This window comes from Fodinicurvata fenggangensis DSM 21160 (assembly GCF_000686045.1).
Lineage (GTDB): Bacteria > Pseudomonadota > Alphaproteobacteria > Kiloniellales > DSM-21159 > Fodinicurvata > Fodinicurvata fenggangensis.
This window is the reverse complement of the sequence record NZ_JMLV01000007.1, coordinates 1-57,671: the sequence shown is the minus strand read 5'-3', so window position 1 is coordinate 57,671 and position 57,671 is coordinate 1. Positions and strand designations below refer to the sequence as shown.

At 63.6% G+C, this 57,671-nt stretch carries 50 protein-coding genes, 1 tRNA gene, 1 pseudogene and 2 riboswitches (1 of these 54 running past the window's edge); of the genes and pseudogenes, 39 read left to right on the top strand and 13 right to left on the bottom strand.

Annotated features, from left to right (window positions below; translation table 11 throughout):
• The 6 genes from BP38_RS0110930 to BP38_RS0110905 all read left to right on the top strand — a co-directional run.
• Positions 1–820: the final stretch of a hydantoinase B/oxoprolinase family protein gene (locus tag BP38_RS0110930; RefSeq protein WP_051609258.1), read on the top strand. 875 nt of this gene lie to the left of the window's left edge; the window shows 820 of its 1,695 coding nt (coding positions 876–1,695); the start codon falls outside the window, past its left edge; it ends in the stop codon at positions 818–820.
• A 62-nt stretch (positions 821–882) separates the two neighbouring features.
• A complete protein-coding gene (locus tag BP38_RS20285; protein WP_035724807.1) occupies positions 883–2,946 on the top strand; it encodes a hydantoinase/oxoprolinase family protein in 2,064 nt (687 codons plus the stop codon).
• Positions 2,946–4,640 (top strand): hydantoinase B/oxoprolinase family protein, encoded by a 1,695-nt coding sequence (locus BP38_RS20280; RefSeq protein ID WP_051609257.1) that lies wholly within the window; start codon positions 2,946–2,948, stop codon positions 4,638–4,640. Before BP38_RS20285 ends, BP38_RS20280 begins: the two co-directional genes overlap by 1 nt.
• A 24-nt stretch (positions 4,641–4,664) precedes the next feature.
• Positions 4,665–5,240 carry a TRAP transporter small permease gene (locus tag BP38_RS0110915; protein ID WP_051609256.1) on the top strand — a complete coding sequence of 192 codons (576 nt, stop codon included), beginning with the start codon at positions 4,665–4,667 and terminating at the stop codon, positions 5,238–5,240.
• Between the two features lie 9 nt (positions 5,241–5,249).
• Positions 5,250–6,557, top strand: coding sequence for a TRAP transporter large permease (locus BP38_RS0110910; RefSeq protein ID WP_026987750.1), 1,308 nt, complete (start codon positions 5,250–5,252; stop codon positions 6,555–6,557).
• Positions 6,558–6,576: 19 nt separating this feature from the next.
• Positions 6,577–7,428 (top strand): carbon-nitrogen hydrolase family protein, encoded by an 852-nt coding sequence (locus tag BP38_RS0110905; protein ID WP_051609255.1) that lies wholly within the window; start codon positions 6,577–6,579, stop codon positions 7,426–7,428.
• A 95-nt stretch (positions 7,429–7,523) separates the two neighbouring features.
• Here the strand turns inward: BP38_RS0110905 and BP38_RS0110900 are convergent, their stop codons facing one another.
• Complete coding sequence (locus tag BP38_RS0110900; RefSeq protein WP_026987748.1) at positions 7,524–8,657, bottom strand: C4-dicarboxylate TRAP transporter substrate-binding protein; 1,134 nt, start codon at positions 8,655–8,657, stop codon at positions 7,524–7,526.
• 730 nt (positions 8,658–9,387) lie between these two features.
• Complete coding sequence (locus BP38_RS0110895; protein ID WP_026987747.1) at positions 9,388–10,170, bottom strand: LOG family protein; 783 nt, start codon at positions 10,168–10,170, stop codon at positions 9,388–9,390.
• An 83-nt stretch (positions 10,171–10,253) separates the two neighbouring features.
• Here BP38_RS0110895 and BP38_RS20270 point away from each other — a divergent pair, with 83 nt between their 5' ends.
• From BP38_RS20270 to BP38_RS0110870, 5 genes are all read left to right on the top strand, one after another.
• Complete coding sequence (locus BP38_RS20270) at positions 10,254–11,942, top strand: multicopper oxidase family protein (protein WP_051609254.1); 1,689 nt, start codon at positions 10,254–10,256, stop codon at positions 11,940–11,942.
• Between the two features lie 67 nt (positions 11,943–12,009).
• On the top strand, positions 12,010–12,408 hold the full coding sequence (locus tag BP38_RS20265; RefSeq protein WP_051609253.1) for an ArsR/SmtB family transcription factor: 399 nt from the start codon (positions 12,010–12,012) through the stop codon (positions 12,406–12,408).
• Positions 12,401–12,916, top strand: coding sequence for an arsenate reductase ArsC (locus tag BP38_RS0110880; RefSeq protein WP_026987746.1), 516 nt, complete (start codon positions 12,401–12,403; stop codon positions 12,914–12,916). The genes BP38_RS20265 and BP38_RS0110880 overlap by 8 nt, the downstream gene beginning before the upstream one ends.
• A 137-nt stretch (positions 12,917–13,053) precedes the next feature.
• Positions 13,054–14,163, top strand: a complete 1,110-nt coding sequence (locus BP38_RS0110875) for a TRAP transporter substrate-binding protein (protein ID WP_026987745.1) — start codon at positions 13,054–13,056, stop codon at positions 14,161–14,163.
• Positions 14,164–14,331: 168 nt separating this feature from the next.
• Positions 14,332–15,453, top strand: a complete 1,122-nt coding sequence (locus BP38_RS0110870; protein WP_026987744.1) for a TRAP transporter substrate-binding protein — start codon at positions 14,332–14,334, stop codon at positions 15,451–15,453.
• Positions 15,454–15,593: 140 nt separating this feature from the next.
• Here the strand turns inward: BP38_RS0110870 and BP38_RS0110865 are convergent, their stop codons facing one another.
• The 3 genes from BP38_RS0110865 to BP38_RS20255 form a co-directional block, all read right to left on the bottom strand.
• Positions 15,594–16,760, bottom strand: coding sequence for a mandelate racemase/muconate lactonizing enzyme family protein (locus BP38_RS0110865; RefSeq protein ID WP_026987743.1), 1,167 nt, complete (start codon positions 16,758–16,760; stop codon positions 15,594–15,596).
• Positions 16,761–16,855: 95 nt separating this feature from the next.
• Positions 16,856–18,322 (bottom strand): TRAP transporter large permease, encoded by a 1,467-nt coding sequence (locus tag BP38_RS20260; RefSeq protein ID WP_035724800.1) that lies wholly within the window; start codon positions 18,320–18,322, stop codon positions 16,856–16,858.
• Positions 18,323–18,340: 18 nt separating this feature from the next.
• Positions 18,341–18,895 carry a TRAP transporter small permease subunit gene (locus tag BP38_RS20255; RefSeq protein ID WP_051609252.1) on the bottom strand — a complete coding sequence of 185 codons (555 nt, stop codon included), beginning with the start codon at positions 18,893–18,895 and terminating at the stop codon, positions 18,341–18,343.
• A gap of 365 nt (positions 18,896–19,260) precedes the next feature.
• Here BP38_RS20255 and BP38_RS0110850 point away from each other — a divergent pair, with 365 nt between their 5' ends.
• From BP38_RS0110850 to BP38_RS0110825, 6 genes are all read left to right on the top strand, one after another.
• Positions 19,261–20,991 carry a thiamine pyrophosphate-dependent enzyme gene (locus BP38_RS0110850; protein WP_026987742.1) on the top strand — a complete coding sequence of 577 codons (1,731 nt, stop codon included), beginning with the start codon at positions 19,261–19,263 and terminating at the stop codon, positions 20,989–20,991.
• A 71-nt stretch (positions 20,992–21,062) separates the two neighbouring features.
• The gene (locus BP38_RS20250) at positions 21,063–22,745 is read left to right on the top strand and encodes an FMN-binding glutamate synthase family protein (protein ID WP_051609251.1); all 1,683 of its coding nucleotides are present in this window, start codon (positions 21,063–21,065) and stop codon (positions 22,743–22,745) included.
• 99 nt (positions 22,746–22,844) lie between these two features.
• Positions 22,845–22,941: riboswitch (glycine riboswitch) on the top strand.
• Between the two features lies 1 nt (position 22,942).
• Positions 22,943–23,065: riboswitch (glycine riboswitch) on the top strand.
• A gap of 44 nt (positions 23,066–23,109) precedes the next feature.
• Complete coding sequence (gcvT, locus tag BP38_RS0110840; RefSeq protein ID WP_026987741.1) at positions 23,110–24,222, top strand: glycine cleavage system aminomethyltransferase GcvT; 1,113 nt, start codon at positions 23,110–23,112, stop codon at positions 24,220–24,222.
• A 37-nt stretch (positions 24,223–24,259) separates the two neighbouring features.
• Positions 24,260–24,637: a glycine cleavage system protein GcvH gene (gene gcvH, locus BP38_RS0110835; protein ID WP_026987740.1), complete on the top strand. Its 378-nt coding sequence runs from the start codon at positions 24,260–24,262 to the stop codon at positions 24,635–24,637.
• Positions 24,638–24,784: 147 nt separating this feature from the next.
• Positions 24,785–27,670: an aminomethyl-transferring glycine dehydrogenase gene (gene gcvP / locus BP38_RS0110830; protein ID WP_026987739.1), complete on the top strand. Its 2,886-nt coding sequence runs from the start codon at positions 24,785–24,787 to the stop codon at positions 27,668–27,670.
• A 65-nt stretch (positions 27,671–27,735) separates the two neighbouring features.
• Positions 27,736–28,320, top strand: coding sequence for a PAS domain-containing protein (locus BP38_RS0110825; protein WP_026987738.1), 585 nt, complete (start codon positions 27,736–27,738; stop codon positions 28,318–28,320).
• Between the two features lie 60 nt (positions 28,321–28,380).
• Here the strand turns inward: BP38_RS0110825 and BP38_RS0110820 are convergent, their stop codons facing one another.
• Positions 28,381–29,562: a M20 metallopeptidase family protein gene (locus tag BP38_RS0110820; protein ID WP_026987737.1), complete on the bottom strand. Its 1,182-nt coding sequence runs from the start codon at positions 29,560–29,562 to the stop codon at positions 28,381–28,383.
• A gap of 206 nt (positions 29,563–29,768) precedes the next feature.
• On the opposite strand from BP38_RS0110820, the gene BP38_RS0110815 reads away from it, so the two are divergent.
• Together BP38_RS0110815 and BP38_RS23335 are read left to right on the top strand one after the other, a co-directional pair.
• The gene (locus tag BP38_RS0110815) at positions 29,769–30,344 is read left to right on the top strand and encodes a PAS domain-containing protein (RefSeq protein WP_026987736.1); all 576 of its coding nucleotides are present in this window, start codon (positions 29,769–29,771) and stop codon (positions 30,342–30,344) included.
• A 132-nt stretch (positions 30,345–30,476) separates the two neighbouring features.
• Positions 30,477–31,613 (top strand): annotated as a pseudogene (locus BP38_RS23335) (solute carrier family 23 protein); the annotation flags it as partial.
• 120 nt (positions 31,614–31,733) lie between these two features.
• Here BP38_RS23335 and BP38_RS22605 read toward each other — a convergent pair.
• Positions 31,734–31,982 carry a hypothetical protein gene (locus BP38_RS22605; RefSeq protein ID WP_155992371.1) on the bottom strand — a complete coding sequence of 83 codons (249 nt, stop codon included), beginning with the start codon at positions 31,980–31,982 and terminating at the stop codon, positions 31,734–31,736.
• A 158-nt stretch (positions 31,983–32,140) separates the two neighbouring features.
• On the opposite strand from BP38_RS22605, the gene BP38_RS22600 reads away from it, so the two are divergent.
• Positions 32,141–32,245: transfer RNA gene (locus tag BP38_RS22600), tRNA-Ser, on the top strand.
• On the opposite strand, the gene BP38_RS0110805 is transcribed toward BP38_RS22600, so the two are convergent.
• Positions 32,217–32,786: a LuxR family transcriptional regulator gene (locus BP38_RS0110805; RefSeq protein ID WP_211250295.1), complete on the bottom strand. Its 570-nt coding sequence runs from the start codon at positions 32,784–32,786 to the stop codon at positions 32,217–32,219. The two genes, BP38_RS22600 and BP38_RS0110805, sit on opposite strands and share 29 nt — an antisense overlap.
• Positions 32,787–32,902: 116 nt before the next feature.
• Here BP38_RS0110805 and BP38_RS0110800 point away from each other — a divergent pair, with 116 nt between their 5' ends.
• The 8 genes from BP38_RS0110800 (at position 32,903) to BP38_RS0110765 (ending at position 42,587) form a co-directional block, all read left to right on the top strand.
• Positions 32,903–34,201, top strand: coding sequence for an acetylornithine deacetylase/succinyl-diaminopimelate desuccinylase family protein (locus BP38_RS0110800; RefSeq protein ID WP_035724792.1), 1,299 nt, complete (start codon positions 32,903–32,905; stop codon positions 34,199–34,201).
• 45 nt (positions 34,202–34,246) lie between these two features.
• Positions 34,247–35,734 (top strand): ABC transporter substrate-binding protein, encoded by a 1,488-nt coding sequence (locus BP38_RS0110795; RefSeq protein ID WP_026987732.1) that lies wholly within the window; start codon positions 34,247–34,249, stop codon positions 35,732–35,734.
• Between the two features lie 87 nt (positions 35,735–35,821).
• Positions 35,822–36,772, top strand: coding sequence for an ABC transporter permease (locus BP38_RS0110790; protein WP_026987731.1), 951 nt, complete (start codon positions 35,822–35,824; stop codon positions 36,770–36,772).
• The gene (locus tag BP38_RS0110785; protein ID WP_169737833.1) at positions 36,769–37,647 is read left to right on the top strand and encodes an ABC transporter permease; all 879 of its coding nucleotides are present in this window, start codon (positions 36,769–36,771) and stop codon (positions 37,645–37,647) included. The genes BP38_RS0110790 and BP38_RS0110785 overlap by 4 nt, the downstream gene beginning before the upstream one ends.
• Positions 37,644–39,275 (top strand): ABC transporter ATP-binding protein, encoded by a 1,632-nt coding sequence (locus BP38_RS0110780; RefSeq protein WP_026987729.1) that lies wholly within the window; start codon positions 37,644–37,646, stop codon positions 39,273–39,275. The genes BP38_RS0110785 and BP38_RS0110780 overlap by 4 nt, the downstream gene beginning before the upstream one ends.
• Positions 39,276–39,312: 37 nt before the next feature.
• Entirely contained in the window at positions 39,313–40,779 is a 1,467-nt protein-coding gene (locus tag BP38_RS0110775) for an aldehyde dehydrogenase family protein (protein WP_035724784.1), read from the top strand.
• 37 nt (positions 40,780–40,816) lie between these two features.
• Positions 40,817–41,563, top strand: coding sequence for an SDR family oxidoreductase (locus BP38_RS0110770; RefSeq protein WP_026987727.1), 747 nt, complete (start codon positions 40,817–40,819; stop codon positions 41,561–41,563).
• 16 nt (positions 41,564–41,579) lie between these two features.
• Positions 41,580–42,587, top strand: coding sequence for a P1 family peptidase (locus BP38_RS0110765; RefSeq protein ID WP_026987726.1), 1,008 nt, complete (start codon positions 41,580–41,582; stop codon positions 42,585–42,587).
• Positions 42,588–42,590: 3 nt separating this feature from the next.
• Here the strand turns inward: BP38_RS0110765 and BP38_RS0110760 are convergent, their stop codons facing one another.
• Positions 42,591–43,289 carry a cysteine hydrolase family protein gene (locus BP38_RS0110760; RefSeq protein ID WP_081816606.1) on the bottom strand — a complete coding sequence of 233 codons (699 nt, stop codon included), beginning with the start codon at positions 43,287–43,289 and terminating at the stop codon, positions 42,591–42,593.
• Positions 43,290–43,513: 224 nt separating this feature from the next.
• Here BP38_RS0110760 and BP38_RS0110755 point away from each other — a divergent pair, with 224 nt between their 5' ends.
• From BP38_RS0110755 to BP38_RS0110720, 8 genes are all read left to right on the top strand, one after another.
• Entirely contained in the window at positions 43,514–44,308 is a 795-nt protein-coding gene (locus BP38_RS0110755) for an ABC transporter ATP-binding protein (protein ID WP_026987724.1), read from the top strand.
• Positions 44,301–45,077, top strand: coding sequence for an ABC transporter ATP-binding protein (locus tag BP38_RS0110750; RefSeq protein WP_211250294.1), 777 nt, complete (start codon positions 44,301–44,303; stop codon positions 45,075–45,077). The genes BP38_RS0110755 and BP38_RS0110750 overlap by 8 nt, the downstream gene beginning before the upstream one ends.
• Complete coding sequence (locus BP38_RS0110745; RefSeq protein WP_026987722.1) at positions 45,074–45,967, top strand: branched-chain amino acid ABC transporter permease; 894 nt, start codon at positions 45,074–45,076, stop codon at positions 45,965–45,967. The genes BP38_RS0110750 and BP38_RS0110745 overlap by 4 nt, the downstream gene beginning before the upstream one ends.
• The gene (locus BP38_RS20245) at positions 45,964–47,040 is read left to right on the top strand and encodes a branched-chain amino acid ABC transporter permease (protein WP_051609248.1); all 1,077 of its coding nucleotides are present in this window, start codon (positions 45,964–45,966) and stop codon (positions 47,038–47,040) included. The genes BP38_RS0110745 and BP38_RS20245 overlap by 4 nt, the downstream gene beginning before the upstream one ends.
• Positions 47,027–48,214 carry an ABC transporter substrate-binding protein gene (locus tag BP38_RS0110735; protein ID WP_026987721.1) on the top strand — a complete coding sequence of 396 codons (1,188 nt, stop codon included), beginning with the start codon at positions 47,027–47,029 and terminating at the stop codon, positions 48,212–48,214. Before BP38_RS20245 ends, BP38_RS0110735 begins: the two co-directional genes overlap by 14 nt.
• Before the next feature lie 98 nt (positions 48,215–48,312).
• A complete protein-coding gene (locus BP38_RS0110730) occupies positions 48,313–49,629 on the top strand; it encodes a glutamine synthetase family protein (protein ID WP_051609246.1) in 1,317 nt (438 codons plus the stop codon).
• Entirely contained in the window at positions 49,629–50,435 is an 807-nt protein-coding gene (locus BP38_RS20240) for an N-formylglutamate amidohydrolase (RefSeq protein ID WP_051609245.1), read from the top strand. Before BP38_RS0110730 ends, BP38_RS20240 begins: the two co-directional genes overlap by 1 nt.
• Positions 50,432–51,067, top strand: a complete 636-nt coding sequence (locus BP38_RS0110720) for a cysteine hydrolase family protein (protein WP_026987719.1) — start codon at positions 50,432–50,434, stop codon at positions 51,065–51,067. Before BP38_RS20240 ends, BP38_RS0110720 begins: the two co-directional genes overlap by 4 nt.
• 42 nt (positions 51,068–51,109) lie before the next feature.
• Here the strand turns inward: BP38_RS0110720 and BP38_RS20235 are convergent, their stop codons facing one another.
• Positions 51,110–51,505, bottom strand: a complete 396-nt coding sequence (locus tag BP38_RS20235; RefSeq protein ID WP_051609244.1) for an MmcQ/YjbR family DNA-binding protein — start codon at positions 51,503–51,505, stop codon at positions 51,110–51,112.
• A 50-nt stretch (positions 51,506–51,555) separates the two neighbouring features.
• Positions 51,556–52,434 carry a MurR/RpiR family transcriptional regulator gene (locus tag BP38_RS20230; RefSeq protein ID WP_051609243.1) on the bottom strand — a complete coding sequence of 293 codons (879 nt, stop codon included), beginning with the start codon at positions 52,432–52,434 and terminating at the stop codon, positions 51,556–51,558.
• Between the two features lie 212 nt (positions 52,435–52,646).
• Here BP38_RS20230 and BP38_RS0110705 point away from each other — a divergent pair, with 212 nt between their 5' ends.
• The 3 genes from BP38_RS0110705 (at position 52,647) to BP38_RS20225 (ending at position 55,217) form a co-directional block, all read left to right on the top strand.
• Positions 52,647–53,057: an MbcA/ParS/Xre antitoxin family protein gene (locus tag BP38_RS0110705; protein WP_035724781.1), complete on the top strand. Its 411-nt coding sequence runs from the start codon at positions 52,647–52,649 to the stop codon at positions 53,055–53,057.
• Complete coding sequence (locus BP38_RS0110700) at positions 53,054–53,746, top strand: RES family NAD+ phosphorylase (RefSeq protein WP_245602388.1); 693 nt, start codon at positions 53,054–53,056, stop codon at positions 53,744–53,746. Before BP38_RS0110705 ends, BP38_RS0110700 begins: the two co-directional genes overlap by 4 nt.
• Positions 53,747–53,846: 100 nt before the next feature.
• The gene (locus BP38_RS20225) at positions 53,847–55,217 is read left to right on the top strand and encodes a dipeptidase (protein WP_051609242.1); all 1,371 of its coding nucleotides are present in this window, start codon (positions 53,847–53,849) and stop codon (positions 55,215–55,217) included.
• Here BP38_RS20225 and BP38_RS0110690 read toward each other — a convergent pair.
• Positions 55,180–56,397, bottom strand: coding sequence for a DUF418 domain-containing protein (locus BP38_RS0110690; RefSeq protein ID WP_026987717.1), 1,218 nt, complete (start codon positions 56,395–56,397; stop codon positions 55,180–55,182). The genes BP38_RS20225 and BP38_RS0110690 overlap by 38 nt on opposite strands.
• A gap of 107 nt (positions 56,398–56,504) precedes the next feature.
• A partial coding sequence (gene glmS, locus BP38_RS0110685; protein ID WP_026987716.1) for a glutamine--fructose-6-phosphate transaminase (isomerizing) occupies positions 56,505–57,671 on the bottom strand: 1,167 nt, incomplete at its 5' end.

Genomic DNA, 57,671 nt, shown 5'->3' with positions numbered 1-57,671 from the left:
CTGCCCCTACACTTCCACCATCTCCGCAACCCTCTCGGCCATCAAGTCCGTTCTGACCAGCCCGGATATCCCATTCAATGAGGGCGTCAAGCGGCCGATCACGATTTCCGCTCCCAAGGGTTCGCTGTTGAATCCGAACTATCCGGCTCCGGTGCGTGCGCGTATGGAGGCGGGCTATCGCTGTTTCAACGCCGTCATGAAGGCGCTGGCGCAGATCGTGCCCGACAGGGTCATCTCAGGGGGCAACGATACAACCACGGTGACTGCCATCTCCCATCTTGGGGACGAGGGCTATCGCGTTTATCTGGAAGTCTTCGGTGGAGGCTATGGTGCATCGGCCCACAAGGATGGCTGCGATGCTGTGGACGCTCCCCTGTCAAACTGTGCGAACACGCCCATCGAAGCGACGGACATGGATTTCTCGCATTTCCGGATCATCGGTTACGGTCTGCTTCCGGATTCCTGCGGTCATGGCAAGTATCGCGGGGGCCTGGGCTTCTATCGCAGTTATGAGATCCTGAAGGATGGCGTGAATTTCGCAATCTATGCTGATCGTTTCCGCCTGTCGCCCTATGGCCTCTTCGGGGGCTCGGATGGCCAGGTCGCCCGCTGCGAAATCAAGCGGGGCGACGAGGTTATCCAGGTGAAGAGCAAGGACGGCATGGATCTGAAAAAGGGAGATATCCTGACTCTCTACACAGCTGGCGGAGCCGGCTATGGCAAGGCGGACGAACGCGATCCCGAGGCAATTCGCCATGATGTCAAGCACGGCTATCTATCGCGTGAGATGGCGGAGAAGTCCTACGGAGTGGCAGTCTGACCCCTCGACAGTTTGTTGCCAGGGGCAGGACAGTGAATCCTGTCTCATAAAAGAAAAGCGTGATGAAAACACAGCAAGATGGAAGACACAGCGTAGGAATTGATATAGGGGGCACCTTCACCGATGTTGTCTGCGTCGGAGATGGCCGAACGCACATCTTCAAGCTGCCCTCTACCCGGCGGAATCCCAGCCTGGCCGTTGAAGCGGCCATACGGCAGCTGGCCGAAGAGCATGGCGTGGCTTCTGAGGGAATTGCACGTTTCGTGCATGGCACCACTGTGGCGACGAATGCAGTCCTTGAGCGTAAGGGCGCGAGGATCGGCCTTATCGCCACAGAGGGGTTCAGTGATGTTCTCGAGATCGGCCGGCAAATGCGCCGCCAAATGTATGACCTCAAGATACAGCCACAGACTCCTGGCTGGCTTGCTCCGGGCGTACGTCGAGCGGAAGTCAGCGAACGCGTGGCCGCGGACGGCAGCATCGTTGTCCCCATGGATGAGAAAAGCCTGCAAGCTGCAGTCCAGAAGTTGTTGGAACAGGAGGTTGAGGCCATAGCGGTCAGCCTGCTGTTCTCTTTCGCCAACCCCTCGCATGAACGTGCGGTGGCAGATTACATACACGAGGTGGCTCCTCAGTTACCGGTGTCTCTGTCCTCGGAGGTTGACCCGGCATTCCGGGAGTACGAGCGTACAGCCGTCACGGCCTTCGACGGTTACGTGAAACCGGTTGTCGATCGTTATCTCGAGAACATGGAGACTTCCCTACTTCAGGCGAAGATCCCGGCGCCTCTGCAGATCATGCAATCGCGCGGCGGATTGGCAGCTTCCCAAGTGGCGCGCCAGCGACCGGTGCGATTATTCCTTTCAGGACCGGCGGCTGGCGTAATCGGGGGGTCGGCCACAGCGCGTGCCGCCGGGTTCGAAGATGCCATCACCATCGATGTGGGAGGTACATCAAGCGATATTGCCCTGATCAAGAGCGGTGAAGCGCTGGTGCGCTCGGAAACCACCATCTCCGGCTATGCCGTACGTGTCCCCATGGTGGATATTGAGACATTGGGAGCTGGAGGGGGATCCCTTGTCTGGCTGGATGCGGCAAAGGGATTGCGTGTCGGGCCTGAATCTGCCGGCTCGGAGCCAGGACCAGCCTGCTACGACCGGGGCGGCGAACGGCCAACCGTCACTGATGCGTCTGTGGTTCTGGGATATCTTGATCCGGCCTACTTTGCAGGGGGCACACTCACTCTAAAGTCCGAACTTGCTGAAAAGGCCATCCGCGAGCATGTGGCCGAGCCCATGGGATTGAGCGTAAGTGCGGCGGCTCTGGGCATCCACCGGATCGCCAACGCTCAGATGGCCGAAGGTATTCGCCTGGTATCGCTCAATCGCGGGCATGATCCACGAGAATTTGCGTTGGTTCCCCTGGGGGGCGCCGGCAGTCTGCATGCCGTTCCCTTGGCCGAGGAATTGGGACTGAACCGCGTCCTGGTGCCGCGCTATCCCGGTGTACTCTCGGCTGCCGGATTGTTGGCGGCGCCGGTTGAGCATGAAGTTTCAAGCGCATTCAACAAGCCACTCCAGGAAGCCGGACATGAGGAAGTGAGAAATTTTCTCTCCGAGCTCGACCGCAAGACGGCCGAACTCATGGCGGCGGAGAGCCTGGAGGGGTTGCAGACGGAACGACGGCATTTGGCTGACGTTTGCTATCTTGGGCAGAGCTATACCCTTGAGATTCCGCTGGATATCGAGAACACCGAGCCTTTTGAGCGGCTCTACAGAGACTTCGAGGACATGCATCATCGCATCTATGGCCATGCCACCGGGGCCGGAGCGAAGTTGGTCAATCTGCGAAGCATCCATCGTGCCCACCTGCCCAGTACGGACCTGGCTCTGGAGGCGGTAGAAGGTGTGGCACTGAAGGGGCAGCGCAGTGTCTGGTTCCAGGGAAGTGACATGCCGCAGGACGCCGCTGTCTATGACAGATCTCTCTTGAAGCAGGACGACGGCCCCTTGCGGGGGCCGGCCGTGATAGAACAGAGCGATACGACGGTTCTCGTGCCGCCGGGATGGCGCGGGCAATTGGTCGAGGGTGAAGCCCTCTTGCTGGAACAGGAGGCAACTGCGTGATGACTGTTGCTACAGAGGAAACATTCGACCCTATCACTCTTGAAGTTGTCCGCAACAAGCTGGACGGCATTGCCGAGGAGATGGAGGTTACGCTGTTCAAGAGTTCCTGTTCCCCTCTGGTCAAGGAAGGCTTGGATGCGTCTGCTTCCCTCTTCACTCTGAATGGAACGACCCTGGCGCAAGCCTGCGCGGTGCCGATTCATCTGGGAACCTTGATCCCTGCCGTTGCAGAAATTCTCAGGACCTTTTCAGTAGAGGACATGGAAGAGGGGGATATCTATCTGCTGAACGATCCCTATCATGGTGGTACGCACCTTCCCGATATTGCCGTGGCCATGCCCGTCTTTTCCGAAGGACGGCCGATTGCCCTCGCAGCAACCATGACCCACCATCAGGATGTCGGCGGAATGAGCGCAGGCTCGGTTCCGACGAACGCCACTGAGATCTACCAGGAAGGCCTGCGCCTACCGCCTGTGCGCTGGGCCAGGGCCGGGACATTCGATCGGACTCTGACGGACCTGCTGCGTCTGAATGTTCGCATTCCGGAGACCTTTATGGGGGATCTCAATGCCCAGATCGCAGCCTGCAAGGTCGGGGCGCTGCGCCTTGATGAACTGGCGCGCAAGCATGGGAACAACGCGCTTCTGACCATCTTCGGTCTTCTGATCGATCGTGCCGAATTGATGACCCGCGAGGCTATCCGGAAGATACCGGAAGGGACGTACCGGTTTGTCGACTGGCTGGATAATGACGGGATCGATATGGACAGCCGGGTGCGCATTGAAGTGGCTGCGGAGATTCGCGACGGCGAGATTCATTTCGATCTGACCGGTACCAGTGCTCAGGTCCGAGGACCTATCAACTGTGTGCCTTCGGGCAGCTTGGCGGCCGCCTGTTTTGCGGTCAAGGCTGTAACGGATCCCCTCATACCCAATAATGGCGGCTGCTTTCGTCCGCTGCGTCTGACCCTGCCCGAGGGCAGTCTCGTCAATCCTCGTTCGCCTGCACCCGTGAATGCACGGACAGCGACCATCAAGCGGATTACTGGCTGTATGCTTTCCGCCCTGGCCCAGGCACTTCCCGACCGGATACCGGCTCCTCCCGCCGGGCAACTGCTGGTGATGGCCTTTGGCGGACGTCGGGCTTCAGGCGAGGCTTTCGTGACCGGGGAGCTCATAGCCGGTGGCAGTGGAGCCGGCGAGGGAGTTGATGGCGTTGATGTCGTGGAAACCGATGCGACCAACTGCATGAATGTTCCGGCGGAATCCATGGAAATGGAATCGCCGATACGTGTACGCCAACTACGGCTGCGTCGAGATTCTGGTGGGGCTGGAGAGAACCGGGGTGGCTTGGGCCTTATCAAGGAAATCGAGATACTGGAGGGTGTGGAGGGAGCCGTCAGCTTCTCTCACCGTGGGGAACGCCACTTCGTTCCGGCTCAGGGACTGGCTGGGGGAGGCGAAGGGCAATGTGCGTATTCTCGGATCCTGCGACGGGACGGAAGCAGTGAAATCATACCCTCAAAGATGGTCACCCAGCTCTATCCGGGAGACCGGGTTCTGGTGGAAACGGCAGGCGGCGGGGGCTGGGGCAATGCCCTCAGCCGTGAGCGGAAAAGCATTGTTGCTGATATAGCCGACGGCAAGATCGGCCCGAAAGCGGCCAAGGATCTCTATGGCCATGAAGCGATTTAGAATTTGGTACATGGTTTGAGGACAATGACACGGGACGACAGTTCAAGCAGCCGATCCTGGCCTGAGAACGCAATCCGAGCGCTTTCCAACGGACTGACATTTCTGGCGGGCATTGCACTGCTTCTGATGATGGGCCAGATGGTGCTCGACGTGTTCCTGACCTATTTCTTCAACCAGCCGATTGAAGGTAATCTTGAGGTCGTCTCCATCTATCACATGGTTGCAGTGGTCTTCCTGCCGCTGGCCATGGTGGAGTTGAGGCATGAGCATATCCATGTGGATCTGGTTGTACGCTGGCTGCCACAGTGGATGCAGCGCGTAATCTACATTTTCGGGAGTCTGATCTCCGCAGCCTTCTTTGCCATTCTCGCCTACCAGACGTGGCTTGACGCCCTGAAATCCTATCGCATTGACGAGATTGTCATGGGGGCTGTCTACGTTACTATCTGGCCGGCCAAGTTCATCCTGCCCTTCAGCTTTCTCCTCATCATGCTGGTAGTCCTGCTTCATGCTTGGAAGGCCCTGATCGATCCGCATTTCGATCCCACTCCAGCTGCTCCGGAAACGGAGGATTCCAAAACCACACAAAGCGGAGCCTGAGGGCGAGCCATGGACAATATCACGATCGGTTTCATCGGACTTGGTGCCGGGCTCTTCCTGATCGCGTTGCGGGTGCAGATCGGCGTTGCCGTCGGCCTTGTTTCCTTTATCGGGATTGCGGTGATCGCAAATATGCGCGCGGCATGGGGTATGCTTACGGCTACGCCCTTTCATTTCGTGGGTGACTGGAACCTAACCGCGATTCCCATGTTCCTGCTGATGGGCTATGTGGCCTCGTCTTCGGGCCTGACCCAGGGTTTGTTCCGTGCCATGAGGATCTTCATGTCACGCCTGCCAGGGGGATTGGCTGTTGCCAGTGTGGGGGCCTGTGCACTGATGTCCGCAGCCTCTGGGTCCAGTGTCGCCACATCGTCGTCAATGGCACGGATTGCCACGCCGGAGATGCTGAAATACGGCTATAACCCGGGTCTGGCAACCGGTGTGGTGGCGACGGCAGGAACGCTGGGATCGTTGATTCCGCCCAGTATCTTGCTCGTGCTTTATGGATACTATGCCGAGGTTTCCATCGCCCAACTCTTCATGGCTGGGGTTATTCCAGGGTTGCTGTCAGCCGTCATGATGGCCTTGATGATCGTGACCCGTGCAACCATCACGCCCTCCCTGGCGCCGAGGGTCGAAGAGAGTTTTACAACGGAAGAGAAACTAGAGGCGCTCAAGGATATCTGGCCACTTCCCGTCCTGGTTCTCGGTGTCCTGGTTGGCATATTCATCGGTCTGTTTACACCAACCGAAGCTGGCGCGATCGGCGCTTTCCTGGCCATTGTGCTCGCAGTGGTCCGGCGGGCTCTCAACTGGAGAGTTTTCAAGAATGCCGTCGTCAGTACGCTTTCGAGCACAGCCAGTATCTTCATGGTCGTTATCGGGACTGTTCTGCTGGGACGCTTCATGGCCATGAGCGGCCTGCCAACTTTCATCGCCGGCGAATTGCTGGTTTTTGGCGGAGACGAGTTGACCATAATCCTGATGGTGACGGCCTTGTACCTGTTGCTAGGGATGTTTCTCGATTCAATCGGTATCTTGCTACTCACCTTGCCGATCATTCTGCCTATAGCCCGCGAGGCGGGGATAGACTTCATCTGGTTCGGCATAATTCTGGTGAAATTGCTCGAAATTGGCCTGGTCACACCTCCGGTGGGCCTGAATGTTTATGTCATGAAGGCTTCTCTGGGCAGTCTGGTCAGGCTTCAGGATATCTTCAGGGGAGTCTCCTGGTTCGTCGTGATCGAACTGGTGACACTTTCATTGCTCGTGGCAATACCGGCTCTATCCCTTTGGTTGCCGGGAATTCTCAGTTAAAGACGTCATGGAGAAAAGAATGCCTGAAAACCCGAACGAAATAGTGGTCTCGGCGATTCAGATCACGGCTGAGGACGGAGAGAAGGATGCCACTGTCGCCAAGATGTTGGATCTTCTCGATACAGCGGGACAACGAGGTACACAGCTTTGCGTCTTGCCGGAACTTTGGACGGGACTGGGCTTCTCGGATGAGTCCATCTATCGCTCGATCGCCGAGCCCATTCCAGGGCCCGTGACGCAGCGCCTGGCCGAGAAAGCAAGGCAGTACGGAATGTACATTGCAGGATCAATGTACGAAGAGGCGGGGAGTAACTACTTCAACACAATCCCCCTGATCACCCCCGAGGGCGAAGTCGTGGGAAAATATCGAAAAACACATCTTTTCGATGCGCCCAATCGGACAGATATCCCCCCGGGCATCATGGAATCCAAAAAGGTAAAAGCCGGAGATAACCTGAACGTCTACCAAACTGGGTTAGGGAAGGTCGGGCTTTCCGTCTGTTCAGATCTGCGTTTTCCCGAAATCTACCGGGAAATGGCGCTCAAGGGGTCCGAAATCCTGGTTTGTGCATCAGCCTTCCTAAGCCCACGCTACGATCACTGGGAATTCTTCCTACGGGCCCGCGCAACGGAGAATCAATGCTTCGTCATTGCCTCAGGACAGTACGGTACGGAGCCCAAATCCGGACTTGGGTTTGTCGGCCGCAGCATGATCGTCGACCCTTGGGGCACTGTCGTGGCGACTGCATCCGACAGGGAGGAATGCGTGACCGCCCACATTGACAGGACATTCATTCAGGAGGTCAAGCGGCGCTATCCCCTGATGGATCAGCGCCGGCCGGAACTCTATTCGACCCTGCGCAGTGCGTGATATTCGGCTCACCTAGCTGGGTAAGCTGGGTAAGAACAAGAAAAAGCCTCCCGCGGAGATCCGCGGGAGGCTTTTCTTTGCCTGAATGCAGCTTCTTATTGCATGCCGTAGCTGCTTGCATCCACCTCAGCGTAAAGATTGTCGTAGAGAATCTCCTTCAGCGTTTCGCCGTCCGTACGATCCACGCCTTCAAGCAGTTTGTCCCACTTGGCCAGGGTTTCCTCGAAACGCTTGATCAGCCCTTCCGGGTCTTCCAGCCCGAACTGATCCGTGCCCTGTTCAATCGCGGTTTCAGGCGCCACGTTGTTGGCGAACTCGTTGACTGAAGAAAGCATCGCCTCGTTTGGCTCGTGGATTGTTACGCCATGATCCGGCGCCTCTTCCAAGGCTTCCATTGAGGATCCTTCATAGTCGAGCAAGGCATCCACCAGGGAGGACGATATGGTGTCGAGAAGGGTGCGACGCTGTTCGTCGTTGAGACCCTGCCAGAAGCCTTCATTGAATGCCCATTCCCAGCCAGCGAAATAGGAGCCAAGCGGAACCAAGTTAACGTACTTGGCGACGTCCCAGAGGGAACGGCTCTTCAGGTCATTTGCGGCATTTGCAGCGCAGTCAAGCTGGCCGCGCTCGAGGCCAGTGAACATCTCCGAAGATGGCACGTTGACAGGTGTGGCCCCCACACTCCGTGCCCAGTCCGCGTGGATCGGTCCTGGCATGCGAATTTTCAAGCCTTCCAGATCTTCCAGGCTGGCGACTTCCGTGGAGCACATAAGGTGATACTGTGGTGTGGCGTAGCCACCGGCAAAAACGATGCCCAGCTCCTGGAACCGTTCCTGCATTTCCGGATCGTTCATGTAGAAGTCCGTCACGGCAAAGCCTGCAGTCATGATATCCCGGAGCCCAAGCCCAAGGATGGACAGGGTATTATCTTCGGGAAGTTCGCTCGGGGTATAGGTGCCGGCATGATAGGTCACCTGAGCGATCCCGTCCTGCAGTCCGCTGAGATGGGCGCTGGGAGGGATGAGGGCAGATCCTGTGAAGAGATTAGCGACTAAATCCCCGTCAGAGGCTTCTTCCAGCTGTTCAACCCACTCGACATAGCCGGAGCGGGTCAGAGGGTGTGTATCCGGAAACCAGATACTGGCATTGAATTCAGTTTGGGCGCTTGCCGTTCCAGCCGCCAGTACGCCAGCGACAACTCCCAGTCCTGCCATCCATGTTCTTTTCATCTTTGAATTCTCCTGGTTACTTTCACTGCATGTTTCTCGCCTGAGTGAAAAAAGTACCCTTTATTATTCATTAAAGAGCAAAAATTTTCAACCCATATAAATAAAGTTAGAATGAAATTTCATTCCCGTTTTTACAGCTTTCAGGGCAGTGTCCCTGGGAAGGTAGGTGCCACAGCAGGCTTTTATGGGATTGTTTGGCTGGGTTCAGCCTATGAAAGACAGCATAGCCCAGGCCTTGGCGGGACTGGAATGGGATATCAGCCTCCCCCTACGACATGGTGCCAGGGTGAGCTGGCTCATAGTGTGGTTGAGTGCTGACCTTGCATCGGCTGGAGCTAAAGACGGCAGCACTTCGTCCAAATGGGATGAATGATTCAAGAGGCGGGGGGATATGGACGAGCCTTTAGTTCAGCGCAGATTACTTGATGCGGCTGTAAATTGAGGTGCTGGACTAGTCTTCGAGAAACTTAGCGTTCAGGGGTAGTAGGGCTCACGTGATGAGAGCTCGTCCTGACCTGAATGAAGCAGCCGGTATAGGCGTTCCATACACGCTGTGGCTGCTTCCAGCCTTCCCAGTCTCAAGCTCGGGCCTGGGAAAGTTGTATAATGCGAGTGAATTGATCAGAGCCGCATTCGGATCGAATAATTCAGTTCTCTCCTCTTGCCGAAAGGCCGGTCTTTTTATCCAGACTGCGCCATTTGCGGACAAGGTGTTGGCTTTAAAGCCCCTTTATAGCACAGCCCCCGTTTCCGGCGGGCCGTTGATCAGGTGGTCGGTGATGTAGTCATAGGCGGCGTCCACGGAATCGGTGCGGTAGAAGAGGTCCAGGTCTTCCTTGTTGATGGTGCCGTGGCGCACCATGGTCTCCAGGTTGAAAACCTCGTCCCAGAATTCGTTGCCGAACAGAACGATGGGAATCTGCTTCTTCATCTTGTTGGTCTGCACCAGGGTCAGAAGCTCGAAGAGCTCGTCCAGGGTGCCGAAGCCGCCGGGCATGGCGATGACCGCCTTGGCCAGGTAGGTGAACCAGAACTTGCGCATGAAGAAGTAGTGGAACTCGAAGGCCAGCTCCTCGCTGACGTAGTGGTTCTCGAACTCCTCCCTGGGCAGGGAGATGGTCAGGCCGGCGGTGCGCGCGCCGGCCTCGCGGGCGCCGCGGTTGGCAGCCTCCATGATGCCGGGGCCGCCGCCGGTGCAGATCACATAGCGCCCGGGATCGTCCTCCAGCCCCATGGACCATTCGCTCAGCCGGCGCGAGAGCTCCCGCGCGGCCTCGTAATAGCGCGACATGGCCTTCAGGTCCTCGGACTTGTCGCAGCTCTCGGACTGGGCCTCCTCGGCGCTGGGCACGCGGGCCGAGCCGAACATGACGATGGTGTCGCGCAGGCCCAGCCTTTCGAAGCGGGCCTGCGGTTCCGCGAACTCCGAGAGTATGCGCAGAGAGCGTCCTTCGCGGCTGCGCAGGAAGTCGCTGTTCTCGTAAGCCTTGCGGATTTTCTTTTCGCTTTCCATAAGGCGCGTTTACTCTTTGCGCGGCCTGCTGGCAAGTGGCCGGCTGTCGCAGTGTGCTGAAGGGCAGGAAGGGGGATGTTCCGATGCGAAGTCTGTGGGTCTGCCTGGTCCTGGGGCTGGGTGTCATGCTGGCCCCTTTGCACGGGGGCGCAGACGCGGCGGATCAGGACAGCGGCCATGGCGCCCATGCCGACTCTTCGGACAACAGGACGGTCCTTGAACAGGATGCCCTGACCCCCTTCGTCGATCCACTGCCCATCCCGCCTCGCGCCGAACCGGTGGGCGAGCACGAGGGGGCGCCGCTGTACGAGGTGACCCTTCGTCAGGTGGAGCAGAAGCTGCATCGCGACCTGCCGCCCACGCCGGTTTTCACCTACAACGGCATCTGGCCCGGCCCCACCTTCAACGTTCAGCATGATCAGCCTGTCCATGTACGATGGCGCAACGCGCTGCCGGAGCACTATCCGGACTGGCTGCCGGTCAACCTCAGCCATCATGTGCCGGATGACAGGATCCGGACGGTCACCCACCTGCACGGCGGCATCACCAAAAGCCGCTCGGATGGCTATCCCACCTGGACCCAGGACCCCGGCGAGGAGGTGCTCTATCACTATACGAACGGCGACGCCCAGGGCGACGGCGCCATGCTGTGGTATCACGACCATGCCATGGGCAACACGCGCCTGAATGTCTATGCCGGTTTGGCCGGCTTCTACCTGCTGCGCAATCCCGAGAAAGAGGCGGCGCTGAACCTGCCCTCCGGAGCGTACGAGATTCCGCTGGTGCTGCAGGATCGCAATTTCGCCGAGGACGGGACGCTGGTCTATCCCGGTGTTTGCCGCAACTTCGGGGTCGTGAACGGCGCCGTCTTCCCCTATCTGGAGGTCGAGCCGCGGCGCTATCGCTTCCGCGTGCTCAACGGCAGCAACTTCCGCATCAAGCGCCTGGCGCTGTCGAACGGCGCCAGCTTTTCCGTGATCGGCGGGGATGACGGCCTGCTGACGCGCACGGTGGAAACGGATGAACTGCTGCTGGCCCCGGCCGAGCGCGCGGACATCATCGTCGATTTCTCGGACATGGCCGGCGCGGAGATCGTCCTGGAGAACACCACTTCCTGCTTCGGGCCGCAGCGCGATGGCCAGCAGCGCATGGGGGACGTGGAGCTGCCCCACTTGATGCAGTTCCGGGTGGCCGAGACGGCCGACAGCCCGGATGAAAGCGCCATTCCCCAGCATCCCGTCGCCGAAGACAGGGAACTGGAGCGCATCCTGGCCGAGAAGACGGTGGAACGCGCTGTCACCCTGGACGAGCACGAGGATTTCCTGTTCCTGATCAACGACCGGCACTTCGACGCGCCGGTGGAGATCCGGCCGCGCCTGGGGGACTCCGAGGTCTGGAACATCGTCAACCTGACCGACGAGGCGCACCCCTTCCACATCCACCTGATCAGCTTCCGCATCATCGAGCGGGTGCCCTTCCGGGAGGGTGGCGTCGAGGCGTACATCCGGGACCGCGATGCCGGCCAGTTGAAGGATCTGGACAGCTACCTGATCCCATCCCAGGCCGAGGCGCCCGCCCCGCAGGAGACGGGGCCCAAGGACGTGGCGCTGGCGCCCTTCGGCTATGTCACGCGGCTGGCCGTGCGCTGGTACGGTTTTCCGGGCCGATACGTGATCCACTGCCACCTGCTGGATCACGAGGACAACGACATGATGCGGCCCATCGAGGTGCTGCCGGCCGAAGCCTCCGACAACGCACAGACCGCAAACTGACCTGAATTGTCCTCGGCGAGGCAAAAGAACCTTGCGGCGGAATAAATATTTCGATAATTCTCGAATTATGGAAACAGAAGACGCCGTCGCTTCCCTGTCCGCACTGGCCCAGACACATCGCCTGGAGGTCTTCCGCCGGCTCATGTCGGCCGGACCGGACGGCCTGCCCGCAGGCGAATTGGCGGCGGAACTGTCGATTGCCCCGAACACTCTGTCCAGTCACCTGAAGATCCTGACCCACAGCGGCCTTGTCCGGGCGCGCCGCGTGGGGCGCTCGATCATCTATTCCGTGAACTTCTCGGGCATGCAGGGGTTGATGAGCTTCCTGCTGCGTGACTGCTGCCAGGGGCGGCCGGAGATCTGCGAACCGCTGCTGTCGACGGCCGGACAAGCCGCCTGCAGCCCGCCCCACCTGCCGCCGGACAGCTTAGGCGGCCAACCGGAAAAGCAAAAGACTCATGACTGAACCCCGCTACAACGTTCTCTTCCTCTGTACCGGGAACTCGGCACGCAGCGTCCTGGGCGAATGCCTCGTGAACCACCTGGGTGGCGGGCGCTTTCGCGGTTACAGCGCCGGCAGTCATCCCTCGGGCCGGATTTTCCCGCCGGTTCTGGACTTCCTGGAGAGCCAGGGCCTGGAGACCGGACAGCTGCGCTCCAAGAGCTGGGACGAGTTCGCCACTCCGGATGCGCCGCACATGAATTTCGTCTTCACGGTCTGCGATTCCGCCGCCAACGAGGTCTGCCCGGTCTGGCCGGGCCAGCCCATCACGGCACACTGGGGCATGCCGGATCCCGTGGCCAAGGCCGGGGACGAAGAGCAGGCCCGTCTTGCGGTGCAGGAGGTGGTCCGCATGCTGTCGAACCGGATCCGGCTGTTCACCAGCCTGCCGCTGGACAGCCTGGACCGCATGAGCCTGCAGAACCGTCTGAAGGAAATAGGCCAGCAGACGGACGAGACGGCGCTTTCCTGAAAACTGTCCAGTCCCTATTCGGAGGGAGAGGCCTATTCACTTGCGCGGGCAAATCTGTATGATGCCGCCCGCCTGACTGGTGCTCCCTTGGGCCGGAGCGACGTCAGGCTGGACATCACGACAGAGGGGGAGGACCCATGAACCGACGCAAGTTCCTGACATCCGCTGGCCTGGGGGCTGCGGCCAGCACGACCCTCGCAGCCCCGGCCATCGCACAAAGCAAGCCACAGGTGCGCTGGCGCATGGCTTCCAGCTTTCCGCAGAGCCTGAAGATTCTCTATCAGGGTGCGGAGCAGATGGCGCAGCGTGTCTCGGAGGCCACCGACGGCAATTTCGACATCCGGGTCTTTGCCGCCGGGGAACTGGTCCCGGCCTTCGAGGTGCTGGATGCCGTCAGCAACGACACCGTCGAGTGCGGCCACTCGGCCAGTTACTACTATGTCGGCAAGAACCTGGCCTTCGGTTTCGACTGTGCGGCCCCCTTCGGCCTGACGACGCGGCAGCAGAACGCCTGGATGTACGAGGGCGGGGGCATCGAACTGGTGCGTGAGGTGCTGTTCGATGACTACAACATCATCAACCTGCCGCTTGGCAACACCGGCGCCCAGATGGGCGGCTGGTTCCGCCACGAGGTGAACTCGCTGGAGGATATGAAGGGGCTGAAGATGCGCATCAGCGGCTTCGCCGGCGCTGTCCTGGAAAAGTTGGGTGTGGTGCCGCAGCAGATTCCCGGCGGCGACATCTATCCGGCCCTGGAGCGCGGCACGATCGATGCCTCGGAACTGGTCGGCCCCTATGACGACGAGAGCGTCGGGCTGTACGAAGTGGCCGAGTACTACTACTACCCCGGCTGGTGGGAGGCCGGACCGCAGACAACCCTCTATATCAACAAGGACGCCTGGAACGAGCTGACCCCCGAATACCAGTCCATCCTCAAGGCGGCTGCGGCCGAGGCCAATGTGCGGATTACCGCACGCTATGATGCGGAGAATCCACCGGCCCTGCGCCGTCTGGTCTCCAAGGGCACGCAGCTGCGCAGCTTCAATCGCGGGATCCTGATGGCCTGCTACAAGGCCACCGAGGAGCTCTATGCGGAACAGATGGAAACCAACGACAAGTTCCGCGCCATCTATGAGGACTGGCGCAAGTTCCGCGACGAGCAGTACCTCTGGTTCCGCGTGGCCGAGAGCAGCTTCGACAACTTCGCCTTCACCGCCCAGGCGCGCCTGGAGCAGGAAGAGGAGTGACTGCGGTCCGTCCAGGCTGACCGGCTTGCACGGCCCCGTTCCGGCGGGGCCGTTGCCTGTTGGGAAGGGTGCATTTTTCCTATCCTGAACAGGCGCTTTGTGTATCATGCCCGCAAGGGTGGCCGGCGCCTGGCCGGAGCTGCCCAGTCCACACAGGGAGGAGAATTCATGAATCGACGCAAGTTTCTGACTTCGGCCAGTGTCGGTGCAGGTGCCGCCGCGGCCACCAGCTTTGCCGCCCCGGCCATCGCCCAGAGCCAGCCCCAGGTGCGTTGGCGCCTGGCCTCCAGCTTTCCGCAGGCGCTGGATACCATCTACGGCACGGCCGAGATGATGGCCCAGCGCGTTTCCGACGCCACCAATGGCAACTTCGACATCCGTGTCTTTGCCGGCGGCGAACTCGTCCCGCCTTTCGAGGTCCTGGATGCGACCAGCGAGGGCACCGTCGAGTGCGGTCACTCGGCCAGTTACTATTACGTCGGCAAGAACCTGGCCTTCGGCTTTGACTGTGCGGCCCCCTTCGGGCTGACGACGCGTCAGCAGAACGCCTGGATGTACGAGGGTGGCGGCATCGAGCTGGTGCGCGAGGTGCTGTTCGATGACTACAACATCATCAACTTCCCTATGGGCAACACCGGCGCCCAGATGGGCGGCTGGTTCCGCAACGAGATCAATTCGGTCGAGGACATCGACGGCCTGAAGATGCGCATCAGCGGATTTGCCGGCGCGGTTCTCGAGAGACTCGGCCTGGTGCCGCAGCAGCTTCCGGGCGCGGACGTCTATCCGGCTCTGGAGCGCGGCACGATCGACGCCACGGAATGGGTCGGGCCCTACGATGACGAGAAGCTGGGCTTCAACGAGGTGGCCGAGTACTACTACTACCCCGGCTGGTGGGAAGCCGGACCGCAGCTGACTCTCTACATCAACAAGGATGCCTGGAACGAGCTGACACCCGAATACCAGGCCATCGTCCAGGCCGCTGCGTCCGAGGCGAACATCCGCATGACGGCGCGTTATGACGCGGAGAATCCGCCGGCCCTGCGCCGTCTGGTCTCAAAGGGGACGCAGCTGCGCAGCTTCAATCGCGATATCCTGATGGCCTGCTACAAGGCGACCCAGGAACTCTATGAAGAACAGGTGGAAACCAACGACAAGTTCCGGGCCATCTACGAGGAGTGGCGCAAGTTCCGCGACGAACAGTACCTCTGGTTCCGTGTGGCGGAGAACAGCTACGATAACTTCGCCTTCACCGCCCAGGCGCGCCTGGAGCAGGAAGAGGAGGGCAATTAAGGCCGGGCTTGCCTGTCCTTGATAATCTTGGAAAGCCCCGCTTCGGCGGGGCTTTCTTTTTCGCAGGTATCATTCAAAGGTGATGGATGGCGGTTCATCGCCCTCCTGCTCCATAGGCGATGGCTGCTGTTTGTCCCTCTTCAGGACAACTCCTTACGGAAAAGCTCCATCAGGTCTGCTTTGTCCTCGAACCCGATACCAGGAAGATCGGAGGTGCGGACCCGTCCGTTCTCGACAGGTGTTGAATCGGCAAACCCGCCAAAAGGCGCGAACACGCGAGGATAGGATTCGTTGCCACCGAGCTTCAGGCCAGCAGCGATGTTCAGGGCGAACTGATGCCCGCCATGTGGAATACACACACGCGGCGAGAAGCCACGCAGGCGAAGCTCGTCGAGCATGCGCATATACTCGACGAGGCCATAGGAGAGCACCGGATCCATCTGGAGGATATCACGATCAGCGCGGATTCCACCGTAGCGTAGAAGATTGCGGACGTCCTGATGGGAAAAGAGATTTTCACCTGTAGCCATCGGCTCTGCATAGTTTTCAGCCAGAACGCGCTGAAGATCGTAGTCGAGTGGATCGCCCGCTTCCTCATACCAGCGCAGGCCATAGGGGGACAGACCCTGTGCGAATGCCAGTCCGGTCTCGAGGTCGAAGCGGCCATTGGCATCCACCGCCAGGCGGTCGCCGCTGCCGACGACCTCCAGTGCGGCCTCGACCCGGCGCAGATCCTCGTCCAGTGGCAGGCCACCGATTTTCATCTTTGTCTCGGTATAGCCTGCATCCAGGTAGCTGCGCATTTCGGCCTGCAATGCACTGAGATCAGAATTGGGATAGTAGTATCCGCCCGCGGCATAGACAGGGACGCTTTCATCGGCTGCGCCATCGCCGAAGCGTTCGGCGAGAAGTGTGGCGAGTGGCTTTCCCTCGACTTTTGCCACGATGTCCCAGATGGCCATATCGATTACGCCAACAGCGACCGATCGCTCCCCGTGTCCGCCGGGCTTTTCGTTGCGCATGAGCGTCTGCCAGATGCGGAAGGGATCAAGGTTTCGGCCTGTCTTGTCGACCAGATTCGCCGGATCCGCTTCCAGTAACCGCGGCAGGAAGCGGTGCCGCAAAAGACCGCTGGGCGCGTAGCGGCCATTGGAATTGAAGCCATAGCCCACGACAGGCTTTCCGTCGACGAGAGTGTCGGTGGTGATGGCCAGGATGGAGACATCCATGCCAGCGAAACTGATATAGGCGTTCTCAATGTCGGAGGCGATGGAGACGCGGCGCTCCTGAACGTCGGTGATTTTCATGACGGTTTGGTCCGGGGCTGGTTGAATGCTCTCGTGTTTAGGACGTTGCGCAGGATGTATGCCCTCAGGATTTTTGCGTCTTTGTGTTGAAGTCGTCAATCGAAGGTGATGGGGGGCGGCTCGTCGCCGCCGTCCAGGCCCATGTCGCCGGCGGGTATGTCGATGTCCACGTCGGCCGGATCCACCGCCGCGCCCTGGTCAACACCGGTGACCAGTTCGGGGAAGGTGATGATCAGGCCCACCATGATCAGCTGCAGGGCCAGGAAGGGCAACACACCAAGGTAGATGCGCTCTGTGGGAATGTACTTCACCAGCCGTCCGGTGATGGAATCGGTGTAATCCTCCTTGGGTGCGACCGAGCGCAGGTAGAACAGCGCAAAGCCGAAGGGCGGCGTCAGGAACGAGGTCTGAAGGTTCACGGCCAGCAGCACGCCGAACCAGACCAGGTCGATGCCTAGGACTTCGGCCACCGGCGCCACCAGCGGCACGATGATGAAGGCCAGCTCGAAGAAGTCCAGGAAGAAGCCGAGCACGAAGATCAGCAGGTTGACGGCAATCAGGAAGCCGAGCGGTCCGCCGGGCAGGCTGGTCAGCAGGTGCTCGACCCAGAGGTCGCCGTCCACACCCCAGAAGGTCAGGCTGAAGACGCTGGCGCCCACCAGGATGAAGATCACGAAGGAGGTCAGCTTGGCCGTGGCGTCCATGGCCTGCTTCAGGATGGGCAGGGTCAGCCGGCGCTTGACGATGGCGAGCCCCAGGGCCCCCACGGCGCCCATGGCGCCGGCTTCCGTGGGCGTGGCCAAGCCCATCAGGATGGTGCCCAGAACCAGGAAGATCAGCGCCAACGGCGGCACCAGCGAAATCAGGATGCGCTTGACCAACTGGAGGCCACGCAGGGTCCTGGCCTCGGGCGGCAGGGCCGGAACAGCCTTGGGCCGGAAGACCGCGATAACCAGCACATAGAGGGTATAGAGCGTGATCAGGCCCAGGCTGGGCACCAGGGCCCCGTGATACATGTCGCCCACCGAACGGCCCAACTGGTCGGACAGGACAATCAGGACCAGGCTGGGCGGGATGATCTGGGCCAGCGTGCCCGAGGCCAGGATCGTGCCGGTGGCGATCTTCTGGTCATAGCCATAGCGCTGCATGATCGGCAGGGAGATGAGTCCCATGGAGATCACCGAGGCGGCCGTGACGCCGGTGGTGGCGGCCAGGATGGCGCCCACAAAGACACCGGCAAAGGCCAGGCCGCCGCGCAGGGGGCCGAACAGCTGGCCTATGGTGTGCAGCAGATCCTCGGCCATGCGGCTGCGTTCGAGAATCAGGCCCATGAAGGTGAAGAAGGGGATCGCGAGCAGGGTCTCGTTGCTCATGATCCCGTAGATCCGGTTGGGCAGGGCCTGCAGCAGGGCCGTGGTCAGCATGCCCAGCTCGATGCCGATGAAGGCGAAGATCAGCCCGGTAATCGCCAGCGCGAAGGCCAGCGGATAACCCGACAGCAGGAACACCACGAGTCCCGCGAACATGATCGGGGCCAGATAGCTTTGCAGCAGTTCGATCATGATGGCACCCCGGTCCCGTCAGCTGTCTCGGATGACATCGCTGTGGGCCTGGCCGCCGCCCGGATAGGGGGCGCGTCCGGCCAGGAAGGCGATGCGCTTGATGACCTCGGAAACACCCTGGAGGCTCAAGAGGAAAAAGCCGACCGGCATCAGCAGCAGCACCGGCCAGCGGATCAGGCCGCCCGTATTGCCGGACATCTCCATGCGCACGAAGGCGTTGTGGAACATGGGCCAGGACAGGACCATGATGAAGATCGCAACCGGCAGCAGGAAGAACAGGCCGCCGATGATGTCGATCCAGGCCTTGCGGCGCGGCGACAGGCGCGCATAGAGCACGTCGATGCGGACATGCTCATTCCGCAGCAGGGTGTAGCCGGCCCCCAGCAGGAAGACGGCCGAGAAAAGATACCACTGGATCTCGAGCCAGGCGTTGGAGCTGAGGCTGAAGAGATAGCGCGAGATGGCGTTGCCGGCGGAAATCAGTACAACGATCAGGATCAGCCAATAGACGCAGCGACCGATGAAGCCATTGAGGCTGTCGATTGCACGACTCAGGCCTATCAGGAAACCCATCGCTCTAGCGCCCTCCCGAAAAGGAGCCGACTGATGTGTCGCGGATCCACTGTATTGCTGCCAGTGATTGCCGTGACCGGCCCGGCCCCGAATGCGGCGCGAAGCTACAGGAAGCCTATTTCCTGCGCAACCGCTTTGCCGGGCCTGTTCTCCCCGTGATCGCATTCCAGGCCGCAAGTGAAGGCAGCAACAGCCCTGGCGTTGACCGGACATGGCACCGGCTTGCCGGCCCGGACACCTCTTGTTGCGAAGGTGAAAGGAAAACTGTATAGAGATTCAATAAGTTAAGAAATTTCAGGGGCAGGATCGGCTGATGCTTGCTGCCCTGAACAAGAACCAGCCGCAAAGCGGCACCAGGGGGCTTCATGACACGCACGATTGCCGAGACCATCATCGACATGCTGGCGCAGGCCGGGGTCAAGCGCCTCTATGGCGTGACCGGTGACAGCCTGAACCTTCTGAACGATGCCCTGCGGCGCGATGGCCGCATCGAGTGGATTCACGTTCGTCACGAGGAAGCCGGCGCCTATGCCGCCATGGCCGAAGGCGTTCTGGGCGGCCTGGGATGTTGCGCCGGCAGTTCCGGGCCCGGGCATGTACACCTGATCAACGGGCTCTATGACGCCCATCGCTGGGGCGCGCCGGTGGTGGCTCTGCCCTCGACGATCAGCCGCTCGGACTATGGCATGGAATCCTTCCAGGAAACCGACCTGCGCATGTTCGATGGCTGCAGCTGGTACAACCAGTTGGCCCAGACGCCTGAGCAGGCGCCACGCATGCTGCAGCAGGCGATCCAGAACGCGCTGACCCGCAAGGGCGTGGGCGTCTTCGGCTATGGCGGCGATCTCCTGCCCGAGAAGCTGCCGGACTCGGCCATCGTCTCGCCGTCCTACCGGCCGGAGACCGTGGTGCGTCCGGGCGACCGCGAGCTGGATGCGCTGGCCGAGCTGCTGTCGGGGGCCGAGCGGCCGATGATCTATGGTGGTGTCGGCTGCGAGGGCGCCCATGCGCTGGTGACGGCCCTGGCCGAGCGACTGCAGGCGCCGGTGGGCTGGACTCTGAAGGGCAAGATGGCCCTGGAGCATGACAACGCCCACGGCATCGGCATGACCGGCTTCATCGGCGGCAAGGCCTGTGCCGACGCCATTGCCCAGTGCGATGTGCTGCTGTTGCTGGGCACCGACTTTCCCTGGAAGGATTTCCTGCACACCAAGGCACGCGTGGCTCAGGTCCTGACGCATGGCGGACGCCTTGGGCGGCGTACCCATGTGGACATGGGCCTGGTCGGCGAGGTACATGCCACGCTGGAGGCGCTTGTTCCGCGGGTGGCCTATCGTGGTGATGACAGCTTCCTGCAGGACCGGCGCAAGGTCTATCAAGAGGACCTGGAGAGTCTGGCCCGCCATGAACAGGAGGCTGGCGCCCACAGTGCCATCGGTCCGGATTACCTGGCCGCGCGCATCGACGCCCATGCCGATGCCGATGCGATCTTTACCACCGATACCGGTATGACCACCGTCTGGGCGGCGCGACATCTGCGCAGCACGGGCCGGCGCAGCCTGATGGGCTCCTACTCCCATGGCTCCATGGCCAGTGCCATGCCCCAGGCCATCGGGGCGGCCCTGGCCGGCAATGGTCGGCAGACCGTTGCCCTCTGCGGTGATGGCGGCCTGTCCATGCTGATGGGCGATCTGGCCACCATTGGACAATATCAGTTGCCGGTGAAGATGGTGGTCTTCAACAACGGCACGCTGGGCATGGTCGAGATCGAGATGCAACTGGCCGGCATCCCGAACTACCAGACGGAACTCTACAATCCCGACTTTGCCAAAGTGGCCGAGGCCTGCGGCATCCGGGGCGTGACCGTCGAGGACCCGGATCAGGTGGACGGGGCCGTCAGGGACGCCATGGCCCAGGAGGGGCCGGTCCTCCTGGACGTGAAGACCGACCGCAATGCCGTGGCCATGCCGCCGCACACCAGCCTGAAACAGCTGGAAAGCTATGCGCTCAGCGAGGCCAAGATGGTCCTGGAGGGACGCGGTGCCGAGGTCCTGAAGCAGGTGCGGTCCAATCTGAAATACCTGCGCGATCTTTGAGGCCTGCGTGAAGCGGCGCAGCAGTCAACCAGAAGTCAATCAGTAGAACAGACACGACGGGAACAGGAAACATGCGTGATTCGGACAACATCCTGAGCGCCTTCAGGGGGCTTCCCGGCGCCCGCCGGGCCATCGTGCCGGTCCTGGCCGCTGCCCTGGCTGTCGTTTTCCTGCTGGCCGGTCTGTGGGAGGCCGCGTGGCTGTGGGGCCTGCTGCCCTGCCTGGCTGTCTTGGCCCTGGCGGCCCATGACGTGCGGCAGAAGGGATTCGCGATCCTGCGCAACTATCCGGGCGCGGGCTGGGCGCGCTATTTCTTCCAGAGCCTGCGGCCCTACCTGCGCACCTACATTGTCGAGGGCAATCGCGAGGGGCGGCCCTTCAACCGCGAGCAACGCAAGCTGGTCTATCAGCGGGCCCGCGACGAAGCGGACAATCATCCCTTCGGCACGGAACTGGACGTCTATTCCAGCGAATACCGCTGGCTGACCCATTCCATGGCACCGGCCGAGCCGGAAAGCGAGGATCCGCGCGTGGATATCGGTGGGTCCGAGTGTTCAAAGCCTTACAACGCATCCATCCTGAACATCTCGGCCATGAGTTTTGGCGCCCTGTCGGCGCGCGCCATCGAGGCGCTCAATACCGGTGCACGTCTGGGCAACTTCGCCCATGACACAGGCGAAGGCGCCATCAGCCCCTATCACCGCAAGGGCGGTGGCGACCTGATCTGGGAGATCGGCTCGGGCTACTTCGGCTGCCGGGACGACCAGGGGCGGTTCGAGCCGAACCATTTCCAGGAAGCGGCCAGTTCGGACCAGGTGCGGATGGTCGAGATCAAGTTGAGCCAGGGCGCGAAGCCCGGGCACGGCGGTGTGCTTCCAGGCCCCAAGGTGACGCAGGAGATTGCCGAGACCCGCAAGGTACAGGTAGGCGTGGATTGCGTTTCGCCGGCCGGGCATTCGGCCTTCTCGACCCCGCGCGAACTGCTGGAGTTCGCTGCACGCATGCGCGAGCTCTCGGGGGGCAAGCCCGTAGGGGTCAAGCTCTGTGTCGGGCATCCCCACGAGGTCTTCGCCCTGGTCAAGGCGATGCTGGCCTCGGGCATTTACCTGGACTACATCGTGGTAGACGGAGCCGAGGGCGGCACCGGCGCCGCCCCAGTCGAGCTCAGCAATCATGTGGGCCAGCCCCTGAACGACGGCCTGGTCATCGTGCGCAATGCCCTGATCGGCGCCGGCCTGAAGGATCGCGTGCGCCTTGGGGCCAGCGGCAAGGTGCATTCCGGCACCGGCATTGCCCAGGCCATTGCCCTGGGCGCGGACTGGACCAATGCGGCACGCGCCTTCATGTTCTCGGTTGGCTGCATCCAGTCCATGCGCTGCCACACCGATACCTGCCCCACGGGGGTGGCCACCCAGGACCCGGGTCGCCAGCGTGGCCTGGTGGTCGAGGACAAGGCCCAGCAGGTGGTACGTTTTCACCAGAAAACCGTTGCTGCCGCAGTCCAGATCGCAGCCTCAGCAGGGGTCAAGCGTATTCACGACCTTGAGCCGCACCACCTGTTCCATCGGATCAGCCCCACGGCCGCGCGCATGGCCGACGAGATCTATCCCTTCGTCGGGCGCAACCAGCTGGTGGAGGCGCCCGAGGACACGCCCTATGCCCTAGCCTGGCAGGCCGCCGACCCCGACAGCTTCACGGCGCGGCACAACATCGGCGATGCCCACCGCCAGCAGGCCCTGCAGCGGCAGGCTTGAGAGTCGGTTTTCGCATTCTGCCGGTAAGGCAGCTGCGCCTGAGTCCGCCAAAGGATTGACAGCACTGATGTTGGCGCTACCCTAGCAGCAAGTGTCTATACGTTTCGTATGGGAGAGATCGGGAAGTTTCGGCTTCCCGGCGCCGAAGGAGCAACCGCCCCGGAAACTCTCAGGCATCCAGGACCGTACGGAACAGGCACCTCTGGAAAGCTGAAACGGGATCGGACAGGGTTCCCGGTCACGTTTCACACCGATGGGGAAAGCCGCGCACGAAGATGTCGTGCCGGCCAATCTCTCAGGTCCGAGGACAGAGGGGGCAATGTCGCCGTACGGCGGCCGGGCTCACTGTCATGAAGGATCTGATGTGACGGATACCAAGGAAGACCTCGCCAGAACACCGCTTCACGCCCTGCATCTTGAACTGGGCGGGCGCATGGTGCCCTTCGCCGGCTATGACATGCCGGTGCAATACCCCGATGGAATCATGACCGAACACCTGCACTGCCGCTCTGCGGCGGGGCTGTTCGATGTTTCGCACATGGGCCAGGTCCGCGTGAAGGGCCCCGATGTCCGCCGCGCCGTCGAAACCCTCCTGCCGGCCGATCTCGTGAACAGCGAGGAGGGCCGCATGCATTACAGCTTCCTGCTGAACGACAAGGGCGGAATCCTGGATGACCTGATGGCCACGCCCTTTTCCGACCATGTCTTCATGGTGCTGAATGCCGCCTGCAAGCAGTCGGACATTGCGCATCTGAAGGCCGGCCTGCCGGCCGATTGCGAGGTGGTCGAGGAGAACGACAAGGCGCTGCTGGCCCTGCAGGGGCCGGAGGCGGCGGCCGTGCTGTCCGAACTGGCGCCCGAGGTGGCGACCATGAGCTTCATGACCATGCGCGACCTGGAGATCGCCGGCGTGCCCTGCCGCATCAGCCGTTCGGGCTATACCGGTGAGGACGGCTACGAAATCTCTGTCCCGGGCGACCAGGCCGAGGCCTTCGCCCGCAAGCTTCTGGCCGACCAACGGGTCAAGCCCATCGGTCTGGGTGCGCGCGATTCGCTGCGCCTGGAAGCGGGCCTCTGCCTCTATGGCCACGATATCGACGAGACGACGACGCCCATCGAGGCGGCGCTGACCTGGGCCATCGCCAAGAGCCGCCGGGCCGATGGCGGCTTTCCGGGCGACAGCATCATTCTGAAGCAGATTGCCGAAAAGACGCCACGCCGCCGCGTGGGCCTTATCGGTGAGGGCCGCGCGCCGGTACGCGAGGGTGCGGAGCTGGTGAACGCGGCCGGCGATGTGGTCGGTACGGTGACCAGCGGCAGTTACGGACCTTCGGCCGAGGCACCGGTGGCCATGGGCTACCTGCCGCGAGAACTGTCGGAGCCCGGCACCGAGATCAAGGCCGTGGTGCGCGGTCGTGAGCGTCCGATGAAAGTGGCGAAGATGCCTTTCGTCGAACGCCGCTATTATCGCGGATGACTTCAAACAACAGAGCAACCCCCAGGGAGACGAGATCATGAGCAAGACATATTACAGCGACGAACACGAATGGATCGCGGTCGATGGCGACAACGCCACCATCGGCATCACCAACTATGCCCAGGAACAACTGGGTGACGTGGTCTTCGTGGAGCTGCCGGACGTCGGCAAGAGCCTGTCCAAGGGCGACGAGGCCGCCGTGGTCGAATCCGTGAAGGCCGCCAGCGAGGTCTATGCCGCCGTGTCCGGTGAGGTGACCGAAGTGAATGGCGCCGTTGAGGAAGAGCCTGGCAAGGTCAACGAAGACCCGGAGAACGAGGGCTGGTTCTTCAAGTTGAAGCTGTCCGACAGCTCCGAGCTGGACGCGCTGATGGACGAGGCCGCCTACAAGAAGTTCATCGAGGGTCTGGACTGAGCACTGCGAGGCCCTTCGGTCCCGCGCCATTGACAGGTCCCGGATCTGCAGCCCCACCATTCGGGCGGGGCACAGCGATTGCCTATTGGAAGAATGGCTGCCGGGCGCACCCGCGCGTGCGTTACGGACGGCCGCAGGAGAACTGGAATGACAGAGACACGCCCGACGCTGAGCGAGCTGGAAGCCGCTGACGACTTCGCCAATCGGCACATCGGTCCCGATGAGGCCGAAAGCATCGCCATGCTGAAGACACTCGGGCTGTCGTCGCTCGACGAACTGGTCGAGAAGACGGTCCCCGGCAAGATTCGCACTGACCTGCCGGACCTGCCAGAGGCCCGCAGCGAAGCCCAGGTTCTGGCCAAGCTGCGCGAACTGGCCGGCCGCAACCAGCCGCTGACATCGTTGATCGGCCAAGGGTATCACGACTGCATCCTGCCGCCGGTCATCCAGCGCAACCTGCTGGAAAACCCGGGCTGGTACACGGCCTACACCCCCTATCAGGCCGAGATTGCCCAGGGCCGCCTGGAAGCCCTGATCAACTTCCAGCAGATGGTCGTCGACCTGACGGGCCTGGACCTGGCCAATGCCTCGATGCTGGACGAGGCGACGGCGGTGGCGGAAGCCATGACGCTGATGCGGCGTGTGGGCAAGAGCAAATCCGCGCGCTGCTTCGTGGCCGACGACATGCACCCGCAAACCCTGGCGGTGTTGAAGACGCGGGCGAAGCCCCTGGGCATCGAGTTGGACATCGGCGCACCGGACAGCGACTTCGATGCCTCCGACTACTTCGGCGTCATCCTGCAATACCCCAACACCTACGGCACCATCGGCGACCACGGCAAACTGGTGGAGCGCTGTCACGAGGGCGGCGCGCTGGTGACCGTGGCCAGTGACCTGCTGAGCCTGTTAAAGCTGACGCCGCCGGGCGAGTGGGGCGCGGACATCGTGGTGGGCAGTGCCCAGCGCTTTGGCGTGCCCATGGCCTACGGCGGGCCGCACGCGGCCTTCTTTGCCACGCGCGATGCCTACAAGCGCTCGGTGCCGGGCCGCATTGTCGGGGTGTCCACCGACAGCAACGGCGATCCGGCCTTGCGCCTGGCGCTGCAGACCCGCGAACAGCACATTCGCCGCGAGAAGGCGACCAGCAACATCTGCACGGCCCAGGTCCTGTTGGCGGTGATCGCCGGTTTCTACGCCGTCTGGCACGGTCCGCTGGGCCTGAAGCGGATTGCCAATCGCGTGCACCGCTTCACCGGCATCCTGGCCCAGGGGCTGGGCAAGCTGGGCTATGAGGTCGTCAACGACAGCTGGTTCGACACCCTGACCGTGAAGGCAGGTCCCGAAGTCCTGCAGCGTGCGCGTGAGGCCGGAATCAACCTGCGCCCGGTAGACGATTCGCATGTGGGCATCTCGCTGGATGAAATCACCACGCGCGCGACGCTCCAGGCGGTCCTGTCGGTCTTTGCCGACAAGCAGGACCATGGCCTGGATCTCCTGAAGCTGGACGAGGCAGCGGACAGCGGTATTCCCAAGGCCCTGCAGCGCAAGAGCGACTACCTGACCCATCCGGTCTTCAACAGCTATCACTCCGAGACCGAGATGCTGCGCTACCTGCGTCGCCTGCGCGAGAAGGACATCGCGCTGGATCGCTCGATGATTCCGCTGGGCTCCTGCACCATGAAGCTCAACGCGGCCGCCGAGATGATGGCCATCACCTTGCCCGGATTCGCCGCCATGCACCCCTTCGCGCCGACCGACCAGGCGCCGGGCTACATGGAGCTGATCGGTGACCTGGAGGATTGGCTGGCGCGCATCACGGGCTTCGATGCCATCTCGCTGCAGCCCAATGCCGGCAGCCAGGGCGAATATGCCGGCCTGCTGGCCATCCGCGCCTATCACGACAGCCGCGGCGACGACCAGCGCACCGTCTGCCTGATTCCCAGCTCGGCCCACGGCACCAATCCGGCCAGCGCGATCATGGCCGGCATGGACGTGGTGGTCGTCGGCTGCGACGAAGAGGGCAACATCGACCTGGCCGACCTGGAGAAGAAGGCCAGCGCCAAGGCCGACAGCCTCGCCGCCCTCATGGTGACCTATCCCTCGACCCACGGTGTGTTCGAGGAGGAGATCCGCCGCATCTGCGAGATCGTTCACGAGAACGGTGGCCAGGTCTACATGGACGGCGCCAACCTGAACGCGATGGTGGGCCTCTGCCAGCCGGGACAGTTCGGCCCCGACGTGGCGCACCTGAACCTGCACAAGACCTTCTGCATTCCCCATGGCGGTGGCGGCCCGGGTGTCGGCCCCATCGGGGTGCGCGATCACCTGGCGCCCTTCCTGCCCAACCATCCGGTGGTCAAGGAAGCCGGACCGGAAAGCGGTGTGGGACCGGTGGCAGCTGCGCCCTGGGGTTCCGCCGGAATCCTGCCGATCACCTGGGCCTACCTGGCCCTGATGGGACCGGAGGGTCTGAAGAAGGCCAGCCAGGTGGCGATCCTGAACGCCAACTACATGGCCAAGCGGCTGGAGGGGCATTACGACGTGCTCTACAAGGGGCGCAACGGCCTGGTGGCGCACGAGTGCATCCTGGACACCCGCGACTTCAAGGACACCGCGGGCATTTCCGTGGACGACATCGCCAAGCGCCTGATGGACTTCGGCTACCATGCGCCGACCATGTCCTGGCCGGTGGCCGGGACCCTGATGGCCGAGCCGACGGAATCGGAATCCCGCGCCGAACTGGACCGCTTCTGCCAGGCCATGATCACCATCCGCAAGGAGATCGCGGCCATCGAGAAGGGCGAGGCGGACAAGGAGGACAATCCGCTGCGCAATGCCCCGCATACGGCTGAGGCGGTCCTGTCCGAAGACTGGAGCCACGCCTACAGCCGGGACCAGGCGGCCTATCCGCTGAACAGCCTGCGCGAAGCCAAGTATTGGCCGCCGGTGGGCCGTATCGACAACGTGGCCGGCGACCGCAACCTGGTCTGCACCTGTCCGCCGCTCAGTGCCTATCAGGAAGCGGCGGAGTAGCCACAGCGGGCGGCATCGCCTCTCAATGATCGGGTGTGTTGTCGTTCGCAGACAGATGAACTAATTTGAGTTGCAGCACCGCAGCCCTTTCTGCGGCTGCGGTGCTGGTTTCATCTGTCCTGTCCGAACGTCTCATGGTCTACCCGCTCACCATTCAACCGTATCGCATGATCTGGAAAGGTTCCTGCAAGCCGCAGGACCTTCCGGAAACGGTCGCGCGCGAGATGAGCGAGGCGCAAAGGGATGTTCTGGGCTACTGGTATCGCCTGAAGCCGGTCCAGGGCCTGCCGGCACGCAGCCGTTTCGACCCGCTCGAGGTCTGGACACGGGTCGCCAGCATTGTCCTGTTGCAGGTCCTGGGGGATGGGGAGGACATTGTCTTCCGCCTGGTCGGACAGGATTTCGCGGAACGGGCCGGCTCGAACCTGCGCGGCGTACGCCTAAGTACGGTGGGCAACCCGGATGAGGTTCCGCAGATTCAGGATGCGGTGAAAGACATGATCCGAGATCCGCGTCCGGTTCTGAGTGCGGGGTCGCTTTCCACCTTTGATCGCGGACATGTGGGCTATCGGCGTTTGGCCGTGGCTTTTGCCGAGCAGGATGGCGGGCCGGTTGCGCACATTCTCTGTTGCTACGCTTTCGAGTCCTGACACGCAAAAGGGGCCCGGCGAAGCGGGCCCCTGTCGTTGCGGTTGGCCGTTTCGGAAAACTCAGCCGCGGCGGTTCTGCTTGCCCAGGGATTCCAGGGCCACACCCGCCAGCAGCTCGACACCGAAGGGGATGGCCTTGTCATTGAAGTCATACCCTGGATTGTGCAGACCGTGGGTATGCTCCTCGTCGCCTGATCCCAGGTGGATGTAGGCACCGGGGCAGGCGGCCAGCATGTAGGAGAAATCCTCGCCGCCCATGGTTGGCTTGTGGTTCGGGGCCAGAGTCTCTTCACCGAAGGTCTCGCGGATGACCTTGATTGCGGATTCCGTGGCCGCTTCCTCGTTGTAGGTGACCTCGAACTTGTCTTCGATGTTCAAGTCGATGGTGCAGCCGTAATAGGCCTCCAGACTTTTGGACAGGCGCTCCAGCGCATCCACCATGACCTTGCGGGTATCCTTGTCCAGGCTGCGCAGCGTGCCACTCATGCGAGCGGTATCGGGGATGACCGCAAAGCCGCTGATGTCGCCGCTCTCGATGGCGCAGATGCTGAGCACAGCCGGGCTGAGCGGATCGACCTCGCGCGAAATGATGGTATGGGCGCGGTTGATGAAGTCGGCCGCGATGCGGACCGGATCGATGCAGCCATGCGGGTTCAGGCCGCCATGTCCACCCTTGCCGTGAATCGTGACATCGATGCGGTCGCCGCTGGCCATCAGCGGGCCGGGGATCACACCGAACATGCCGACCGGCAGGCCGGGCCAGTTGTGCAGGCCGTAGATCTCGTCCATGGGAAAGCGATCGAACAGGCCGTCGTCGACCATGGCCTTGCCGCCGCCCACGCCTTCCTCGGCGGGCTGGAAGACGAAATAGATGGTGCCGGCGAAGTCGCGGTTGCTGTGGAAGTGCTCGACGGCACCCAGCAGCATGGTGGTGTGGCCGTCATGGCCGCAGGCATGCATGCAACCCTTGTTCTTGGAGGAATATTCGACACCGCTGGTCTCCTCCAGGGGCAGTGCGTCCATGTCGGCACGCAGCCCCACAGTGCGGTCGCTGCCTTCGGTGTTGCCCTTGATCCAGGCCACGATACCGGTCTTGCCGATGCCAGAGACATACTCGACGCCCAGATCGTCCAGGTAGGCCTGGACCTTGCGTGAAGTTTCATGCTCGCAGAAACCCAGTTCGGGATGCTGGTGGATGTCGTGGCGGAATTTGACGAGTTTATCCAGGTTCTGCATTTCCATGATGATCTTCCTCACAATTTTTCTTGGGCGTTTTCGTCGGACAGTAAAGCAGTGCCGCGCGAAATGTAAAGCCAAGCCGCGGTGATTGTCGGGCGGGCTTTCCCTGTTGGCGGCCCCCGCATGAAGTGTGATGCATTAAGGGCTTTTTCACGACTTACGAATAAAATACAAGGAAGTTCACAAAGGCATGTCCCAACGAGAATCATATGGAAAATCGCGATAGCTTACCTGCCGGAGACAGCCAGCGGGTGGTCTGGACGGGCCTGCCAAACCAGGCGGGCGCGGTGGAGTGCCCGGACGCATTGCTGACGGATCGGCAGCAAACCCTGCTGGCCTATTGGCAGGAATTGCAACCAGAAGACGGCAGTTTGCCCCAGTGGGGCAGCTTCGATCCCCTGCGTCTCTGGACCGTGATTACGCGCTTGGTGGTCTATGAAGTCCTGGACCAGGGCGCGGATCTCTTCTTCCGCCTGGCAGGCGCCGAGTTCGAACGCCATGTCGGGCGCAATCTGCGCGGCCAGCGCTTCAGCCAGATTTCGACGCCCGAACGCCTGGCTGCAGGACAGCGCGCAGCGCGCGATCTCTATGACAATCCCCTGCCCCAACTGGTTCACGGCTGGATGGAAGCGGTCGAACGCGACCATGTCACCTACAGTCGTCTGAGCGTTCCCTTTGCCCTGGAACCGGGGCGCCGGATGGATATCCTACTGGCCTGTTACGAGTTCGGCTCCAATGCGCCCGTCATGCAGATGAGCAATCCTGGCGGCGTCCGAAAGATCTGAACCAGCCGAGCAATGCCGGTCGAAAGGCAGGTGATGGAGGTCCTGGATATGCTTGCTAGACTTTGCCCGGTCCGTGACAAGCGGTTGCGATCTTGAGAAGATTTCCCCTTGGTGAGCCATGGCGGTAAGGGCATGACAGGCGACAGCAGGGAACTGCCCCAGGAAAAGTCACTGTCTCACGGGACGCTGCTTTTCTCGGCCTTGCAGCATATTGCCATCATCGCACCCATCGGACTGGTCTTCCCGCTTCTGGTCCTGCGAGCTGCCGACGCCGGCTTCGCGCTTCAGGAGACGGTGATCACAGCGTCTCTGCTGGCACTGGGGATCGGCAACCTGCTGCTCTGCCTGCGCGGGCGCATGCTGGGAAGTGGTTACCTCTGCCCGGCCGTCTTTACGGCGGCCTACCTGCCCGCATCCCTCGCGGCCGCCGATGCCGGCGGGCTGTCGCTGGTTTTCGGGATGACCATCTTCGCCGGTCTTTGTGAAGTGGCCTTCTCGTTCCTGCTGCGGCGCCTGCGCCCCTATCTGCCGGCTGAGATAGCCGGGCTGGCCGTCGTCATGATCGGCTTGATCTTGGGCTTCATGGGCTTCCGTCTGCTGTTGGGGCTGGACAGTCACGGGGATTTCCAGGGTGATACGCTGGACAGCCAGGCCGTGGGGCTGGGCCTGTTCGCACTGGCCTTGATCATCCTGCTGAACGTCTGGGGCAGGGGGGTGTTCAAGCTGTTCTCGGTGTTGATCGCCATTGCCGTGGTCTACCCCTTGGCCGTGGTGCTGCAGAAGGTCGACCTGGCCGGTGGTCATGACATTGCGCCTCACGGACTGCTCGACATCCCCCAGTTGCCTCTGCTGCTGCCCAGTTTCGATGCTTCCTTGGCTCTGCCATTCATGATCGGGGCTCTTGCCTGTGCCCTGCGGGCCACCGGGGACATCACGACCTGCCAGCGGATTGCCGATACGGACTGGGTCCGCCCTGACATGCGCAGCATTGCGCGCGGCGTGCGCGCGGACGGTCTGGCTACGGTCTGCGCCGGTTTGCTGGGTACCGTTGGCCTGAACACCTTCTCCAGTTCCATCGGCCTGTCGCAGGCAAGCGGCGTGATCCAGCGCCGGGTCGGGCTGGCCATCGGCGGCCTGTTCATTCTCCTGGCGTTCTCACCCGACATTGTCATGTTGACCATTGGCATGCCGCAGCCCCTTACAGGGGCAATCCTGATCTTTTCTTCGGCCTTCATCCTGTCCAACGGGCTCAGCATCATTGTCGCCAGGCTGCTGGATGCGCGCCGCATCCTGACCATCGGTGTGGCCCTGGTCTTCGGGCTCAGCCACGATGTCTTTCCCGAGTTCTACGATCATTTTCCGCTTTGGATGAAATCCATCAGCGGATCGTCACTGGTGGTGGCGCTGGTCATCGCCCTGGGACTCAATGCCCTGTTCCGTATCGGCGTCAAGCGCACGGCCGACCTTGAGCTGCCGCTGGACAGCTCTCTGCTGCCACAACTGGTCGATTTCTGCCGCGAACAGGGGGCGCTGTGGGGCGCACGCCGTGACGTGATGGAGCGGGTGGCCAACGGTTTGACCGAAGCCGGCGAACTGGTCCTGGCCCGCGGAGACGAGGGCAGCCCACTCAAGGTGCAAGTCAATTATGACGAGTTCCGGATCCGGGCGAGTGTGGCGTTCACGGCTTCTGCTCCGGACAGCGCGGGAACGCCCGAGCCGGCATCCTCAACGGCCGCGGAGCTGCCCGGTGAAGGCGAACTGGAACTCCGCCTGATGCGGCATTTCGCCGACAGCGTCCGCCTGGTGCAGCGCCAGGGGCAGCAGCAGGTGAAACTGGTTTTCGAAACCTGAAGGCGGGTTCGAACGCCGGCCTTACGTGGATATCCCGCCCAGGCGGGCCAGCAGGCCAGCGACATTGCGCACATTGAACTTGTCCAGAAGGCGGGCGCGGTAGTCCTCGACCGTGCGCGGCGAGATCGCAAGTTCGCGGCCGATCTCCTTGCTGGTCAGGCCTTGCGCCAGATGCTGGACCACCTGGCGCTCGCGCGCCGTCAGCGAGATGGAGGGGCGGACCTGCGTCAGGTCGGCGAAGCTGAGGATGACCCGCTTCATGGGCGTCTCGGGATAAAAGGTGCAAACATGCACGCGGCACCAGAAATAGGAGCCGTCGCGCCGTGGCATGACCCGTTCGTCGGTGTAACGCCCACTGCTGCGCAGGGCCTCCAGGCCGACGTCCCGGATCTGCTCGAACTCGCCATGGCTGGCATAGAGCATGCGGAAGGACTGGTTCAGCAGCTCTTCGCGCGCGTAGCCGAAGAGCTCTGCAAAGGTGAGGTTGCAGGCCCGTATGACCCGCTCTTCGGTCAGCACGAGCCCCACCGGCGCATGGTCGAACGCCAGCTGGTCCAGGTCTTCTTGAGCCATCTCCGGAGCCTCGGTCATGCCGCCTCGCGCGTGCCCCCGTATTTTTACGGGCCGTGATTCTACCAGATTGCGATACTGCGTCTCGCTGTCGAATACTGCAATAGAGCTGCGTACAATAGGGAGAGAATGAAATTATGGATCAAGCCATTGCCGGAGCCGATCGACTTGACTCGGCCATCGAGGCGCGCCGCGACGACCTGGTCGAACTGACGCAGGCGCTGATCCGCATTCCCACGCTGAACCCTCCGGGGGACTGCTACCTGGAAATCTGTGAGTTCCTGTCCGAGCGCCTGAAGCGCAGCGGTTTCGAGGTGGAGTTCATCCGGGCCGAAGGCACGCCCGGCGACAGTGACAAGTATCCGCGCTGGAACGTGGTGGCCCGGCGCGAAGGCGGGCACAGCGGCGCCTGCGTGCACTTCAACTCACACATCGACGTGGTCGAGGTCGGCAAGGGCTGGACCTTCGATCCCTTCGGCGGCGAGGTGAAGGATGGCAGGATCTATGGCCGTGGCAGCTGCGACATGAAAGGCGGCCTGGCGGCCTCGATCATCGCGGCCGAGGCCTTCCTGGAGGTCTATCCAGACTTCCCGGGCGCCATCGAGATTTCCGGGACGGCCGATGAGGAGACCGGTGGTTACGGCGGTGTGGCCTACCTGGCCGAGCAGGGTTATTTCGATCCCAAGCGCGTGCAGCACGTCATCATTCCCGAGCCGCTCAACAAGGACCGTGTCTGCCTGGGCCATCGCGGTGTCTGGTGGGCGGAGATCGAGACCCAGGGCGAGATCGCGCACGGCTCCATGCCCTTCCTGGGCGATTGCGCCGTGCGGCACATGGGGGCTGTGCTCAGCGAGATGGAAAAAAGCCTCTATCCGGCCCTGGCAAGCCGGCGCACGGAAATGCCGGTGGTGCCCGAAGGCGCGCGCCAGTCCACCATGAACATCAATTCCTTCCACGGCGGGCAGAAGGAACCGGACGCCGACTTCACCGGCTTTCCCTCGGCCTGCGTGCCGGATTCCGCGCGCATGATCATCGATCGCCGCTACCTGATCGAGGAGAAGCCCGAGGAGGTGCGCGGCGAGATCGTCGAATTGCTGGAACGGGTGAAATCCAGCCGCGACAACTTCCGCTATGACCTGAAGGAACTCTGGCAGGTCAGTCCGACCATGACGGACCGCAATGCGCCGGTGGTGCAGTCGGTGTCCAAGGCCATCGAGCAGGTCTTCAGCCGGGCGCCGGAATATGTTGTCTCGCCGGGCACCTATGACCAGAAGCATATTGATCGCATCGGCCGTCTGAAGGACTGTATCGCCTATGGCCCCGGCATTCTGGACCTGGCGCACAAGCCGGACGAGTATGTCGGGATCGAGGACATGGTGGAGTCCGCCAAGGTGATGGCACTTTCGCTCTGCAGCCTGCTGGGCACGGAAAGCTGAAAAGCGATAGAACAACAGCCGAAGAATGATAGGGAGTGTGAGAAGATGACGACGACGGGAAAGATCCTTTCGGCGGCCGTGCTGGGCGCGGCCGTGGCCGTTGCCGGGCCGGCCCTGGCCCAGAAGACCTCGGTCTCCTTGGGCATGGTGCTTGAGCCACCAAACCTGGACCCCACCGCCGGCGCCGCCGCCGCCATTGACGAGGTGGTCTATGCCAATCTCTTCGAGGGACTGACCCGCTATGCCGAGGACGGCTCGATCCAGCCGGCGCTGGCTGAATCCTGGGACATCTCGGACGACGGCTTGAGCTATACCTTCCATCTGCACGAAGGCGTGACCTTCCACGATGGCACCGAGATGACGGCGGAGGACGTGAAGTTCTCGCTGGACCGGGCCCGCGCAGAGGACTCCACCAACGCCCAGAAGGTCCTGTTCGAGGGCATCGAGGCTGTCGAGGTTGTCGATCCCCACACTGTCCAGGTGAATCTCTCGCAGCCCGATGGCGCCTTCCTGTCCAATATGGCCTGGGGCGATGCCGTGATCGTGGCCGAGGAAAGCGCCGCCGACAACGCGACCAACCCCGTTGGCACAGGACCCTTCAAGTTCGAGGACTGGCGTGAAGGGGACAGCGTGGAGCTAACGCGCTACGAGGATTACTGGGGCGAGCCGGTGGCTCTGGAAAGCGCCACCTTCAAGTTCATCGATGATCCCACGGCGGCCTTCTCGGCCATGATGGCCGGCGATCTGGATGCCTATCCCAGCTTCCCGGCCCCGGAGAACATGGCCCAGTTCGAGGCCGATCCGCAGTTCAAGGTGATCGAGGGCTCGACCGAGGGCGAGATCATCATGGCGATGAACAATGCCCGCGAACCCTTCGACGATATTCGTGTGCGCAAGGCCGTGGCGCATGCCATCGACCGGCAGGGCCTGATCGAGGGCGCCTACTTCGGCTATGGCACGCCCATTGGATCGCATCTGGCCCCGCAGAATCCGGCCTATGTGGACTTGACCGAGCAGTCGGCCTATGACCCCGAGCTGTCCCGGGAACTGTTGGCTGAAGCCGGTTACGAGGAGGGTTTCGAGACGACCCTGAAACTGCCGCCGCCGTCCTATGCGCGGCGTGGCGGCGAGATCCTGGCCTCCTACCTGCGGGATGTCGGCATCGAGGCCGAGATCATCAATGTGGAGTGGGCCCAGTGGCTGCAGAGCGTTTTCGAGGACACGGACTATGACCTGACCGTCGTGGCGCATACCGAGCCCATGGACATCAATATCTATGCCCGTGACGACTACTACTTCAACTATGACTCCGAGGAATTCCGGCAGATCATGGCGGAGCTGGAAAACACGGCCGATGACGAGGCGCGGACGGAGCTGTTGAAACAGGCGCAGCGCAAGCTGGCCGACGATTACGTCAACGCCTTCCTTTTCCAGTTGCCGAAACTGGGCGTGGCCAAGACCGACCTGATGGGCCTGTGGCAGGACCAACCCACCCAGGCCAACGATCTGACGGATGTCCACTGGAAAGAGTAACCTGCGAAGATTAGGCGTGGCCGGCCGGGCGCTGCCGTGGCAGTGTCCGGCCGGTCCTCATTTAGGCCAATGCGTCCAGACTGATCCATGCTTTCGTTCGTCCTGAAACGGCTTGTCTCGCTGACTCTCAGTCTGCTGGCCGCCAGCCTTGTCATCTTCATGGTCATCAACGTGGTGCCGGGAGATCCGGCGCGTTTCATGCTGGGCATGAATGCCCAGCCCGAGGCGCTGGAGTCCCTGAGGCGCGAGCTGGGCCTGGATCAGACGTTGCTGCAGCGCTACTTCAGCTGGCTCCAGGGCATGCTGGTGGGCGAATTCGGCACCAGCTATACCTACAAGGTGCCGGTGTCGGAGCTGATCGGCGACCGGCTGTGGGTCTCCCTGCCGCTGGCCCTCTATGCCCTGACGCTGTCCACGCTGATCGCCTTTCCGGCCGGCATCTTTTCGGCAGCCCGGCGCAACTCGCCCACGGATCTGTCCATCATGGGCCTGACGCAGCTTGGCATCGCCATTCCGAACTTCTGGTTCGCCATGCTGCTGGTCCTGTTCTTCTCGATCATCCTGCAGTGGTTTTCCGCCGGTGGCTTTCCCGGCTGGGACAGCGGGTTCCTGCTGGCCCTGCATGCGCTGACCCTCCCGGCCGTGGCTCTGGCCCTGCCCCAGGCCTCGATCCTGGCGCGTGTCATGCGTTCGTCGCTGCTGGAAACCCTGGGCGAAGACTTCGTGCGCACCGCCCGGGCCAAGGGCCTGACGCGCAGCCAGGCGCTCTGGCGTCATGCCCTGCGCAATGCCCTGATTCCCGTGCTGACCATCATCGGCCTGCAGTTCTCCTTCCTGCTGGCCGGCGCCATCATCATCGAGAATGTCTTTTTCCTGCCGGGCCTGGGGCGTCTGGCTTTCCAGGCCATAGCCCAGCGTGACCTGATCGTGGTTCAGACCGTAATCATGCTGCTGGTCTTTGCCGTCATCCTGATCACCTTCCTGGTCGACCTGGCCTATGCGGCTGTGGACCCGCGGCTGAGGGGGCAGCGCTCATGAGTGAGGGTATGCAGACCATGTCCGGCGCAAAGGGGCGCCGTGGGTTCCTGGCCACCGCGGTGCGCTCGCCCAACTTCCTGGTCGGTGCGGTCCTGACACTGGTTTTCTTCCTGGCCGCTCTCCTGTCCTTTGGCTGGACCCCCTATGAGGTGACGCAGCTCAATCCGACCGAGAAGCTGAAGGACCCCTCACTGCTGCACTGGATGGGAACCGACAACCTGGGCCGAGACATCTTCTCGATGGTGATGGTGGGCGCGCGCGCCTCCATTGCGGTGGCCCTGATCGCGGTGGGGATCGGCATCCTGCTAGGCGTGCCGCTGGGCCTGGCGGCGGCGGCACGGCGCGGCTCGCTGCTGGACGAGGTCATCATGCGCACCAATGACCTGATCTTCGCTTTTCCGGCCCTGCTGCTGGCAATCATGATCACGGCGGTCTTCGGCCCCGGGGCCGTCAACGCCATCATCGCCATCGGCATCTTCAACATCCCCGTCTTTGCCCGCCTGTCCCGCGGGGCGGCGCTGTCGCTCTGGACCCGGGACTATGTTCTGGCCGCACGGGTCAGCGGCAAATCCGCCACGCGCATCTCCGCGGAGCATATCCTGCCCAACATCACCAATCTGCTGATCGTGCAGGGGACCATCCAGTTCTCGCTGGGCATCCTGGCCGAGGCCGGCTTGTCCTATGTGGGCCTGGGCACCCAGCCGCCCATGCCCAGTTGGGGCCGGATGCTGGCGGAGGCCCAGACCATGATCTCCTTCGCGCCGCACCTGGCGATCTTCCCGGGTCTGGCCATCGTGCTGACGGTCCTGGGCTTGAACCTGATGGGCGACGGCCTGCGCGACATCCTGGATCCGCGATTGAGGCGCGCACGATGAGCAAGTCCGTCCCTCTCCTCAGCATCGAGAACCTGAACCTCGCGATCCGCGACCTGCCCATCCTCAGGGATGTAGGCCTGTCGCTACAGCCCGGTGAAGTGCTGGGCGTGGTGGGCGAGTCCGGATCGGGCAAGTCCATGACCGCGAGTGCAATCATGCAGTTGCTGCCCCAGGGGGCGCAGTGGTCGGGGCGCATCCGCCTGAACGGCGCCCCTCTGGAGAACAAGAGCGAGAAGGCCATGTGCGCCGTTCGCGGCAAAGACATCGGCATGGTCTTCCAGGAGCCCATGACGGCGCTCAATCCCGTCCAGACCATCGGCCAGCAGGTCTCGGAAACCATCCGTATCCACGGCGGTGGCAGCCGGCGCGCGGCAGAGCGCAGGGCGCGCGAGACCCTGGATCGCGTCGGCCTGCCGGCCGCCAAGTTCCCGCTGTCACGCTATCCGCACGAGCTTTCGGGCGGCCAGCGCCAGCGCGTGGTGATCGCCATGGCCATTGCACTGAGGCCCAAGCTGCTGATCGCCGACGAGCCGACCACCGCCCTGGACGTCACCACCCAGGCACAGATCCTGCAGTTGCTGAAACGCCTGGTGGCCGAGGACGGCATGGGCCTGATCCTGATCACCCATGACCTGGCCGTGGTGGCCGACATGGCCGACCACATCGTCATCATGCGCGAGGGCGAAGTGGTGGAACGCGGGGCGACGCTCGAGTTGTTCCGACAGATGCAGCATCCCTATACCCGGAAGCTCTTTGCTGCCTCCTCGCACAGTCCGGAGCGCGCGCAGACGGTCCGAAGCGAAAGCGGACCGCCGGTCCTGAAGGTCAAAGAGGCCGTGCGGGACTATGCCCTGCCGCGCCGCTTTCCGCTGGGCCGGCCGAATGTCTTTCGCGCCGTGGACCATGTATCCCTGGCCGTGCAGCGCGGCGAGAACGTCGGACTGGTTGGAGAGTCCGGCTGCGGCAAGTCGACTCTGACGCGCGCCATCCTGGCGCTGGAGAACCTGCAGGGCGGTGCGGTGGAACTCGAGGGCACGGCCTTCAACCGGCGTGGCTTCCGCCCCGGCCACGACCTGCGCCGCAAGGTGCAGGTGGTCTTCCAGGACCCCTATGCCTCGTTCAACCCGCGCCATCGCGTGGAACGCCTGGTGGCCGAGCCCTTCCACCTGGACCCGCAGGCGCCGACGGGCGCGGAGCGCCGCCGCCGTGTCGAGGCCATGATGGAGGCCGTGGGGCTGCAGCCGGGCGATTCCCAGAAATATATCCACGAGTTCTCGGGCGGCCAGCGCCAGCGCATTGCCATTGCCCGGGCGCTGATCATCGAACCCTCGCTGATCATCCTGGACGAGGCGGTCTCGGCCCTGGACGTCTCGATCCGCGCTCAGATCCTGGACCTGCTGGCCGACCTCTCGGACCGGCTTTCGGTCTCCTATCTCTTCATCTCCCACGACCTTTCCGTGGTGCGTGCCATCACCGACCGCGTCCTGGTCATGAAGGCGGGACAGATCGTGGAAGAAGGCAGGACGGAAGACGTCTTCAGCAAGCCGCGGCACGACTACACCAAGAGCCTGCTCGCCGCCACGCCCGACCTGGAGCGGGCGTTGAAGGCACGCGAACGCGCGGCCTGAACGCAGCAGGCCCGAACCCAGAGGAAGGACAAGAGTCATGAGCAACATCCTGAGCGATTTCGGTATCGACAGCCGGCACTGCTTCATTGCGGGCGCCTGGGGCCCCACGGCCTCGGGCGAGACCCTGCCGGCCGAGGACCCGTCGAGCGGGGAAACCATGGGCGAGATTGCCCGGGGTGCCGCGACCGACATCGACCGGGCCGTGGCCGCCGCCCGCACGGCCCTGCAGGGCGAGTGGGGACGCATGACGGCCACCGAGCGGGGACGCGTCCTGGTCCGCATCGGCCAGCTCGTGCTGGAACAGGTGGACCAGCTGGCCGAACTGGAGGCGCGCGACGTGGGCAAGCCGCTCAGCCAGGCGCGCGCCGATGCCGTCGCGCTGGCCCGCTACATGGAATTCTACGGCGGCGCGGCCGACAAGGTGCATGGCGAAACCATTCCCTTCAACGCAGGCTATACCGTCTATACCCTGCGCGAGCCGCACGGCGTGACCGGTCACATCGTGCCCTGGAACTATCCCATGCAGATCATCGGGCGCTCTGTCGGCGCTGCCCTGGCCATGGGCAATGCCGCTGTCCTGAAGCCGGCCGAGGAGGCCAGCCTGACCGCCCTGGTCTTCACCGAGATCGCGCGGCAGGCCGGCCTGCCCGAAGGCGCGCTCAACACCGTGCCGGGCCTGGGCGAAGAGGCCGGCGCCGCCCTGTCGGAGCACAGCGGCGTCAATCACCTGTCCTTCACGGGCTCGGTGCCGGTGGGCAGCATGATCCAGGCAGCGGCCGCGAAGAATGTGGTGCCGGTCACCCTGGAACTGGGCGGCAAGTCCCCGCAGGTGGTGTTCGAGGACGCCGATCTGGACAAGGCGCTGCCCTTCCTGGTGCGTGCCGGGGTGCAGAATGCGGGCCAGACCTGCTCGGCCTCCTCGCGTCTCCTGATCCAGCGCGGTCTCTATGACCGCCTGCTGGAGCGGCTGGCCGAGAGCTATCGCGGGCTGAAGGTCGGTCCTGCGATCGCCGACCTGAATGTCGGGCCGCTGATCTCGGGCAGTCAGAAGAAGATCGTCACCGGCTTCCTGGATCTGGCCAGGCAGGACGGCCTGCAGATTGCGGCCCAGGGCGAGATTTCAGCCGAAGCCCCGGCCGGCGGTCACTATGTGGCGCCGACGTTGATCGCAGGCCTGGCCCCGGACCACAAGCTGGCCCAGGACGAGATCTTCGGCCCGGTCCAGGTGGTCCTGCCCTTCGAGGACGAGGAGGAGGCCGTGGCCATCGCCAATGGCACGGATTACGGCCTGGTGGCCGGTGTCTGGTCCAAGGACGGGGATCGCCAGATGCGCATGGCCAGGAAGCTGCACTGCGGGCAGGTCTTCCTGAACAACTACGGGGCCGCCGGCGGGGCCGAGCTGCCCTTCGGCGGGGTCGGCAAGTCTGGGCATGGCCGCGAGAAGGGCTTCGAGGCGCTCTATGGCTTCTCGTCGCTGAAGACCGTGGCGGCACACCACGGCTGAGCCCGCCTTACCAACAGAGACAAAGGACAACAAGAGCATGAGACTGAAGGACAAGACGGCCATCGTGACCGGCGGCGCCTCGGGCTTCGGAGCCGGCATCGTGCGCAAGTTCCTGGACGAGGGCGCCCGGGTCATGATCGCCGACATCAATGGCGAGGCCGCCGAAAGCCTGGCCGGCGAGCTGGGCGACAGGGCCATCGCACAGAAAGTGGACGTGGCCAGCAAGGACAGCGTCGAGGCGATGAGCCAGGCGGCGCTGGAGGCCTTCGGCCAGGTGGACATCCTGGTGAATAACGCCGGGGTTACGCACCTGCCGGCCGCCATGGAAGAGGTCAGCGAGGAGGACTTCGATCGCGTGCTGGCGGTGAACACGAAGTCCGTCTACCTGACGGCCCGGGCCCTGCTGCCACACATGAAGGAACGCGGGACCGGCGCCATCCTGAACGTTGCCTCCACCGGCGGCGTCAGCCCGCGTCCGCGCCTGTCCTGGTACAATGCCTCGAAGGGCTGGATGATCACGGCCACCAAGGCCATGGCGGTGGAGCTGGCCCCGGCCGGCATACGCGTCAACGCCATCAATCCCGTGGCCGGTGACACGCCGCTGCTCAAGTCCTTCATGGGCGAGGACACGCCCGAGGTCCGGGCCAAGTTCCTCTCGACCATTCCCATCGGCCGCTTCTCCACCGCCGAGGACATGGGCAATACCGCAGCCTTCCTCTGCTCGGACGAGGCCTCCATGGTGACCGGTGTCGCCATGGAAGTGGACGGCGGACGCTGCATCTGAACGCAAGGGAGGGGGCATGAAACCCGGTGTGCGCAACCTGATTACCGATGTACCCGGCCTGAAGGTCGGCAATGCCCGGAACGAGCGGGTCAAGTCCGGAACCACGGTCCTGCTGGCCGACCAGCCGGCCGTTGCCGCGGTGGAGGTCATGGGCGGTGCGCCGGGCACGCGGGAGACCGACCTGCTGGCGCCCGACAAGACGGTGCAGGGGGTGGACGCCCTGGTGCTCTCCGGCGGCTCTGCCTTCGGCCTGGATGCCGCCTCGGGCGTGGTGGATGCCCTGCGCGCGCAGGGGCGCGGCTTTGCCGTGGGCGACATGCGGGTGCCCATCGTGCCCTCGGCCATCCTCTTCGACCTGCTGAATGGCGGCGACAAGGACTGGAACAACAACCCTTACCGGGCCTTGGGTGCGGAGGCCCTGGAGGCCGTCAGCACGGACTTCGCCCTCGGCACCGCCGGGGCCGGCACCGGTGCCAGCACCGCCGAGCTGAAGGGTGGTCTGGGCTCCGCCTCCCTGGTTCTGGACTCAGGGCATACGGTGGGCGCGCTGGTGGCCGTCAATGCCTTCGGCAGTGCGAACGTGCCCGGGCACCCCCACTTCTGGGCGGCGCCCTTTGAGGTGGGCGCCGAATTCGGGGGCCTTGGACCCTGTCCCGAGGCCGTGCCGCTTACCCTGCCGAAGAACAAGACGCTGGAGGCGCTGAACGCCAAGGCCAACACCACGATTGCCATTGTCGCCACCGATGCCGTGCTGACCAAGGGGCAGGCCAAGCGCCTGGCGACCGTGGCCCATGATGGCATGGCGCGCAGTCTGGTGCCCTCGCACACGCCGCTGGACGGGGATCTGGTCTTCTCACTGGCCACCGGGGCGCGGCCGCTGGAGGACCCGGCCAGCGACCAGATGCTGCTGGGACACGCCGCCGCGAGCTGTCTGGCGCGCGCCATCGCCCGCGGTGTTCATGCCGCCACGCCGGCAGAGGGGGATAGCCTGCCGACGTGGCAGGAAGCTTGGGGCAGGACCTGAGCCTTACGCCGTCTTCAGGCCCAGGGCGTCCAACTCGGCGATGAAGCTGTCGGCAGACAGCGCGCGGGCGTAGTGGCCGTCCATGGCCTTGATGGAGCGCAGGTGGCGATCCTCGGTATAGGTGGCGCAGGCGTCCTCGATCTCGGTCACCATGAAGCCGCGGTCGGCGGCATCGCGCACGGTGGATTCGACGCACTGGTCGGTGACCACGCCATAGACGACCAGGTATTCGACGCCCAGGTTGCGCAGGACGTATTCGATGTTGGTGCAGTTGAAGATGCCCGAGGCCGTCTTGGGAATGACGATCTCGTCGCCCACCGGGGCGACCTCGTCGATCACGGCGCCTTCCCAGGAGCCCTTGGCCGCGTGCAGGCGCGAGATCTTGTGGTCCAGGCTGCGGTCACGCCCGTCCTGGGTCAGGCTCTGGATCACGGTGTAGATGACCTCGATGCCCGCCGCCCGCGCGGCCGCCTGCAGGCGCTGCTGGGCGGGGATGACCACAGTCTCCACGCGCTCGAAGAAAAAGCGCTTCTTCCACTCCGGGGTGCCTTCGACCTTGGCGCGTTCGCGCAAGGGCTTGCCGGCCTCCATGTTCTGCATGTCGATGGACAGCAGCGCCGTCTTGCCGGGTTCGATGGGGCGGTAACGGTAACTGCCGTCTTCGGCGTCGACGGGCGGAATCGGGTTCAGGGTCCTGGTCATGGTTTCTGCGGGCTCCTCTTGTCTCTCAGTCTTGTGGACCTGGGGCCGGTGCAGCCCTTGTGGCGCGCCGGCGCTGCTTGCTGGAAGATGTTTCTTCGCCGTGGAAAAAGGCTTTGTCAATCATTACAGGATTGCAAGGTTTATCGGTATTTTGTAACGTATCATTCACAGCTGCGCCAGAATTGACGGCGTGCAAACAAACGAAATCCTGCAAAGGGTCAGAGATGGTTGATACGCCAGATACGCTGTTGGAAGGCGATCGTTTGAGCCGGCGATTTGGCGGTGTCGTGGCGCTGCAGGACTATTCCGTGAAGCTCTCCAAGGGCGATCTGCTGGGCCTGATCGGACCCAACGGCGCCGGCAAGACCACGGCCTTCAACCTGCTCTCCGGCGTGTTGCCGCCCTCGGCCGGCAGCATCTCGCTGGACGGCCGCAACCTGACGGGATCGCAACCCGAAGCCTTCGCCGAGGCCGGCATCGCCCGCAGCTTCCAGAACATCCGCCTGTTCAAGGATCTCTCCGCCTGGGAAAACGTGGCCGCCGGCTATCACATGCGCCATGGCGCGGGCTGGCTGTCCACCATCCTGGCGCTGCCGGGCGCACGCGCCAGCGAGCGCCGGATGCGCGAGAAGGCCTGTGCCCTGATGGAAACCGTGGGGCTGGCGGATTTCATCGACCAGCGCGCCGGCGACATGCCCTATGGCCATCAGCGCAAGCTCGAGATCGCCCGCGCGCTGGCCACCGAGCCGCGCGTGCTGCTGCTGGACGAGCCGGCCGCCGGCATGAACGCCACGGAAACCGAGGAACTCAAGAAGATGATTGCCGTGATCCACGAGGACCTGGGCCTGACCCTGGTGCTGGTGGAACACGACATGCGCTTCGTCATGTCGCTGTGCCGGCGTGTCCAGGTGCTCAATCGCGGTGAACTGATTGCCGACGGCACGCCCGAGGAGGTGCAGGCGACACCGGCGGTGGCGGAGGCCTATCTTGGCAAGGGCAGGGGGAAGAAGGTTGCCTGACGCGCTGCTGAAGGTGGAAAGCATTAATGTCTGGCGCGGCGCCTCGCAGGTGCTGAACGATGTGTCGCTGTCGGTGGGGCAGGGCGAGATCGTGGCCCTGCTGGGGGGCAACGGGGCCGGCAAGACCTCGACTCTCTCCACCATTTCCGGCCTGCTGCGCCCGAAAAGCGGCAGCATCACTTTTGCCGGAGAGTCAGGGCCGGTTTCGCTGACCAGCCTGCGCCCCGAAAACATCGTCAAGCTGGGCATCGCGCACTGTCCCGAGGGGCGGCAGGTCTTCGGCGGCCTGTCGGTGATGGAGAACCTGCGCATGGGCGCCTACCTGCGCCATGACGACCAGATCGGCGCTGACGTGGAGCATTACTTCGAGCTGTTTCCCATCCTGCGCGAGCGCGCCGACCTGAAGGCCGGGCAGCTGTCGGGCGGCGAGCAGATGATGCTGGCGCTGACCCGGGCCCTGATGTCGCGTCCGCGCCTGTTGATGCTGGACGAGCCCTCGCTCGGCCTGGCACCCCAGGTGATCGACCAGATCTTCGACCGGATCGAGGAGATCCGTGCCCAGGGCACCACGGTCTTCCTGGTCGAGCAGAATGCCGCCATGGCGCTGGAGGTCGCCGACCGGGCCTATGTGATCGAGAACGGGAAGATCACGATTTCCGGCAACGCCAGCGAGCTGGCCGAGGACCCCTCGGTCCGGGAGGCCTATCTGGGAATCGAGACGACACAAGCCACAGGAGCTGAGATCCCGCCCATGGAGACCTCCTCATGAGCGCCTATGTCCTGCAGCAGCTGATCAACGGTCTGGTCCTGGGGTCCATGTACGCCCTGGTGGCGGTGGGCTTCTCGATGATCTATTCCATCGTGCGCCTGATCAACTTCGCCCATGGCGACGTGGCGATGATCGGTGCGTTCAGCACCTTCCTGGTCTTCGCCGCGGCCGGCCTGCCGCTCTGGGTGATCGTGCCGGCCACGCTGGCCGTGGGGGCCGCGGTGGCGGCGATCATCGAGTTCCTGGTCTTCCGGCCCCAGCGCCAGGCGCCTCAGGTCAACGGCTTCATCACCTCGCTGGGGGTCTCGATCCTGATCCAGAACGTCGGCATCCTGCTGCTGAGCGCGCAGCCGCGCTCGGTGCGCCTGCCGGGCCTGCTGCGCACGAACCACGACTTCTTCGGCGCCCGCGTGACGACCCTGGACATCCTGATCGTCGCCGCCACCCTGATCTCGCTGCTGGTGCTGACGCTGTTCGTCAAGCGCACACGCCTGGGCATCGCCATGCGCGCCACCTCCGAGAACGTCTCGGCGGCACAGCTGATGGGTATCCCCGTCAACCGCGTCATCACGGCGGCCTTCGCCGTGGGTGGCGCGCTGGCCGGCCTGGCCGGCCTGATGTGGGGCGGGCGCTATGGCCAGATCGATCCCCTGATGGGCTTCGTGCCCGGCCTGAAGGCCTTCGTCGCCGCCGTCATCGGCGGGGTCGGCAGCCTGGCGGGCGCGGCGCTCGGCGGCTACCTGCTGGGCATGGCCGAGATCATGATCGTCGGCATGCTGCCCAGCGAATACGGATCCTATCGTGACGCCTTCGTCTTCGGCCTGTTGATCCTGGTGCTGCTGGTCATGCCGAACGGACTGCTCGGAAAGCCAGCGGAGGAACGGGCATGACGGGGGGAACGGGCATGATGGACAGACTGCGCCACAATCCGGCCGCGCTTGGCATCGGGCTGCTGCTGATCGGCGCGGCGCTGATCGCCGGGGCCGAGGCCTGGCTGACGCCCTTCGAGCGCACCGTCATCGGCTTTGCCGGCATCAACATCATCCTGGCGGTCAGCCTGTCCTTCTCGAACGGCCTGACGGGCCTTTTCTCGCTGGGCCATCCCGCCTTCATGATGCTGGGCGGCTACACGGCGGCGATCCTGACCTTCCCGGCAATGCGCAAGTCCACCATGCTGCCCGGCCTGCCCGAGTTCATCGCCACGTCCGAGCTGTCCCTGCTGCCGGCGACACTGGCCGGCGGCGTGGTGGCGGCCGTGGCGGCGCTGATCGCCGGCTTTCCGGTGCTGCGCCTGCGCGGGCACTACCTGGCCGTGGCCACCCTGGGCCTGATCGTCATCGTGCAGGTGCTGATCAACAACATGGACTCCATCACGCGCGGCGCCATCGGGCTGGCGGGCCTGCCGCGCCTGTCCAATCTCTGGTGGATTTACGGCTGGGTGGCGGTCACGCTGTTCGTGACCTGGCAGTTGAAGCATGCCTCGCTGGGGCGGGCCCTGATGTCGATCCGCGAGAACGAGCTGGCCTCGGCCTCCATTGGCGTGCGCCGCGCGCGGCTGAAGCTGTTCGCCTTCGTCCTGGGGGCCTTCTTCGCCGGTGTGGCCGGCGCACTCTGGGCGCATCTGGTCACCAACCTGACGCCCAACTCCTTCGGCATCGTGACGGCCTTCATGATCGTCGTCATGGTGGTGCTCGGCGGCAGCGGCAGCCTGATCGGCGCCGCGCTGGCGGCCATCGCGCTCAGCGTCATCAGCGAGGCGGCACGCCCCATTGAGCGGGCCATCGATGCCTATGGCCTCGTCCAGATCGTCACCGCGACCCTCCTGATCGCGGTGCTGCTATTCCGGCCGCAGGGGCTCTTCGGCTCCGGCGAGCCGGTAACCAGGCGGATGACAACGCCTGGCAAACCACCAAGTAAAACATCCCACGAGCACAGAGGAGGGTTTCCTAATGAAACGTCGTGACTTGTTGACCGGTGTCGCCGCTGGCGCACTGGCTCTCAGCCTGGGAATTGGAGGTGCGTCCGCCCAGGACGACGAACCGATCCGTATTGCCGCACTCTATAACCTGACCGGGGGCATGTCTTCCATCGACGCGCCGGCGCTCGCCGCCGCCGAGTTGCGGGTGAAGCAGATCAACGAAGCCGGCGGCCTGCTGGGCCGCGAGGTCGAGTTGATCTCCTACGACACCCGCACCGACCAGGGCGAAACGGCCACCGCAGCCCAGGAAGCGGTGTCCGAGGACGTCGTGGCCGGCATCGGCTACGGCGACACCACCTTCGTCATGGCCGCCGCCCCGACCTTCCAGGAAAACGGCATCCCCTTCGTGACCTCCGGGGCCACGCACCCGATGCTGCCGACCTGGGTTGGCGATTACATGTTCATGACCGCCTTCGGCGATGATGACCAGTCCTACGCCATCGCCGACTACGCCAGCGAGGAGCTCGATCTCGATCGGGTCATGGTCTGGACCGACGAGTCCATGGACTTCACCAAGGCCCTGTCCAAGTTCTTCAAGGAGCGCTTCAAGGAGAACGGCGGTGAGATCGCCGAGGAAGTCAGCTTCATGATGGGCGACACGGACTTCTCCAGCCAGATTTCGCGCATGGAATCCCTGGATCCGCCGGTGGAAGGCGTCTTCATCTCGGCCATCCCCAGCGAGGCCGGCCTGACGGTGCGTCAGATCCGCGAGGCCGGGATCGACATCCCCATCGTCTCGGGTGACGGCTTCGACACCCCGCTGGTGGCGGAAACGCCGGGGCCGGAGCTGGCCAACGACGTCTATTTCTCCAGCCACACCTACCGCGGCGACGACCGTCCCGAGGTGGAGCAGTTCATCGCGGACTACGAGGAGGAATACGACCGTCCGCCCGAGAACTCCTTCACGCCGCTGGGCTACGATGCCATCGGCCTGATCGCCAATGCCATCGAGACCGCCGGTTCTGCCGATCCCGCCGACATCCGGGATGCCCTGGAGCAGACCCGCGATTACAAGGCGGTGACCGGCCCGATCTCCTACACGCGTGAGAACATGGTGCCGCCGAAGCCCATCTCGATCATCGAGGTGCAGGGCGGTGAGTTCAACGTCCTGGAGATCTGGCGTCCCGAGGAAGGCCTCGAGGGCGAACTGCAGGAGTAAGGACGCGTCCTTGTCCGGCGGGAGGCGGCCTGGCTGCCGCCTCCCGCCCTTCCTGCCCTGAAAAGACCGGCCAAGATTAATTTGGAGAAAGCTGCGCCATGGCATTTGAAGCCGAATCCATCGTGACCCTCTGCACCTCGGACCTGGCCGGACAGGTGCGTGGCAAGGGGTTTCCCGCGCGCGACCTGGAAAAGCGGCGCAAGTTCGGCGTCGGCTGGACCCCGACCAACAGCATGATCAACTGCTTCGGCAGCATCCAGGCCACGCCCTGGGGTGCGCTTGGTGACCTGATACTGACCCCGGACCCGGACGGCGACGTGCGCCTGGACTATGACGACGCGCCCGTCGAGCATTTCATCCTGGGTGACATAAAGACGCTGGACGGCCAGCCCTGGAGCTGCTGCCCGCGCAGCTTCCTGCGCCGCGCGCTTGCTGACCTGAAGGCCGAGACGGGGCTGAACCTGCTGGCGGCCTTCGAGCACGAGTTTCACTATGACGCCGCCGACGACCGGGTGGGCGATTCCTATTCCATCGGCTCGCTGCGCGGTGTCGAGGAGTTCATCAACGAGCTGATCGGCGCGCTGCGCGCCAACGGCATCCAGCCCGACACCTTCCTGCCGGAATACGGCCCGCGCCAGTTCGAGGTCACAATCGATCCCGCCGATGGCCTGGCCGCCGCCGACCACGCCGTGAAGCTGCGCGAGATCACGCGCGCCCTGGGCCGTCGCCACGGCGGGCATGTCAGCTTCTCGCCCGTGGTCACGCGGGGTGCGGCGGGCAATGGGGTGCATATCCACTTCAGCTTCACCGACGACCAGGGCAATCCCGTGACCTACGATCCCGACGGACCGGGAGGACTGAGCCGCCAGGCCGCGAGCTTCAGCGCCGGCCTGCTGCGCCACGCCCGTGCGCTCTGCGCGTTGGCGACGCCCAGCGTCATGTCCTACGAGCGCCTGAAGCCGCATTCCTGGTCCGCCTACTGGACCAACCTGGGCCTGCGCGACCGCGAGGCGACCTTGCGCATCTGTCCAGTGCCCGAGGATCCCTCGGTGGACGTGGCCAAGCGCTACAACCTCGAGTACCGCGCCGCCGATGCGGCGGCCAGTCCCTACCTGCAGCTGGGCATGCTGGTCTATGCCGGCCTGGCCGGAATTCGCGAGGAGCTGCCTGCACCCATCATCGGCCAGGAGGATCCCGAGACCCTGTCCGTCGAGGAGCGCGCCGCGCGCGGCATCACCACCCTGCCGCAAAGCCTGGAGGAGGCGCTGCAGGCATTGGAGGGTGATGCCAAGGCGCTGTCCTGGCTGGGGCCCGAGCTGGCCGAGGCCTATATCATGCACAAGCGCGGCGAGATCGGGATGCTCAAGGGCAAGTCCACCGATGAAATCTGCCAGCTTTACACCGAGGTCTACTGATGTCCGCCACACGCGAGAACAAGGAACAGCGTCTGTTGCAGCCGGGCGACCCCGATCCGGCCGGTGTCGTCAATCCAGAGGGGGACTCGCCCTTCTTCCTGATCTGTGATCATGCCGGCAATGCCGTGCCCCAGGCGCTCGACGACCTGGGCCTGCCGCGCGAGGAGCTGGAGCGGCATATCGCCATCGACATCGGCGCGCTGGAGATCGCCAAGCGCCTGTCCCAGCGCCTGAACGCGCCGCTCTATTACCAGCCCTATTCCCGCCTGGTGATCGATTCCAACCGTCAGACCCAGGTGGCCGATTCCATCCCGCCCGTCTCGGACGGCACGACCATCCCGGCCAACCAGGAGCTGTCGCAGGCCGAACGGGAACAGCGGCGCGACGAGGTCCTGATGCCCTATCACGAGCGCATCGAGGCGGCGCTGCAGGCCCGCCAGAAGGCGGGGCAGGAGACCATCCTGGTCTCGGTCCACAGCTTCACGCCGGAACTGCGCGCGCGGGAGCAGGACCGGCCCTGGCAGGTCTCGGTCATGTGGGCCGACAACGACCGCTTCGGCCGGCCCGTCCTGGCCGAGCTGCAAAAGGAAGCGGGGCTGAACGTGGGCGAGAACGAGCCCTATACCGTGGTCATGGAGGGCGACTATTCCATTCCGCTGCATGCCGAGAAACGCGGCATCGATTATGTGGAGTTCGAGCTGCGCCAGGACACGACGGTGGGGGACAAAGCGGCCGAGACCTGGGCCGAGCGCCTGGAGCGCGTGCTGCGCGCGGCGCGTGAGGCCTACAGGAGTGTCGCGCAATGAGCCGCTTCGTCCTGCCCGAACGCAACGCGCCGCTTGATCCCGCGGCCACGGCGATTCTGGTGATCGACGTGCAGAACGGCATCTTCAACCCCGAGGCCGAGAAAACGCGGCCCTATTTCTTCCGCACGGCCCGCGACATGGCCATTCCCAACATGCAGCGCCTGGTCCAGGCCGGGCGCGCCGGTGGGGCGGAGGTGATCTATACCGTCATCGAGAGCCTGACCCGCGACGGCCGCGACCGCGGCTGGGACTACAAGCAGACGGGATTTCACATCCTGCCCGGCAGTCACGAGGCAAGGGTGATCGATGAAGTTGCGCCGGGCGAGGACGAACTGGTCCTGCCCAAGACCTCGTCCAGCCTGTTCAACTCGACGATCTTCGAATACCTGCTGCGTAACATGGGCCTGGACACGGTGGTGGTAACCGGCTTCCTGACCGACCAGTGCATCGATCACACGGTGCGCGACGGCTCGGACCGCGGCTTGCGCATGGTCTGCCCCGTGGATGCCTGCACCACTGACAGTGAGGAGCGCCACCTGGCCGCGCTCAACGCCTTCAAGGGCTATTGCCGGCAGGCACGGAGCGAGGAGCTGCTGGCCGAACTGGAGCACGGGGCCAACAGGACCGCGTGAGGTCTCGTTCGAGCTCGAGCGGCGCCCGTCCGGACAGCAAATTCAGTCCCTCTTAGGTCGGGACTCGGCAGGCCCGAACTCCCCAAGCCCGAGCTCCCGGCGGGTCTTTTTGGGCAGGCCCGCGGCCACGATCCGGTGACTTTCGCGCAGGTAGTCCCGCAGTGTGGCGTCGTCCATCGTTTCCGGCGTCAGGCGCTGGATCCACTTCAGTCCGCGCGCGGCGAGATAGGGCGCGGGGCGCAGCCCGGGCTGTTCCCTCAGAATGTCAAAGGCGCCCTCCGAGCACTTGAAGGTCACGCCAAGCGTCTCGCGGTCCCCCCAGCCGGCGATGGCAAAGACCTTGCCGCCAACCTTCCAGACATGGGCACCGCCCCATTGCACCACATGCATGGTGTGCGGCAGGGATGCACAGAACGCGTTATAGTCCTCCAACCGCACAGCAGTATCTCCCCATTGTTTCGTGTCAGGCCGCGTCTTCAGCAGGGCCTTCAGGCGCTCTCCGGCGGCGTGGAACAGGGGCGTCCCTCGTGGGCGAAGCGCGCCCGTTCGATCTCGGCGATCCTCTTGTGGCCCTTGGCGCCCAGGCGTTCGCCCAGCCGCGCGATGATCGCTTCCATCTGCATCAGGCCGGCAATGGTGGAATCGAACAGCGAGGGCACGGCCACCGGCGCCGTGATGACGTGGTCGGCCAGGGCGGCGGCCGGTGACATCCATTCGTCGGTCACCGCGATCACCGTCGCCTTGCGGGCCACGGCCTGCTCGGTGAAGCTTTTCACGTCGGCCTGGTAGCGTCGGTAGTCGAAGACGATCAGCACCGAACGGCGGTCCAGGTCCACCAGGTGATCCACCCAGGTCGAGGGCTGGCCGTCCACCAGGTGCACGCGCGGACGCATTTCGCGCAGGAACTGATAGGTCCACAGCGCATTGGCCCGGCTGAAGCGCCCGCCGATCAGATAGACCGGGCGCCGGTCCTCGGCCAGCAGGCCAGTGACCGCCTCCACCGTGGCCTCGTCCAGCAGCTCCAGCGCCCGGGTCATGTTCTCGATGGTGCGGCTGCCGAATTCGCTGATGCGGACCTCGGCGCTGTCGCCCTCCGCCTCGTCGGCGCGCGAGCGGGTCAGCGGCGACTGCATCACGGCGGTCACCTCGGCGCGCAGCTGATGCTGGAACTCGGCATAGCTGCCGAAGCCGATCTTGCCGATGAAGCGCAGGATCGAGGGGCCGCTGGTCTCGGCCCGCCCGGCGAACTGCGCCACGGTTTCCAGGCCGGCCGCCGGATAGCTGGACAGCAGCACATGGGCGATGCGCCGTTCGGTGCGGGTGAACTGGCCCATTTCCCGCCGGATGCGTTCGGTTATGTTCGCCATGCCCAAGGGGCTCCCTGGCCGTGATCCGTATGATCTGATCAAGTTCAGCGGTTGAATCGTGCTTACTGTACCATCTGTTACGGCGGGCGCGCCAATTCTGTTTTGACGGCCGTGGCCCGGGTACATGCCGTTCTTGTTCCCGGAGTTTCCTTGCAGCAGAGCGATTGCCAAATGGCAATAATAGACCTATATTATGCCAAAGGAGTTGAATCATGCTGCAGGAAGTCGAGAAGACAAGAGCCCGCCCGGACAGTCCGCGAATCACCGCTGAAGAAGCGCGTGCCATGGCGCGGGCCGTGATCCGGCTTTTCGACAAGTGGCAGATCACGGCGGCGCAGGCCCAGGAGGTCCTGGGCGGTCTTCCCGCGCGGACCTATGCACGCTGGAAGGCCGGGGACATCGGGCGCATCGACCGGGACCTGGCCACCCGCTTGTCGCTGCTGATGGGGATCCACAAGGGGCTGCGCCACCTCTTCACGGAGCCGGACCGGGGCTATGCCTGGGTTCGCAAACCCAACCGCGCCTTCCAGGGCCGTGCACCCATCGAGGTGATGGCCGAGGGGGACATCTTTTCCCTGCAGCGCGTACGCGCCTATCTGGATGCGGAGCGTGGTGGCTGGTGAGTGCCGAGCCGGATCTGGCCCGCGTCACCTGGCCCCAGGCCTACAGGATCATCCGTTCGATCTATCCGCCCATCGATCTGTTCGAGGACATCGCCGATCCCCGGGATTGGGAGGCGCTGGCCTCGGCGGAGTCCAAGACCAATCCGCGTATCTGGGAACAGCTGGGACAGCTCGACCTGGTGCCGCCCGAACGGCGCGTGAGCGGCCCGGGGGCCAGCTGGCTCATGGCGCCTTTCGTTCATGTCTCGCCCGACCGGCCGGGACGTTTCACCGATGGAACCTATGGTGTCTACAGCGCCGGCGACAGCGAGGAGGTCGCGCTGTACGAGGTGGCCCACCACCATGCTGTCGCCATGGCCGACAGCGGCGAGGAGCCCGGCTGGACCTCGCAGTTCCGGCTTCTCGTGAACAGCATCGATCTGGACCTGCACGACCTGCGCCCTTTCGCGGACTATCACCATCCGGATGACTACAGCCTGTCTCAACGGCTCGGCCGGCGCTTGCGCGCTGAGGGCAGCAACGGCCTTGTCTTCCGCAGCGTGCGCTGTGCCCAGGGGGAATGTGCCGCGGTGTTCTGGCCCGATCTCATGAGCGTACCGGTGCAGGGGGATCACTACCACTTTCACTGGGACGGGACCTCGGTCGACAGGGTCCGCAATATGCGCACGTCCGCGATCTTTGTCCTCTAGCCCGTAAGTACCGCATTCCGGGGGTGGACAGGCTGGACAGGACGAACAGCTTCTGGTGAGGTGCCGGCTGTTTTGAGACCGGAAGAAAGGGGACCTGCGCGTGCGAGGTCTGAAAATCTGGTTCGTGATCCTCGCCCTGATGGGTCTGGCGACAACCATGCTGAGTCTGGAACCGCTCATAGACATCTATGACCGACAGATGAACAAGCCCGCCCCGGGGCTGGAGAAGGCGATCGTCACGCCCGAGGACGCGGCCCTGCACCAGTCGCTGTTCATCGCGGACATGCATGCCGATACCCTGAAGTGGAACCGTGACCTGCTGGCCCGGGGCTATGCCGGTCACGTGGACCTGCCGCGCCTGAGGGAGGGCAACGTGGCCCTGCAGGTCTTTACCATGGTGACCATGAGCCCGCTGAAGATGCCCTGGAGCGACCACGTCAGCAGCCACAGCCTGAACATGGCGGCCGTGCTGGCGGCCATGCAGGGCCGGCCGGCCTTCAGTTCCCGGGGCCGCGCGCTGTATCAGATCAACCGCTTCAAGGATGCCGTGGAGCGCTCGCGCGAGGATGAGGACGCCCCCGAACTGCTGCACATCCAGTCCGCCGAGGACCTGCGCCAGCTGGTCCAGCGCCGGCGCCAGGGCGAGGCCGTGATCGGCGGCATCCTGGGCCTGGAGGGCGCGCATTGGATCGGCGGCGGGAACAAGAGCGACGAACAGGTGAAGGCCGAGGTGCGCGAGCTGTTCGACGCCGGCGTGCGCCTTTTCGCGCCGGTCCATCGCTTCGACAACAACCTGTCCGGATCCAACGAGGGGCGCCGGCGCCATGGCCTGACCCAGCACGGGCGCGTCGCGCTGCAGGAGGCCGAGCGCCTGGGCATGATGATCGATCTGGCGCACATCTCGCAGAACGGCCTGCACGAGGCGGCCGAACTGCTGCAGCAGCCCTTTGTCATCTCGCACAGCGGCGTGAAGGAGGGCTGTGCCCCGCCCTGTACCCTGGACCGCAACCTGAGTGATTCGGACATCCGCCATGTGCTGCGCAACGACGGCGTGATCGGCGTGGGTTTCTGGACGCGCGCGGTGGGGGACAGCCCCTGGCGCATTGCCGACGCCATGGAACACATCATGGAGATCGCGGAGGACATGAACCTGCCCCCGGCGCGCAACATCGCCTATGGCTCGGACTATGACGGCTCGGTCCTGCCGCTGATCGGGGTGGAGGAGTTGAACAGCCTGACCGCCATCATGCGGCAGCGGCCGCAGCCCTTTGACGAGGAGGCCATTCGCGACATTGCCGGGCGCAACTCCTGCCGCGCCTTCCTGCAGGTGCTGCCCGGCGGCACGGCGGGCACAGCCGACACGGTCTGTGCCACGGCCCAGGGTCTGGGCCCGCGCGAACCGCGGATCGAGACACCGCTCAGCGAGGCACCGCTTATCGGGGCGCCGCTTGTTCAGGGGCCCGCTTCGTGATGGGCAGCCACTGCAGATAGGTCAGGCAGCGCCAGACCCATTCCCAGGGGCCAAAGCGGAAGCGGCCAAGCCAGAGGTGGCAGAAGGCCAGCAGCCCGGCATAGACCAGGATGGCGATGCCCAGCACCTCCATGGTGCCGACCTCGCCGATCAGGTCCAGGCCCCAGCCATAGAAGATGATCTCGCCGATCAGGCCGCTCATCAGATAGACGGTCAGCGCCATCTTGCCCGCCGGTGCGAAGAAGTTCCGCACCGGCGCCGCGCAGGCCAGGTTCAGCAGCAGGGCGGCCGTGGCGATATAGCCCACGGCCAGCACCGGCGTGCCGGCCATGAAAGCGGCCTGGGGCGTGCTTTCGGCCGTGGCCAGGGCGCGCCCCAGCTCCAGGACCAGGCCCGCCGGCACGGCGACCAGCGCGATGGCCAGCAGCGTGCGGTGATGGCGCGTCACGTCGTGCAACAGGCCGGCCCGCCCGGTCCACAGCCCCAGCAGGAACAGCCCCACGATGTCGGTATAACGCCACAGGCGCACCACCGACAGCTCGTCCGACGGCCCGAAGAAGCGCTTCAGGTTATGCTCCACCGTGGTCCAGAACGAGGGGTCGCTGTAGGCCGCCAGCGAGCGCAGCCCCTCGTACAGCATGCCCGGGTCGGCCACCGGCATGTCGCTGATGGCCATGGCGATGGGCAGGACCAGCAGCAGGATCAGCGACAGGGTCAGCACCAGCCACTGGGGCAGGCGGAAGGCGACCAGCAGCAACAGGCCCAGGACCGCATAGTTGATCAGGATGTCGCCCCAGTAGAAGAAGGCCGCGTTGATCAGGCCGAAGCAGAACAGGAAAAAGATGCGCCGCAGATAGAGCGACAGGAAGGGCCGCTGGTTGCGGATGCAGCTGGCCAGGAACAGCGTGAAGCTGAAGCCGAACAGGAAGGAAAAGGCCGACAGCGACTTGCCCTTGACCAGAACGGCCAGCGTGGTGGCCGCCAAGCGGTCGCCCCCGCCCTGGACCGTGGCCAGGGTTTCGGCGTTCAGGAAATCCAGGCCGCTGATGCTGCGGATATTGATGATCAGGATGCCCAACAGGGCGATGGCGCGCAGCGCATCCACGGTGACAAGGCGACCGGCGCTTTCACTGACCGTCTGCGCCGCTGTCCGGCCAGAAGAACTCGAGGCGTCCTGCATCACAATAGGTACTTCACCGATCCTGCGTGGCGTCCAGCCCGAACCTAGACGCCCTGCCGGGAGGCGTCTAGCCGCAACTGGATAAAGCTTTAGGGTCGTGTCAGTCTCTACTCCACCGTCACGCTCTTGGCCAGGTTGCGTGGTTTGTCCACGTCCGTGCCCTTGATGACGGCCGTGTGATAGGCCAGCAGCTGCAGTGGCAGGGCATAGAGGATCGGGGCCACAAAGGGCGACACCTCCGGGACCTGGACGGCATGGGTCACGTTATCGCCGATCGCCTCGATGCCCTGCGCGTCGGAGATCAGGACCACGCGTCCACCGCGCGCAATCACCTCCTGGATGTTGCCGGCCGTCTTGTCGAACAGGGGTCCGCTCGGCGCACAGACGACAATGGGAACATGCTCGTCGATCAGTGCCATGGCCCCGTGTTTCAGCTCGCCGGCAGCATAGCCCTCTGCATGCAGGTAACTGATCTCCTTGAACTTCAGCGCGCCTTCCAGGGCCAGGGGGTACATGCTGCCACGGCCCATGTAGAGAATGTCGCTGGCCTCGGCCATCTCGTGCGCAATCTCGATCAACTGCGCTTCACGTTCCAGGAAATAGGAGGCCTGGGCCGGCACCTCGATGAGCGCCGAGGTCAATTCGGCCTCGGCCTCGGGCGACAGGCTGCCGCGCGCCCGTCCCGCAGCCAGGGCCAGACAGGCCAGAACCACAAGCTGCGTGGTGAAGGCCTTTGTGGAGGCAACCCCGATCTCGGGTCCCGCCAGGGTTTTCATCACCACGTCGGATTCCCGGGCAATCCCACTTTCCTGCTGGTTGACGATGGACAGGATGTGCTGCTTCTGGTCTCGGGTGTACCGCAGGGCCGAAAGGGTATCGATGGTCTCGCCGGACTGCGAAATGAACAGCGCGGCCCCGTTTTCGGGCAGGGGCGCTTCGCGATAGCGGAACTCGCTGGCGATGTCGATATCCACCGGCAGGCGCGCGACCTGTTCGAACCAGTACTTGCCGATCATGCCGGCATAGAATGCGGTGCCGCAGGCACTGGCCGTCAGTCGCGGGATATCCGCGAAATCGAACGGCATATCCGGCAGGGTGACCCGGCGGCTCAAGGGGTCGACATAACTTTGCAGCGTGTCACCGATGACAACCGGCTGCTCGAAGATTTCCTTCTGCATGAAATGGCGATAGGAGCCCTTGCCGATCATGGCGCCGGACATGACGGTGCGCGTGACCAGGCGCTCGACCGGGGCATCCTCCTGGTCGAAGATCCG

Coding starts and splice junctions, on each gene's coding strand:
- BP38_RS0110755 (WP_026987724.1), top strand. CDS start 43,514: ATGGTTGATACGCCAGATACGCTGTTGGAAGGCGATCGTTTGAGCCGG.
- BP38_RS20230 (WP_051609243.1), bottom strand. CDS start 52,434: ATGGCGAACATAACCGAACGCATCCGGCGGGAAATGGGCCAGTTCACC.
- BP38_RS20255 (WP_051609252.1), bottom strand. CDS start 18,895: ATGGGTTTCCTGATAGGCCTGAGTCGTGCAATCGACAGCCTCAATGGC.
- BP38_RS0110745 (WP_026987722.1), top strand. CDS start 45,074: ATGAGCGCCTATGTCCTGCAGCAGCTGATCAACGGTCTGGTCCTGGGG.
- BP38_RS20280 (WP_051609257.1), top strand. CDS start 2,946: ATGACTGTTGCTACAGAGGAAACATTCGACCCTATCACTCTTGAAGTT.
- BP38_RS0110900 (WP_026987748.1), bottom strand. CDS start 8,657: ATGAAAAGAACATGGATGGCAGGACTGGGAGTTGTCGCTGGCGTACTG.
- BP38_RS0110795 (WP_026987732.1), top strand. CDS start 34,247: ATGACGACGACGGGAAAGATCCTTTCGGCGGCCGTGCTGGGCGCGGCC.
- BP38_RS0110705 (WP_035724781.1), top strand. CDS start 52,647: ATGCTGCAGGAAGTCGAGAAGACAAGAGCCCGCCCGGACAGTCCGCGA.
- BP38_RS0110765 (WP_026987726.1), top strand. CDS start 41,580: ATGAAACCCGGTGTGCGCAACCTGATTACCGATGTACCCGGCCTGAAG.
- gcvP (WP_026987739.1), top strand. CDS start 24,785: ATGACAGAGACACGCCCGACGCTGAGCGAGCTGGAAGCCGCTGACGAC.
- BP38_RS0110720 (WP_026987719.1), top strand. CDS start 50,432: ATGAGCCGCTTCGTCCTGCCCGAACGCAACGCGCCGCTTGATCCCGCG.
- BP38_RS0110730 (WP_051609246.1), top strand. CDS start 48,313: ATGGCATTTGAAGCCGAATCCATCGTGACCCTCTGCACCTCGGACCTG.
- BP38_RS0110785 (WP_169737833.1), top strand. CDS start 36,769: ATGAGTGAGGGTATGCAGACCATGTCCGGCGCAAAGGGGCGCCGTGGG.
- BP38_RS0110760 (WP_081816606.1), bottom strand. CDS start 43,289: ATGACCAGGACCCTGAACCCGATTCCGCCCGTCGACGCCGAAGACGGC.
- BP38_RS0110905 (WP_051609255.1), top strand. CDS start 6,577: ATGCCTGAAAACCCGAACGAAATAGTGGTCTCGGCGATTCAGATCACG.
- BP38_RS20270 (WP_051609254.1), top strand. CDS start 10,254: ATGCGAAGTCTGTGGGTCTGCCTGGTCCTGGGGCTGGGTGTCATGCTG.
- BP38_RS20260 (WP_035724800.1), bottom strand. CDS start 18,322: ATGATCGAACTGCTGCAAAGCTATCTGGCCCCGATCATGTTCGCGGGA.
- BP38_RS0110780 (WP_026987729.1), top strand. CDS start 37,644: ATGAGCAAGTCCGTCCCTCTCCTCAGCATCGAGAACCTGAACCTCGCG.
- BP38_RS0110915 (WP_051609256.1), top strand. CDS start 4,665: ATGACACGGGACGACAGTTCAAGCAGCCGATCCTGGCCTGAGAACGCA.
- BP38_RS0110850 (WP_026987742.1), top strand. CDS start 19,261: ATGACACGCACGATTGCCGAGACCATCATCGACATGCTGGCGCAGGCC.
- BP38_RS0110770 (WP_026987727.1), top strand. CDS start 40,817: ATGAGACTGAAGGACAAGACGGCCATCGTGACCGGCGGCGCCTCGGGC.
- gcvH (WP_026987740.1), top strand. CDS start 24,260: ATGAGCAAGACATATTACAGCGACGAACACGAATGGATCGCGGTCGAT.
- BP38_RS0110820 (WP_026987737.1), bottom strand. CDS start 29,562: ATGGAAATGCAGAACCTGGATAAACTCGTCAAATTCCGCCACGACATC.
- BP38_RS0110775 (WP_035724784.1), top strand. CDS start 39,313: ATGAGCAACATCCTGAGCGATTTCGGTATCGACAGCCGGCACTGCTTC.
- BP38_RS0110735 (WP_026987721.1), top strand. CDS start 47,027: ATGAAACGTCGTGACTTGTTGACCGGTGTCGCCGCTGGCGCACTGGCT.
- BP38_RS0110880 (WP_026987746.1), top strand. CDS start 12,401: ATGACTGAACCCCGCTACAACGTTCTCTTCCTCTGTACCGGGAACTCG.
- BP38_RS20250 (WP_051609251.1), top strand. CDS start 21,063: ATGCGTGATTCGGACAACATCCTGAGCGCCTTCAGGGGGCTTCCCGGC.
- BP38_RS0110690 (WP_026987717.1), bottom strand. CDS start 56,397: ATGCAGGACGCCTCGAGTTCTTCTGGCCGGACAGCGGCGCAGACGGTC.
- BP38_RS0110790 (WP_026987731.1), top strand. CDS start 35,822: ATGCTTTCGTTCGTCCTGAAACGGCTTGTCTCGCTGACTCTCAGTCTG.
- BP38_RS20245 (WP_051609248.1), top strand. CDS start 45,964: ATGACGGGGGGAACGGGCATGATGGACAGACTGCGCCACAATCCGGCC.
- BP38_RS0110875 (WP_026987745.1), top strand. CDS start 13,054: ATGAACCGACGCAAGTTCCTGACATCCGCTGGCCTGGGGGCTGCGGCC.
- BP38_RS0110815 (WP_026987736.1), top strand. CDS start 29,769: ATGGAAAATCGCGATAGCTTACCTGCCGGAGACAGCCAGCGGGTGGTC.
- BP38_RS0110865 (WP_026987743.1), bottom strand. CDS start 16,760: ATGAAAATCACCGACGTTCAGGAGCGCCGCGTCTCCATCGCCTCCGAC.
- BP38_RS0110870 (WP_026987744.1), top strand. CDS start 14,332: ATGAATCGACGCAAGTTTCTGACTTCGGCCAGTGTCGGTGCAGGTGCC.
- BP38_RS0110800 (WP_035724792.1), top strand. CDS start 32,903: ATGGATCAAGCCATTGCCGGAGCCGATCGACTTGACTCGGCCATCGAG.
- BP38_RS0110895 (WP_026987747.1), bottom strand. CDS start 10,170: ATGGAAAGCGAAAAGAAAATCCGCAAGGCTTACGAGAACAGCGACTTC.
- BP38_RS20285 (WP_035724807.1), top strand. CDS start 883: ATGAAAACACAGCAAGATGGAAGACACAGCGTAGGAATTGATATAGGG.
- BP38_RS0110910 (WP_026987750.1), top strand. CDS start 5,250: ATGGACAATATCACGATCGGTTTCATCGGACTTGGTGCCGGGCTCTTC.
- BP38_RS0110805 (WP_211250295.1), bottom strand. CDS start 32,786: ATGACCGAGGCTCCGGAGATGGCTCAAGAAGACCTGGACCAGCTGGCG.
- BP38_RS20240 (WP_051609245.1), top strand. CDS start 49,629: ATGTCCGCCACACGCGAGAACAAGGAACAGCGTCTGTTGCAGCCGGGC.
- BP38_RS20265 (WP_051609253.1), top strand. CDS start 12,010: ATGGAAACAGAAGACGCCGTCGCTTCCCTGTCCGCACTGGCCCAGACA.